Annotated in this window: 52 protein-coding genes (2 of these 52 running past the window's edge); 31 read left to right on the top strand and 21 right to left on the bottom strand. The window is 65.5% G+C overall.

All coding sequences use genetic code 11. The features are described from left to right. The 5 genes from ptsP to GV068_RS06435 all read left to right on the top strand — a co-directional run. Positions 1-1,469 carry the 3' portion of a phosphoenolpyruvate--protein phosphotransferase gene (gene ptsP, locus GV068_RS06455; RefSeq protein ID WP_159696552.1) on the top strand. 301 nt of this gene lie to the left of the window's left edge, so 1,469 of the gene's 1,770 nt are visible here — the last part of the coding sequence; the start codon falls outside the window, past its left edge; the stop codon is at positions 1,467-1,469. A gap of 54 nt (positions 1,470-1,523) precedes the next feature. Further along, positions 1,524-2,675 (top strand): homoserine O-acetyltransferase, encoded by a 1,152-nt coding sequence (locus tag GV068_RS06450; protein WP_159696551.1) that lies wholly within the window; start codon positions 1,524-1,526, stop codon positions 2,673-2,675. After that, positions 2,672-3,289 carry a methionine biosynthesis protein MetW gene (gene metW, locus GV068_RS06445; protein ID WP_159696550.1) on the top strand — a complete coding sequence of 206 codons (618 nt, stop codon included), beginning with the start codon at positions 2,672-2,674 and terminating at the stop codon, positions 3,287-3,289. Before GV068_RS06450 ends, metW begins: the two co-directional genes overlap by 4 nt. Before the next feature lie 95 nt (positions 3,290-3,384). Beyond that, on the top strand, positions 3,385-4,290 hold the full coding sequence (locus GV068_RS06440) for a M48 family metallopeptidase (RefSeq protein WP_159696549.1): 906 nt from the start codon (positions 3,385-3,387) through the stop codon (positions 4,288-4,290). Continuing rightward, positions 4,290-5,225: a pseudouridine synthase gene (locus tag GV068_RS06435; RefSeq protein ID WP_159696548.1), complete on the top strand. Its 936-nt coding sequence runs from the start codon at positions 4,290-4,292 to the stop codon at positions 5,223-5,225. The genes GV068_RS06440 and GV068_RS06435 overlap by 1 nt, the downstream gene beginning before the upstream one ends. A 3-nt stretch (positions 5,226-5,228) precedes the next feature. On the opposite strand, the gene GV068_RS06430 is transcribed toward GV068_RS06435, so the two are convergent. Beyond that, positions 5,229-8,900, bottom strand: coding sequence for an Ig-like domain-containing protein (locus tag GV068_RS06430; RefSeq protein ID WP_159696547.1), 3,672 nt, complete (start codon positions 8,898-8,900; stop codon positions 5,229-5,231). Between the two features lie 194 nt (positions 8,901-9,094). Further along, on the bottom strand, positions 9,095-9,865 hold the full coding sequence (locus GV068_RS06425) for an exodeoxyribonuclease III (protein ID WP_159696546.1): 771 nt from the start codon (positions 9,863-9,865) through the stop codon (positions 9,095-9,097). A 149-nt stretch (positions 9,866-10,014) separates the two neighbouring features. Here GV068_RS06425 and pyrE point away from each other — a divergent pair, with 149 nt between their 5' ends. Then, a complete protein-coding gene (gene pyrE / locus GV068_RS06420; protein WP_159696545.1) occupies positions 10,015-10,674 on the top strand; it encodes an orotate phosphoribosyltransferase in 660 nt (219 codons plus the stop codon). A gap of 2 nt (positions 10,675-10,676) precedes the next feature. Further along, positions 10,677-11,375 (top strand): DUF6624 domain-containing protein, encoded by a 699-nt coding sequence (locus GV068_RS06415; RefSeq protein ID WP_159696544.1) that lies wholly within the window; start codon positions 10,677-10,679, stop codon positions 11,373-11,375. Between the two features lie 170 nt (positions 11,376-11,545). Here GV068_RS06415 and GV068_RS06410 read toward each other — a convergent pair whose 3' ends face one another. Both GV068_RS06410 and GV068_RS06405 read right to left on the bottom strand, forming a co-directional pair. After that, on the bottom strand, positions 11,546-12,013 hold the full coding sequence (locus GV068_RS06410) for a DUF2846 domain-containing protein (protein ID WP_159696543.1): 468 nt from the start codon (positions 12,011-12,013) through the stop codon (positions 11,546-11,548). Between the two features lie 386 nt (positions 12,014-12,399). Continuing rightward, the gene (locus tag GV068_RS06405) at positions 12,400-13,050 is read right to left on the bottom strand and encodes a glutathione S-transferase family protein (RefSeq protein WP_159696542.1); all 651 of its coding nucleotides are present in this window, start codon (positions 13,048-13,050) and stop codon (positions 12,400-12,402) included. A 103-nt stretch (positions 13,051-13,153) separates the two neighbouring features. Between GV068_RS06405 and GV068_RS06400 the strand changes: the two genes are divergently transcribed. After that, complete coding sequence (locus GV068_RS06400) at positions 13,154-13,741, top strand: TetR/AcrR family transcriptional regulator (protein ID WP_159696541.1); 588 nt, start codon at positions 13,154-13,156, stop codon at positions 13,739-13,741. A gap of 72 nt (positions 13,742-13,813) precedes the next feature. Here GV068_RS06400 and gatB read toward each other — a convergent pair whose 3' ends face one another. The 3 genes from gatB to gatC are packed head-to-tail and all read right to left on the bottom strand — an operon-like array spanning position 13,814 to position 17,119. Next, positions 13,814-15,274 (bottom strand): Asp-tRNA(Asn)/Glu-tRNA(Gln) amidotransferase subunit GatB, encoded by a 1,461-nt coding sequence (gene gatB, locus GV068_RS06395; protein WP_159696540.1) that lies wholly within the window; start codon positions 15,272-15,274, stop codon positions 13,814-13,816. A gap of 33 nt (positions 15,275-15,307) precedes the next feature. Continuing rightward, positions 15,308-16,783 carry an Asp-tRNA(Asn)/Glu-tRNA(Gln) amidotransferase subunit GatA gene (gatA, locus tag GV068_RS06390; RefSeq protein WP_159696539.1) on the bottom strand — a complete coding sequence of 492 codons (1,476 nt, stop codon included), beginning with the start codon at positions 16,781-16,783 and terminating at the stop codon, positions 15,308-15,310. 36 nt (positions 16,784-16,819) lie between these two features. Then, positions 16,820-17,119, bottom strand: coding sequence for an Asp-tRNA(Asn)/Glu-tRNA(Gln) amidotransferase subunit GatC (gene gatC / locus GV068_RS06385; RefSeq protein WP_036247667.1), 300 nt, complete (start codon positions 17,117-17,119; stop codon positions 16,820-16,822). A gap of 312 nt (positions 17,120-17,431) precedes the next feature. Between gatC and GV068_RS06380 the strand changes: the two genes are divergently transcribed. The 6 genes from GV068_RS06380 (at position 17,432) to GV068_RS06355 (ending at position 24,435) form a co-directional block, all read left to right on the top strand. Continuing rightward, positions 17,432-18,475: a rod shape-determining protein gene (locus GV068_RS06380; protein WP_159696538.1), complete on the top strand. Its 1,044-nt coding sequence runs from the start codon at positions 17,432-17,434 to the stop codon at positions 18,473-18,475. Positions 18,476-18,579: 104 nt separating this feature from the next. Continuing rightward, entirely contained in the window at positions 18,580-19,779 is a 1,200-nt protein-coding gene (mreC, locus tag GV068_RS06375; RefSeq protein ID WP_229463803.1) for a rod shape-determining protein MreC, read from the top strand. After that, a complete protein-coding gene (gene mreD, locus GV068_RS06370; protein ID WP_159696537.1) occupies positions 19,769-20,287 on the top strand; it encodes a rod shape-determining protein MreD in 519 nt (172 codons plus the stop codon). The genes mreC and mreD overlap by 11 nt, the downstream gene beginning before the upstream one ends. Positions 20,288-20,305: 18 nt before the next feature. Beyond that, positions 20,306-22,303 (top strand): penicillin-binding protein 2, encoded by a 1,998-nt coding sequence (gene mrdA / locus GV068_RS06365; RefSeq protein WP_159696536.1) that lies wholly within the window; start codon positions 20,306-20,308, stop codon positions 22,301-22,303. A 3-nt stretch (positions 22,304-22,306) separates the two neighbouring features. After that, on the top strand, positions 22,307-23,422 hold the full coding sequence (gene rodA / locus GV068_RS06360) for a rod shape-determining protein RodA (RefSeq protein WP_159696535.1): 1,116 nt from the start codon (positions 22,307-22,309) through the stop codon (positions 23,420-23,422). A 17-nt stretch (positions 23,423-23,439) separates the two neighbouring features. Beyond that, a complete protein-coding gene (locus GV068_RS06355; protein ID WP_159696534.1) occupies positions 23,440-24,435 on the top strand; it encodes a septal ring lytic transglycosylase RlpA family protein in 996 nt (331 codons plus the stop codon). Positions 24,436-24,444: 9 nt separating this feature from the next. Here the strand turns inward: GV068_RS06355 and GV068_RS06350 are convergent, their stop codons facing one another. Further along, positions 24,445-24,771, bottom strand: a complete 327-nt coding sequence (locus GV068_RS06350; RefSeq protein WP_159696533.1) for a helix-turn-helix transcriptional regulator — start codon at positions 24,769-24,771, stop codon at positions 24,445-24,447. Continuing rightward, positions 24,758-25,273, bottom strand: a complete 516-nt coding sequence (locus GV068_RS06345; protein ID WP_159696532.1) for an SRPBCC family protein — start codon at positions 25,271-25,273, stop codon at positions 24,758-24,760. Before GV068_RS06345 ends, GV068_RS06350 begins: the two co-directional genes overlap by 14 nt. A 196-nt stretch (positions 25,274-25,469) precedes the next feature. On the opposite strand from GV068_RS06345, the gene GV068_RS06340 reads away from it, so the two are divergent. Further along, entirely contained in the window at positions 25,470-25,898 is a 429-nt protein-coding gene (locus GV068_RS06340; protein WP_159696531.1) for a RidA family protein, read from the top strand. A gap of 3 nt (positions 25,899-25,901) precedes the next feature. Here GV068_RS06340 and GV068_RS06335 read toward each other — a convergent pair whose 3' ends face one another. Genes GV068_RS06335 through argS form a run of 7 tightly spaced genes read right to left on the bottom strand, consistent with a single transcriptional unit; the run spans position 25,902 to position 32,003 of the window. Next, positions 25,902-26,612 carry an SPOR domain-containing protein gene (locus GV068_RS06335; RefSeq protein WP_159696530.1) on the bottom strand — a complete coding sequence of 237 codons (711 nt, stop codon included), beginning with the start codon at positions 26,610-26,612 and terminating at the stop codon, positions 25,902-25,904. 13 nt (positions 26,613-26,625) lie between these two features. Next, the gene (locus GV068_RS06330; protein ID WP_159696529.1) at positions 26,626-27,351 is read right to left on the bottom strand and encodes a type III pantothenate kinase; all 726 of its coding nucleotides are present in this window, start codon (positions 27,349-27,351) and stop codon (positions 26,626-26,628) included. A gap of 2 nt (positions 27,352-27,353) precedes the next feature. Further along, the gene (locus GV068_RS06325) at positions 27,354-28,118 is read right to left on the bottom strand and encodes a biotin--[acetyl-CoA-carboxylase] ligase (protein ID WP_159696528.1); all 765 of its coding nucleotides are present in this window, start codon (positions 28,116-28,118) and stop codon (positions 27,354-27,356) included. Continuing rightward, entirely contained in the window at positions 28,115-28,897 is a 783-nt protein-coding gene (locus GV068_RS06320; RefSeq protein ID WP_159696527.1) for an SDR family oxidoreductase, read from the bottom strand. Before GV068_RS06320 ends, GV068_RS06325 begins: the two co-directional genes overlap by 4 nt. Continuing rightward, positions 28,894-29,556, bottom strand: coding sequence for a thiol:disulfide interchange protein DsbA/DsbL (locus tag GV068_RS06315; RefSeq protein WP_159696526.1), 663 nt, complete (start codon positions 29,554-29,556; stop codon positions 28,894-28,896). The genes GV068_RS06320 and GV068_RS06315 overlap by 4 nt, the downstream gene beginning before the upstream one ends. A gap of 25 nt (positions 29,557-29,581) precedes the next feature. Further along, entirely contained in the window at positions 29,582-30,256 is a 675-nt protein-coding gene (locus tag GV068_RS06310) for an SPOR domain-containing protein (protein WP_159696525.1), read from the bottom strand. A 7-nt stretch (positions 30,257-30,263) separates the two neighbouring features. Further along, positions 30,264-32,003 carry an arginine--tRNA ligase gene (argS, locus tag GV068_RS06305; RefSeq protein WP_159696524.1) on the bottom strand — a complete coding sequence of 580 codons (1,740 nt, stop codon included), beginning with the start codon at positions 32,001-32,003 and terminating at the stop codon, positions 30,264-30,266. A gap of 176 nt (positions 32,004-32,179) precedes the next feature. On the opposite strand from argS, the gene rsmB reads away from it, so the two are divergent. The 8 genes from rsmB to GV068_RS06265 all read left to right on the top strand — a co-directional run bounded on the left by rsmB (position 32,180) and on the right by GV068_RS06265 (position 40,510). Beyond that, entirely contained in the window at positions 32,180-33,748 is a 1,569-nt protein-coding gene (rsmB, locus tag GV068_RS06300; protein WP_229463801.1) for a 16S rRNA (cytosine(967)-C(5))-methyltransferase RsmB, read from the top strand. A 55-nt stretch (positions 33,749-33,803) separates the two neighbouring features. Beyond that, on the top strand, positions 33,804-34,367 hold the full coding sequence (locus tag GV068_RS06295) for a DUF4390 domain-containing protein (protein ID WP_159696523.1): 564 nt from the start codon (positions 33,804-33,806) through the stop codon (positions 34,365-34,367). Between the two features lie 5 nt (positions 34,368-34,372). Next, positions 34,373-36,688 (top strand): ATP-binding protein, encoded by a 2,316-nt coding sequence (locus tag GV068_RS06290; protein ID WP_159696522.1) that lies wholly within the window; start codon positions 34,373-34,375, stop codon positions 36,686-36,688. 82 nt (positions 36,689-36,770) lie between these two features. Further along, on the top strand, positions 36,771-37,505 hold the full coding sequence (locus tag GV068_RS06285; RefSeq protein ID WP_159696521.1) for a response regulator: 735 nt from the start codon (positions 36,771-36,773) through the stop codon (positions 37,503-37,505). Next, entirely contained in the window at positions 37,506-37,889 is a 384-nt protein-coding gene (locus tag GV068_RS06280) for a GTP-binding protein (protein ID WP_159696520.1), read from the top strand. 129 nt (positions 37,890-38,018) lie between these two features. Then, positions 38,019-38,276, top strand: coding sequence for a DUF3567 domain-containing protein (locus GV068_RS06275; protein ID WP_159696519.1), 258 nt, complete (start codon positions 38,019-38,021; stop codon positions 38,274-38,276). 79 nt (positions 38,277-38,355) lie between these two features. Further along, positions 38,356-39,132, top strand: coding sequence for a class II glutamine amidotransferase (locus tag GV068_RS06270; RefSeq protein WP_159696518.1), 777 nt, complete (start codon positions 38,356-38,358; stop codon positions 39,130-39,132). A gap of 100 nt (positions 39,133-39,232) precedes the next feature. Further along, on the top strand, positions 39,233-40,510 hold the full coding sequence (locus GV068_RS06265; protein ID WP_159696517.1) for an EAL and HDOD domain-containing protein: 1,278 nt from the start codon (positions 39,233-39,235) through the stop codon (positions 40,508-40,510). 12 nt (positions 40,511-40,522) lie between these two features. Here GV068_RS06265 and GV068_RS06260 read toward each other — a convergent pair whose 3' ends face one another. Both GV068_RS06260 and metH read right to left on the bottom strand, forming a co-directional pair. Further along, positions 40,523-40,897, bottom strand: coding sequence for an SPW repeat protein (locus tag GV068_RS06260; protein ID WP_159696516.1), 375 nt, complete (start codon positions 40,895-40,897; stop codon positions 40,523-40,525). 105 nt (positions 40,898-41,002) lie between these two features. Further along, positions 41,003-44,773, bottom strand: coding sequence for a methionine synthase (metH, locus tag GV068_RS06255; RefSeq protein WP_159696515.1), 3,771 nt, complete (start codon positions 44,771-44,773; stop codon positions 41,003-41,005). A 247-nt stretch (positions 44,774-45,020) separates the two neighbouring features. Between metH and GV068_RS06250 the strand changes: the two genes are divergently transcribed. Further along, positions 45,021-45,254: a BrnA antitoxin family protein gene (locus GV068_RS06250; protein ID WP_159696514.1), complete on the top strand. Its 234-nt coding sequence runs from the start codon at positions 45,021-45,023 to the stop codon at positions 45,252-45,254. Positions 45,255-45,330: 76 nt separating this feature from the next. On the opposite strand, the gene fmt is transcribed toward GV068_RS06250, so the two are convergent. After that, complete coding sequence (gene fmt, locus GV068_RS06245) at positions 45,331-46,278, bottom strand: methionyl-tRNA formyltransferase (protein WP_159696513.1); 948 nt, start codon at positions 46,276-46,278, stop codon at positions 45,331-45,333. Beyond that, positions 46,278-46,820, bottom strand: coding sequence for a peptide deformylase (gene def / locus GV068_RS06240; protein WP_159696512.1), 543 nt, complete (start codon positions 46,818-46,820; stop codon positions 46,278-46,280). The genes fmt and def overlap by 1 nt, the downstream gene beginning before the upstream one ends. A 265-nt stretch (positions 46,821-47,085) precedes the next feature. Between def and GV068_RS06235 the strand changes: the two genes are divergently transcribed. The 3 genes from GV068_RS06235 (at position 47,086) to GV068_RS06225 (ending at position 50,004) form a co-directional block, all read left to right on the top strand. Further along, on the top strand, positions 47,086-48,183 hold the full coding sequence (locus GV068_RS06235) for a LysM peptidoglycan-binding domain-containing protein (RefSeq protein WP_159696511.1): 1,098 nt from the start codon (positions 47,086-47,088) through the stop codon (positions 48,181-48,183). An 8-nt stretch (positions 48,184-48,191) separates the two neighbouring features. Next, complete coding sequence (gene dprA, locus GV068_RS06230; RefSeq protein ID WP_229463799.1) at positions 48,192-49,319, top strand: DNA-processing protein DprA; 1,128 nt, start codon at positions 48,192-48,194, stop codon at positions 49,317-49,319. Between the two features lie 226 nt (positions 49,320-49,545). After that, positions 49,546-50,004: a DUF494 family protein gene (locus GV068_RS06225; RefSeq protein ID WP_159696510.1), complete on the top strand. Its 459-nt coding sequence runs from the start codon at positions 49,546-49,548 to the stop codon at positions 50,002-50,004. A gap of 67 nt (positions 50,005-50,071) precedes the next feature. On the opposite strand, the gene GV068_RS06220 is transcribed toward GV068_RS06225, so the two are convergent. Beyond that, positions 50,072-50,608, bottom strand: coding sequence for a hypothetical protein (locus GV068_RS06220; RefSeq protein WP_159696509.1), 537 nt, complete (start codon positions 50,606-50,608; stop codon positions 50,072-50,074). Between the two features lie 287 nt (positions 50,609-50,895). On the opposite strand from GV068_RS06220, the gene GV068_RS06215 reads away from it, so the two are divergent. From GV068_RS06215 to GV068_RS06200, 4 genes are all read left to right on the top strand, one after another. Beyond that, positions 50,896-53,553 carry a DNA topoisomerase III gene (locus tag GV068_RS06215; RefSeq protein WP_159696508.1) on the top strand — a complete coding sequence of 886 codons (2,658 nt, stop codon included), beginning with the start codon at positions 50,896-50,898 and terminating at the stop codon, positions 53,551-53,553. Between the two features lie 229 nt (positions 53,554-53,782). Beyond that, positions 53,783-55,474, top strand: coding sequence for a methyl-accepting chemotaxis protein (locus GV068_RS06210; protein ID WP_159696507.1), 1,692 nt, complete (start codon positions 53,783-53,785; stop codon positions 55,472-55,474). Positions 55,475-55,532: 58 nt separating this feature from the next. Beyond that, positions 55,533-56,285: an alpha/beta hydrolase gene (locus tag GV068_RS06205; RefSeq protein ID WP_229463796.1), complete on the top strand. Its 753-nt coding sequence runs from the start codon at positions 55,533-55,535 to the stop codon at positions 56,283-56,285. A gap of 23 nt (positions 56,286-56,308) precedes the next feature. Continuing rightward, positions 56,309-56,354: the 5' portion of a Dabb family protein gene (locus tag GV068_RS06200; RefSeq protein WP_159696505.1), read on the top strand. Its footprint extends 272 nt past the window's final position; the window shows 46 of its 318 coding nt (coding positions 1-46); it begins with the start codon at positions 56,309-56,311; its stop codon lies beyond the right edge, outside the window.

Below are 56,354 nucleotides of genomic sequence, written 5' to 3'. Positions count from 1 at the left end.
ACTACAACGCCGAATGGGCGCTGGTGACCCAGATCGACGAGCTGTCGAGCCAGTTCGACGAGATCGAGGACGAGTACCTGCGCGAGCGCAAGCACGACATCCAGCAGGTGGCCGAGCGCGTGCTCAAGGTCCTGATGGGCACCGCGCTCGAAATCCCGCCGCCGCTGGCAGGCGAAGACAATGCAGTGCCGCAGATGGTCGTGGTGGCCCACGACATCTCGCCGGCCGACATGCTGGCTTTCCGCGACCGCGACGGCGCCACCCGTTCCTTCATCGGCTTCGTCACCGACGTCGGCGGCCAGAACTCGCACACCGCGATCGTCGCGCGTTCGCTCGACATTCCGGCGGTGGTCGGCATGAGCCAGGCCTCGCGCCTGATCGAGCAGGACGACTGGGTGATCATCGACGGCGACGCCGGCGTGGTGATCTGCAACCCGAGCCAGCTGGTGCTGGAGCAGTACCGCGCGCGCCAGGCCTCGCTCTCCAAGGCGCGCAAGCGCCTGCTGAAACTCAAGAAAACCCCGGCGGTCACCCGGGACGGCACCCCGGTCACGCTGCTGGCCAACATCGAGCTGCCGGACGACTGCCCGGCCGCGCTGGAATCCGGCGCCATGGGCGTCGGCCTGTTCCGCTCGGAGTTCCTGTTCATGGGCCGCGGCGCCCATGCGCTGCGCATTCCGGGCGAGGACGAGCAGTTCGAGCAGTACCGCAAGGCGGTGGTGGCGATGAAGGGCCGCCCGGTGACCATCCGCACCCTGGACGTCGGCGCCGACAAGCCGCTCGACCCGACCGAGCACACCGCGCTGAACCCGGCGCTGGGCCTGCGCGCGATCCGCTACTGCCTGGCCGAACCGCAGCTGTTCCTGACCCAGCTGCGCGCGATCCTGCGCGCTTCCGCCTTCGGCAAGGTGCGCATCTTGATTCCGATGCTGGCGCACGCCTTCGAGATCGACCAGACGCTCGGCATGATCGAGCAGGCCAAGGCGCAGCTGCGCGACGAGGGCATCAAGTACGATCCTAGCGTGCAAGTCGGCGCCATGATCGAGATCCCCGCGGCCGCGCTGGCGCTGCCGATGTTCGTCAAGCGCATGAATTTCCTCTCGATCGGGACCAATGACCTGATCCAGTACACGCTGGCGATCGACCGCGTCGATTACGAAGTCGCGCACCTGTACAATCCGCTGCACCCGGCGGTACTGATGCTGATCGCCCAGACCATCGCCACCGGCCAGAAGGCCGGGCTGGACGTCGCCGTGTGCGGCGAGATGGCCGGTGACATCAAACTCACCCGCCTGCTGCTCGGCATGGGCCTGCGCGAGTTCTCGATGCACCCGGCCCAGCTGCTGTCGGTGAAACAGGAAATCCTGAACAGCGACCTGTCCGCGATTACCACGCGCACGCGCCGCATCCTGCGCTCGATCGAGCCGGACGAGATCGCGAGCGCGGTCGAGCAGCTGCAAACCCTCTGAAGCATCACCGGCGCGGCTTCCCGCGCCACTAGAAGAAATACACGAACACCATCCATGGGATCGATCGGAACAGTCACACCACAGGCGATGCACTTCGCCGAGCCGCTGCGCCTGCAAAGCGGCGCCAGCATCGGCGACTACACGCTGATGTATGAAACCTATGGCACCCTCAACGCCGACAAGTCGAACGCGGTGCTGATCTGCCACGCCCTGAACGCCTCGCACCACGTGGCCGGCGTCTATGCCGACCAGCCCAAGAGCCAGGGCTGGTGGGACAACATGGTCGGTCCCGGCAAGCCGGTCGACACCGACCGCTTCTTCGTCATCGGCGTGAACAACCTCGGTTCCTGCTTCGGCTCGACGGGGCCGATGCACCTGAACCCGGCCACCGGCAAGCCCTACGGCGCCGCCTTCCCGCTGCTGACGGTGGAAGACTGGGTCGCGGCCCAGGCGCGCCTCGCCGACCGCCTCGGCATCGAGCAGTTTGCCGCCGTGATGGGCGGCTCGCTGGGCGGCATGCAGGCCCTCTCATGGAGCATCATGTTCCCCGAGCGCCTGCGCCACTGCATCGTGATCGCCTCCACGCCCAAGCTGTCGGCCCAGAACATCGCCTTCAACGACGTCGCGCGCCAGGCCATCCTGACCGACCCCGACTACCACGGCGGCGACTTCTACGAACACGGCGTGGTGCCGAAGAACGGCCTGAAGGTGGCGCGCATGGTCGGCCACATCACCTACCTGTCGAACGACGACATGGCGGAAAAATTCGGCCGCCGCCTGCGCAACGCGGCCGAGACCAACGACTACGCCTTCGACTTCGGCGTCGACTTCGAGATCGAGTCCTACCTGCGCTACCAGGGCGACAAGTTCTCGGAATACTTCGACGCCAACACCTACCTCCTGATCACCAAGGCGCTCGACTACTTCGACCCGGCCGGCCTGCATGGCGGCGACCTGGCCAAAGCGCTAGCGGGAAGCAAAGCGCAGTTCCTGATCGCCTCCTTCAGCACCGACTGGCGCTTCTCGCCCGAGCGCAGCCGCGAGATCGTCGAAGCGCTGCTGTCGAACCGGCGCAAGGTCACCTACGCCGAGATCGACGCGCCGCACGGCCACGACGCCTTCCTGCTGGAAGACCCGCGCTATCTCGGGGTGGTGCGCGCCTACTACGACCGCATTGCGCTGGAATTCGCAGGGGAGGCCGCATGAACATGAATGAACTCAACGCACTGCGCCCCGACCTGGCCTTCATCGCCGACTGGGTGCGCGAGCGCGCCCACGTGCTGGACGTCGGCTGCGGCGATGGCGCCATGCTGCGCTACCTGGAGCTGAGCAAGAGCTGCACCGGTTACGGCGTCGAGATCGCCGACGACAAGGTGCTGGAGAGCACCCAGCGCGGCATCAGCGTGATCCAGCACGACATGGAGCAGGGCCTGGACCTGTTCCGCGACAACGCCTTCGACATGGTGTTGTGCCTGTCCTCGCTGCAGATGATGCAGCACGTCGAGGCGCGCCTGCGCGACATCGTGCGCGTCGGCCAGGAAGCCATCGTCTCCTTCCCCAACTTCGCCTACTGGCCGCACCGGGTGGCGCTGATTCGCGGCCGGATGCCGGTTTCGCGCTCGCTGCCTTACCAGTGGTTCGACACGCCCAACGTGCGCTATGCAACCATCCACGACTTCAAGGACCTGGCCGAGAAATGCGGCCTGGAAGTGCTGGAATTCGTCGCCCTGGCCGAAGGCAAGCCGGTGCGCTTCCTGCCCAACCTGCGTGGCAGCCTGGCGGTGTTTCGTTTGCGCAAGAAAGCCGGCGTCGTGACCTGAGCGCTTATGTGCGGTGGCGGCTTGTCTAGCGGGCAGCCATCCGCGATGATCGCGCTATTGTGTCCTCCTCCAGCTACCTATCGTGGGTGATGAAAATGACAAAACTTAAGCATTTGGCGGCCTCCCTGTCCCTGTTCGCCGTCGTCGGCACGGTGGGCGTGGGCGACGCCTTCGCGCGCGACGACCGCAACACGACAGTCCAGGACGGCATTGCAGTCAGGCCGCTGTCGCGCCTGAGCAAGCTTGTGCCGGCGGAACAGCTCAACCAGGCGGCGGCGCAGCAATACACGCAGATGATGAGCCAGGCGCAACAGAAGGGCGTGCTGCTGCCGCCTTCGCATCCGGAAGTCCAGCGCCTGCGCGCCATCGCCAAACGCATCATCCCGCATACGGTGCGCTGGAACCAGGATGCCAGCCAGTGGCAGTGGCAGGTCAATGTGATCGATTCGAAGGACGTGAACGCTTTCTGCATGCCGGGCGGGCGCATCGGTTTCTTTACCGGCATCCTGACCTCGCTCAAGCTGACCGACGACGAGGCGGCGGCCGTGATGGGGCACGAAATCGCCCACGCGCTGCGCGAGCACAGCCGGGAGAAGATGGCCAAGCAGGGCCTGACCAATGCGGGTGCGCGTATCGGCGGCGCCCTGATCTCGGGCATCTTCGGCATCGATCCCGGCATCACCGGCACCATTGCCAGCTACGGCGCCCAGTTCGCGGGCCTGAAATTCTCGCGCGACGACGAACGCGAGGCCGACTTGGTCGGACTGGACATCGCCGCACGCGCCGGCTACGACCCGCGCGCCGGCATCGCCTTGTGGCGCAAGATGGCGGCCCTGGATAAGCGCGCGCCGATCGAGCTGCTCTCGACCCACCCGGGCGGCGAGAACCGCATCGCCATCATGGAAGAGCACATGAACGTGCTGCTGCCGGTCTACGCGCGTACCAAGGGCACCACCGCGGCCCAGCTTCCGCCTTACCGGACCAATGTCGCCTTGCGTTGATGGGTAGTCAGAGGAAGGGCCGCCAGGCTGAAGCCAACGCCTACGTGCCCTTGCCGGTCCGCGACGGCGTCGCGCCCAGCTACCTGTGGCTGACCGAAACCCGGGCCGGCGGCATGCTGCGCTTCCTGGCCGAGCGCTTCCCGGACGTGTCGGAAGCGGCATGGGCCTCGCGCCTGGCGCGTGGCGAGATCGTCGACGCCAAAGGCCTGCCATTGAACGCCGACAGCCACGTGCGCCAGGGCATGCGCATCTGGTACTACCGTGAGCTGGAGCAGCCCGAGACGCCGATTCCCTTCCAGGAGGAAGTGCTGTACCAGGACGAGCACCTGCTGGTGGCCGACAAGCCGCACTTCCTGCCGACCATCCCGACCGGCCGCTTCCTGCACGAGACCCTCCTGGTGCGCCTGAAGAAGCGCTTCGATTTGCTGCACCTGACCCCGATCCACCGGCTCGACCGCGAGACCGCGGGCGTGATGATCTTCTCGCACAATCCCGACTCGCGCGGCGCCTACCAGTCGATGTTCCAGAAGCGGGTGGTGAAAAAGGTGTACGAGGCGCTGGCGCGCCCGATCGAGGGCAGGGAATTCCCCTTCACCTACAGGAGCCGCATGCAGGATGCGGAGCAGTTCTTCGTGAGTACCGAGGTGCCGGGCGAGCCGAACTCAGAGACGCTGATCGAGCTGATCGAGCGGCGCGGCGAGGTCGCGCACTACCGCCTGCATCCGCACACCGGCCGCAAGCACCAGCTGCGCCTGCACCTGTCCTCGCTCGGCGCGCCGATCCTGAACGATGCCTTCTATCCGGTGGCGCTACCGTGCAAGGGCGACGACTTCAGTGCGCCGCTGCAGCTGCTGGCGCGCGCCATCAGTTTCGAGGACCCGCTTAGCGGCCTGCCGCGCCGCTTCGAGAGCGGCTTCCGGCTGGCCTGGCCGTAAATATCAGGCCGGTGGCGCCGGCAGGTCGACCACCCATTGCGGCGAACCGATGATGGCCACGTTGCCGGCCAGGTCCAGCACCGACTCGTTGTTCATTTGCAGGTTGTAGAGGCCGCTCATCGAGATCTTGAAGTTCAGGACCGAGTCGTGGCCACCGGCGCCGTCGGTGACGTACCAGTTGCTGGCGCTGCTGCCGCTGAAGCTCAGTATGTCAGTGGCGGCCTGGATCAGCTTGAACATGCCGGTCGGCTTGAACACGATCTGTTCGCTGAAGCCGAGCTGCGCTTCGCGTGCCGAGGTCTTGTTCAGGAACGAGGACACCGTCGGGCCGCTCGTGTCGATCACCAGGGTGAACGGGTTCGAGGCGTCGCTGGTATTGCCGGCCTTGTCGGTCTGCTTGGCCGTGATCGCATAGCTGCCGTCCGCGGTGAACTTGTCGGCGTCGAGCACCGTGAGTTCCCAGTGCCCGGCACTGTCGGCCGTGGTGCTGCCGATCACGCGGGTGCCAGCGTACAGCACGATGCCGGCGCCATTCTCCGCGCCGTTGCCGCTGAAGGTGGGCGTGGTGTCATTGGTGATGCCGTCGCTGGACGAAGCGCCGCTGTCGCTGGATGCGGCGAGCACGGGGCGCTCCGGCTTGTCGGCGTGGGTGTCGATGCGCAGGTTGAAGGACTCCGAGTACGGGCTCTTGTTGCCGGCGACGTCGAACTGCTTCAGGCCGATGCTGTAAAAGCCGTCGTCCAGCTCCTCGTCAGGGTGGATCGTCATGGTCCAGTTGCCCGAGGCATCGGTGATCGCACTGGCAACTTGGCGCTCGTTGGCGAACAGCGCGACCATGCTGTTGGCCATCGCGCCGCTGCCGGTGAAGGTCGGCGTGCTGTCATTGGTGATGCCGTCGCTGGACGAGATCCCGGTGTCGCTCGAGGAGTCCAGTTGCGGCTTCGGCGGCGCGCTCTCCGGGCCGGTGCGGTCGAGCGTGAAGGTGATGGACGGCGAATCCGCGCTGGCATGGCCGGCGGCGTCGATCTGGCGCACCTTGTAGGTGTGTTCGCCTTCGTTCAGCGGCGAACCGAAATACGCGTTCCAGTTGCCTTCTCCGTCACTCGTACCGACACCGACCACGACCTCGCCCTGCATGATCTTGATGCTGGCGCCCGCTTCAGCACCGGTGCCCGACAGCACTGCGTAGCGCTCGTTGGTGATGCGGTCGCTGGACGAGATGCCGGTGTCGGTGGCCAGCTTGACGTTCGTCAGCGCGCTCGGCACGGTCTTGTCGATGGTCAGCGCGATCGCGCCGCCCACCACGCTGCGGTTGCCGGCCAGGTCGACCTGCTTGACGGTGAGGTTGTGTACGCCTTCGCTCAAGGCATGGGCTGCGTCCACGGTGGCGTACCAAGCGCCGCTTTCGTTCGCGGTGCCGGTGCCGAGCAGGGTATCGCCTTCGTAGATCTCGACGGTCGCATTCGCTTCGGCGGTGCCGGTCAGGGTCGGCGTGTCGTCGCTGGTGATGCGGTCGCCCGGCGTGCCGGAATCGCTTTCGAGCGCGAGCGCCGGCGCAGCCGGCGCGGCCGGCTTGACGGTGTCGATGACCAGCGTGAACGGCGCCGAGGCGGGGCTGACGTTGCCGGCGCGGTCGGTCTGCTTCACCGTGATGGTGTAGGTGCCGTCGGTCAGCGCGGTGGGGTAGCCGATGGTCGTGCTCCAGACGCCGTCGGAATTGGCGGTGGTGGTGCCGATCAGCGTGGCGCCGTCGTAGATGGCGATGCGCGCATTGTTTTCGGCGGTGCCGGTCAGGGTCGGCGAATTGTCGCTGGTGATGCCGTCGCCCTTCGTACCGGAATCGCTGTCGGTATCCAGGGTGGCCGCCGCCGGCGCGGTCGGGGCGATGGTGTCGACCTTCACGTCGAACATGGTGCCGTAACCGCTGTTGTCGTAGATGCCGCCGTGGACGATGTGGGCGCTGGCCAGCAGGTCGAGCATGTTGTTGGACAGGTCCTGCACTGTGCCGCCCAGTTCCGCGATATCGTCAATCTCGAGATCGGCCGTGTCGTCGCCCGCGCCCACGGTGTACTTGAACAGCAGGTCGTTGCCGAACGCGCCATAGAAGCTGGCCTTCTTGCCGTTGCTCAGGCCAATCGCCGGAATGGCCTCGGTGATGACCTTCACGCTTTCGTCGAAGCGGACGCGGAAGGTGATGGTTTCGCCGGCCTTGTACGTCCCGTCGCCTTCCACGATGACCCGTGTCGCGTGTGGGCTCGTGGTGTCTGGCACGCTGGTGCCGCCGGCGGTGGTGAACTGGATCTCGTAGCCGAACACCGGATTGCCGGCCAGGTCCATCAGGTTCTCGGGCAGCACCAGCGTGTATTTGACGCCGGCCAGCATGTGGTGCTCGGCGGCGCTGATCGTCAGTTTCTTGCCGCCCTCGGAGAAGTTGGTCTCGTCGAGGTAGATCTCGATGTCCGGGGCGCTGCCTTCGCCACGCAGGTAAAGGATGTCGGCGTTACTCTCTTCGTAATGCCAGTACACCGCCTGGTCGAAGGTGACCACGATGTCGGCGTCGAGGGCGAAGGCGGTGGCGCCGTCGGGCGAGGACTCGACCACCGGCGGATCGGTATCGAGGATGACGGTCTTGGTCACGGTAGCGCTGGTGTGGCCGTCGGCCTTGACGACGCGCGCGGTGATCGTGTTCGTGCCTTCGTTGAAGACGAGGGAAGGGTCGCCTTCGCCAACGATGTTGTAAGACCAGGACCAGCCGTCGCCTTCGCCGACCACAAGGATCTTGGATTTGTCGACGGCCGTGCCGTTGATGATTAGTTCGATGTGCTCGTCCGCCGCGAGCTCGCCCAGCAGCACGCCCGCGACGAATTGGCGGTCGCTGCTATGGGCCCCGCTGACGTAGGTGATGCCGTCGGTACTCGACACGCCTTCGTCGTTCACCTGGACGATGTCGAACAGGTAGGCGTCGACGACGGTGTCGACCTTGTAGTTGCCGGATGCGAGAACGCCGCTGCCGCGGCTGCCGTCGGAGCTGCTTACCTTGCTCATGTCCAGGCGCAGCGCATTGCTCACGGATTCAATGCTGTCGGCAGCGCCCAGGGTGATGGTCCAGGTGCGGCCGTCGGTGCTGTGGGTGACGCCCTTGATGCTGGCATGGTCGGCGCTGATCGCATCGAACGGCAGCGTGGCCAGGGCTTTCGAGAAGGTGACCGTGACCTTGATGTCGGCGCCGGCCTTGAGCGTACGGTCTTCGACGACGATGGTGGCGCTCAGGCTGGGCGGTGGCGGCTCGGTTACGGCCGGCACCGTGAAACTGGCCTTGTCCGGCACGGTGATCGCAGGAGCTGCCTTGCCGCCGCTCGTAAGGGTGCCCGCGCCCATGTACACGTTCAGTTTGGCGCCCGCCGGCAGGCCGGTGGCGTCGAACATGACGTGGGTGCCGCTGATGCTGACCTGGTCGAGCGTGATCTCCTTGCTATAGGAGCCGCCCACCACGCGCAGCTTGGGCTGGCCGGTGACGCGGTCGATCACGGTTTGCACCGCGCAGTCGGTGATGAAGATCGAGCCGCTGCCCTTGGCCATCGCCGTTGCGTAGTTCAGGTCGATACGGGTGGCTCCGGCGACGCTCGAGGCGGACGTGGTCGGGAGGGCGGACGAGGAAAGGGAGGTCGAAGACATGGCGGCGCTTTTTATTGATATTCCGTCAACGGAACATTCTATTCAGAAAGTTACCAGACGGATAGTATCAACAAACGGCCATGCCATTTCGCCAAACCGGCGAAATGGTGCATTTTCGCATCAAGTTGGCGCCGAATCCCCCCGGGAGGGGGGAAAGGATTCAGAAGTAAACCTTATAAATACCAGGTCAACTATTAGAGATCGTAATCAATGATGAGGGGAGCATGGTCGCTGAAGCGCTCGTCCTTGTAGATCGACACCGACTTGGCGCGCGCTGCGAGGCCCGGGGTGGCGACGTGGTAGTCGATGCGCCAGCCCACGTTCTTGGCATAGGCCTGGCCGCGGTTGCTCCACCAGGTGTAGTCGGCGGCGTCCGGCGCCACCACGCGATGCACGTCCACCAGGCCGACCTCGTCGAAGATGCGGGTCATCCAGGCGCGTTCTTCCGGCAGGAAGCCCGAGTTCTTCTGGTTGCTCTTCCAGTTCTTGAGGTCGAGCTCCTTGTGCGCGATGTTCCAGTCGCCGCAGATCACGACTTCGCGGCCTTCGGCCTTCAGTTCCTGCAGGTGCGGCAGGAACACCTCCATGAAGCGGAACTTGGCCAGCTGGCGCTCGGGCGACGAGGAGCCGGACGGGCAGTAAACCGAGATCACAGTCAGGTTGCCGAAGTCGCAGCGCGTGTAGCGCCCTTCCGCGTCGAATTCCATGCAGCCGAAGCCGATGCGCTTGTTGTCGGGCGCCGTGCGGCTGTAGACGCCGGTGCCCGAGTAGCCCTTTTTCTCCGCGTAGTGGAAGTGGCCGTGGTAGCCGTGCGGGGACAGGAATTCCTCGGTCATGTCGGCTTGCTGGGCCTTCAGTTCCTGCACGCAGATGTAGTCGGCGGACTGGGTGGCGAGCCAGTTGAAGAAGCCTTTTTTGTGGGCGGAGCGGATGCCGTTCAGGTTGGCGGAGATAATGCGTGGCATGGTCGTGGTCTGGGATGGCGGGTGGAGCAGAGAGCGACAGTTTAGCGTGTTTTGCTGCCGCCAGGAACCAACAGTGGTCGGCGGAAGGGCTCGCCGCCCAAAACGGCGGCGGTTACAATACGCGTTTTTCGGACATTCAGGAGAAGCCTGTGAGCGATCTGCGCCAGGACTTTATTGCATTTTCGGTCAAGGCCGAGGTACTCAGGTTTGGTCAGTTCACGACCAAGGCAGGGCGCCAGTCGCCGTATTTCTTCAACGCCGGCCTGTTCCACGACGGCGCCACGCTGGGCCAGCTGGCGCAGTTCTACGCGCAGACCCTGCTCGATTCGGGCGTCGCATTCGACATGCTGTTCGGCCCGGCCTATAAAGGCATCACGCTCGCATCCGCCACTGCGGTGGCGCTGGCCGCCAAGGGCCGCAACACCTCGTTTGCCTACAACCGCAAGGAAGCCAAGGACCACGGCGAAGGCGGCACCATCGTCGGCGCCAAGCTGGCGGGCAAGGTCGTGATCATCGACGACGTGATCTCGGCCGGCACCTCGGTGCGCGAATCGGTGGACATGATCCGCGCCGCGGGCGCGGAACCGGCAGCGGTACTCATCGCGCTCGACCGCATGGAGCGTTCGGGCAAGGATGGCGCGCTGTCCGAGCATTCGGCGGTGCAGCAGGTGTCGCAGGAATTCGGCATCCCGGTGATCTCGATCGCCAACCTGGACGACCTGTTCACCTACCTGTCGAACGAAGCCGGCGCCGACCTGGGCGCCCACAAGGACGCCGTCGCGGCTTACCGCGCGCGTTACGGAGTATGAGCATGCAGAACCTGAACCTGAAGCGCATTGCCGGCGCCCTGGCCGTCGCGCTGGCCTGCGCCACCGCGGCATCGGCCGCCGACGACATCGCCGCCTGCCCGGGCGTGGCCGCCTGGTACGCCGCGCACCCGAACGAAACCGACGAGGCCCTGGCCAAGCGCGACGCCGCGCGCACTTTCACCGACCCACAACTGCGGGCCGAGCTGGCCAACCGCGCCGCACGCGACCAGGCGGCGCGCCTGGCGATGGTGAAGGCCGCCCGCAAGGACTGGGGCCCGAAACGCGAGGTCGCGGCCATCGACGAAGAGAACGTCAAGTGGCTGTTCGAACTGGTGCGCACCAAGGGCTTCCCGACCGCCGCCCAGGTGGGTGAGCAGGGCGTGCGCGACGCCTGGCTGCTGGCCCTGCACGCGGACCGCGCACCCAAGTTCCAGCAGCAGCTGGTGCCGGTGCTGGACCAGCGCCGTGTGGACGGCGAGCTGGCGGGCAGCGACATGTCGCGCTTCGTCGACCGCGTCCTGGTCGCCGCCGGCAAGCCCCAGCGCTTCGGCACCCAGGGCGGCGACAACTGGGAAGGCCGCCACTATGGCCTGGCCAGCGCCGAGATCCTGCGCGAAGTCGAAGACAACCGCCGCCAGTTCGACCTGATGCCCCTGGCCGATTACGTCTGCATGACCAAGGAAGAACGCAAGAACCGCTAAATCTAATGAGGGTCAGAGTCGAATTACCGAGCAATTTCCCAAAGTTGCCTGCAATTCGACTCTGACCCCATTTGCCCCCGCTACATTACCTGGCCAATTAATGAGGGTCAGAGTCGAATTATTGGGAAATTCCTCGGAATTGCCTAACAATTCGACTCTGACCCTCATTGTTATTTCTTAGCCGAACTGCACTTGCCCGGCAGGGCGAGTTCGAGCTTGGTCACGTCGGCCTTGCCCTGTTCTTCCGAGATCTGTTCGAGGCCTGCGCCGCCGACGAAAACGCCCATCTTGATGTATTGACGGAGGAAATAGTGCTTACCGGCGTCGGTCGTCAGCTCCAGCGTGTTGGGCGAAAACTCGGACTCGGTGTCAAACTTGTGCTTCTTGCCGCCTTCGACCTCAGTGTAAAAGAACACGTTGTTGGCACTCTCGCCGAGGCAATTCCCATCCACCCATATATCCTTCTTGAGCGCCTGGCCGCCGAAGCTGTTGCGGTAGATGTAGACGCCGGCATTGTTGGCGCTGGGCGGGCGGAATTCCTTGGCCTTGTCCGACTCGGTCTTGGGCGCCATGGCCACGCTCGCGCAGCCGGTCAGGAGGAGTGATGCGCTTAGCATCAAGAGAGAAGCAGTTTTCATGTATGAAATCCCAAATGGTTATTGGATGCGCCGAATCGGGCATATTTTTTGGCCGGTAAATACCCGGCCAGCCATTATGGGCAGTCAAGAACTTTGCTGCAATGCAATTGTTGCATAATTGATATGTTGGGTGCATAAACTGCGGTAGCGCAGCCAATCCCATCTTGTCTGCATAAAAAAACGGAGCGTCGGCTCCAGTTCGGGGCTTGAGGGCTGAGCGTGGGGGTAATTGGGGTCAGAGTCGAATTATTGAGAAATTTCTCAGAATTGCTTAACAATTTGACTCTGACCCCATTTAATTCGCACCTCTTTCTGGTTTGAAAAATCAGGGTCAGAGTCGAATTGCCGGAAATTTTTAAAAGTTTCCCGGTAATTCGACTCTGACCCTAATTGCTTATAGCGGCCGGCTGGTGGGTGTAGAGAGCAAGCTGATCGGCCAGCGCTTTGCGGAAGGCAGGGCGCTCGGTGCAGCGGGTCTTGTAGGCGTGCAGGCGGACGTAGCGCTTGACCAGGTTCATGCTGTCCAGCAGACGCAGCACGCTCACCATCAGGATGTCGGCGACGCTGAAGCTGCCGGCGAGCCAGTCGCGGCCGTCGAGCCAGACGTCCAGGCTATCCAGGCGTTTCAACGCCAGCTCTTCAACCGCGGGACGGCGGGCGCCGGCCCAGGCTTCGTCGGCGTGGAACATGGCCAGCATGGCGAGGTCGGCGAGGTAGGGCTCTACCGAGTTGAGGGCGGCGAACATCCACATCGTGACCTGTTCGCGCTCGGCAGGCGGAAGTAGGGCAGGGTGGCGCTCGCCCAGATGAAGCAGGATCGCGCCGGTCTCGAACAGGACCCGGTCGCCGTCGTGCAGCACGGGTATCTGGCCGAAGGGCTGTTCCTTGCGGTAGCCGGGCAGCGCCGCTTCTTCGAAATCGATCAGGCGCAGGGTATAGGGCAGGCCGGCTTCTTCCAGCGCCCAGCGCACCCGCAGGTCGCGCACGTAGCCGGCGGCGAAGGGCGGCACGCTGCGGAAAGTGGTCAGGGTGATCATCTCGTCTCCTTATCTTGTGTGGACAGGGAGAGCTTACGCAGCCCCATATTATGTTCAAGAACATAATATGGGTTCGCGGATAATGAGCGCTGGAGGAAACGAGATGCCCTATACAAGCGAACACAAGGCCCAGACGCGTGAACGCATCGTCAGCGCGGCCCGCAGGCTGTTCAACCGCCATGGCTTCGAGCAGGTATCGATCGACCGCGTCATGCTGGAAGCAGGCCTGACGCGCGGCGGCTTCTATCACCACTTCGACAGCAAGGACGCGCTGTATGCGGCTGCCGTCGCCAGTTTCACCAGCTGCAATCCCTTCCGACCGGATTTCAGGGACGTCCCGCCGCCGGCGCCGCGCCAGCTCGCGCGCATGCTGCTCGACGTCTACCTCAGCGACGAAGTCTTCGACAACGTCGACCATCACTGCCCGCTGTACGCCTTGCCCGGCGACGTGGCGCGCGCCGGGCTGTCGCCGCAGAAGGCCTACACGCAGCTGATCCGCAACCTGACCGAGGTGTATGCCGCGGCCCTCGCCGGCGAAGCCGACGGCGAGCAGCGCGCCCAGGCCATCGTCGCGCTGTGCGTCGGCGGCATGGTGCTGGCACGCACCACCGATGATGCGGCGCTGAGCCGCTCGCTGCGCAGCGCCGCGCGCCGGCAGGCGCTGGCCTTGCTGGACGCGCCAGACGCCTGATTCTTCCTACGACGCCGGGCGAAAAAAAACCGGGGCAAACCCCGGTTTCTCATCCCTGCAGCAGCGCTGACGTCAAGCGGCCAGCTTCTTCTTCAGCAGCTCGGTCACCTGGGCCGGATTCGCCTTGCCCTTCGAGGCCTTCATGGCCTGGCCGATCAGGGCGTTGATGGCGGCTTCCTTGCCGGCGCGGTACTGTTCGACCGACTTGGCATTCGCGGCCAGCACCTCGTCGACGATCGCTTCCAGCGCGCCCGTGTCGGAGATCTGCTTCAGGCCCTTCTGCTCGATCACGGTGTCGGCCAGGGTAGGGTCAATCGACTTCGCTTCCCACATGGCGGCGAACACTTCCTTGCCGGCCTTGTTCGAGATGGTGCCGTCCGCGATGCGCTTCAGGAGCAGGGCCAGCTGGGCCGCGCTCACCGGCGACTGGTCGAGTTCCACGCCTTCGCGGTTCAGGGTCGAGGAGACGTCGCCCATCATCCAGTTCGCCGCCGCTTTCGCGTTGTCCTTGCCGGCCGCCGCGACCACGGCTTCGTAATAGGTGGCCATCGCTTTCGACGAGGTCAGCACCAGGCTGTCGTACTCCGGCAGGCCGTACTCGCCGGTGAAGCGCGCGCGCAGGGCGCCCGGCAGTTCCGGCATGTCGGCCTTTACGCGCTCGATCCAGTCCTGGCCGATCACCAAAGGCGGCAGGTCCGGGTCCGGGAAGTAGCGGTAGTCCTGCGCGTCTTCCTTGGTGCGCATGGAGCGGGTCTCTTTCTTATCCGGGTCCCAGAGGCGGGTCGCCTGGATCACCTTGCCGCCGTCTTCGATCAGCTCGATCTGGCGCCGCACTTCGTAGTGGATCGCCTCTTCCATGAAGCGGAAGGAGTTCAGGTTCTTGATCTCGCAGCGGGTGCCGAATTCCTTCTGGCCCATCGGGCGCACCGAGACGTTGACGTCGCAGCGGAAGCTACCTTCCTGCATGTTGCCGTCGCAGACGCCCAGCCACACCACCAGCGAGTGCAGGGCCTTGGCATAGGCCACCGCCTCGTTCGCGCTGCGCATTTCCGGCTCGGACACGATCTCGAGCAGCGGCGTGCCGGCGCGGTTCAGGTCGATGCCGCTCATGCCGGCGTAATCTTCGTGCAGCGATTTGCCGGCGTCTTCTTCGAGGTGGGCGCGGGTCAGGTTGACGGTTTTCGTCTCCAGCTTGCCGTCCTTCTCGTAGGCGAAGCTGATGGTGCCGCCCTGGACCACCGGGTCCTCGAACTGGCTGATCTGGTAGCCCTTCGGCAGGTCGGGGTAGAAGTAGTTCTTGCGCGCGAAGACCGAGTGCGGCGCGATCTTGGCGCCCACGGCCAGGCCGAAGCGAATCGCGCGCTCGACGGCGCCGCGGTTCAGGACCGGCAAGACGCCCGGCAGCGCCAGGTCGACCGGGCTGGCCTGGGTGTTCGGCTCGGCGCCGAAGCGGATCGAGCTGCCGCTGAAGATTTTCGAATTGGTCGTGAGCTGCACGTGGTTCTCAAGACCGATGACGACTTCCCATTGCATAGTGTGTTCTCTCTTTGTTCTATCGGTCCGGGATTAGACGCCTTCCGGCGCGCGGGTATGCCAGTCCGTGACTTGCTGGTACTGGTGCGCGATGTTCAGCAGCTTGGCTTCGGCGAAGTAGTTGCCGATGATTTGCAGGCCGACCGGACGCTTGCCGTTCTTCTCGCCCTGGCCGAAACCGACCGGGATCGACATGCCGGGCAGGCCCGCCAGGCTGGTCGACAGCGTGAAGATGTCGGCCAGGTAATTCGCCACCGGGTCGTTGGCTTTCGAACCCAGGTCCCAGGCGACGGTCGGCGCCACCGGGCCCATGATCACGTCGCACTTGTCGGCAAACGCCGCCTGGAAGTCGTCCGCGATCAGGCGGCGGATCTTCTGCGCCTGCACGTAATAGGCGTCGTAGTAGCCGTGGCACAGCACGTAGGTGCCGACCATGATGCGGCGCTGGACCTCGCGCCCGAAGCCTTCGGCGCGGGTTTTGCGGTACATGTCCTGCAGATCCTTGTACTCGCTTGCCCTGTGGCCGTAGCGCACGCCATCGAAGCGCGACAGGTTCGACGAAGCTTCGGCCGGGGCGATGATGTAGTAGGTCGGGATCGACAGCGCGGTCTTCGGCAGCGAGATCTCAACCAGCGAAGCGCCCAGCTTCACGAACTGGTCCAGCGCGGCGCGTACGGCGCTTTCCACGTCGCTGGCCAGGCCTTCGCCGAAGTATTCCTTCGGCACACCGATGCGCAGGCCGTTCAAAGGCTTATTCAGGTCGCGGCTGAAGTCTTCCACCACGTTGCCCTGTTCGGCCGTCAGGCTGGTTGAGTCGCGCTCGTCGAAGCCGATCATTTCGTTCAGCAGCAGGGCGCAGTCCTCGGCGGTCTGGGCGATCGGGCCGCCCTGGTCCAGCGAGGACGCGAAGGCGATCATGCCGAAGCGCGACACGCGGCCGTAGGTCGGCTTGATGCCGGTGACGCCGCAGAAGGCGGCCGGCTGGCGGATCGAGCCGCCGGTGTCGGTGGCGGTGGCAGCCGGCGCCAGGCGTGCGGCGATCGCGGCGGCCGAGCCGCCCGAGGAGCCGCCCGGCACCGCCAGCGGATCCCACGGGTTCTTCACCGGGCCGAAGGCCGAGTTCTCGTTGGCCGAGCCCATGGCGAATTCGTCGAGGTTGACCTTGCCGAGGGTGACCATGCCGGCCTTGGCGAAACGGTCCACGACGGTGGCGTCGAAGGGGCTCTCGTAGTTGGCCAGCATTTTCGAGCCGGCGGTGGTGCGCCAGCCGCGGGTCACAAAAATGTCCTTGTGCGCGATCGGCACACCGGTCAGCGGGCCGGCGCTGCCGGCCGCGATGCGGGCGTCAGCGGCGGACGCCTGGGCCAGAGTGCGTTCGCGGTCCAGGTGCAGGAAAGCGTTATGGCTGCTCGCTTCGATGCGGTCGAGGTAGTGCGTGGCCAGTTCGACGCTCGAGACCTGCTTCGATTGCAGGAGCGCGGACAGCTCTTTGATGGTCTTGTTATGCATGTGCGTTCTTCTGTTTTAAGCGGGGCGGAGCGCCGGTTATTCAATGACTTTCGGGACCAGGTACAGGCCGTCCTGCGCCTTCGGCGCCGGCGCCTGGTAGTCCTCGCGGCGGTTCTCTTCGGTCACCACGTCGTCGCGCAGGCGCAGGGGCAGGGCCATGATGGCGGCCAGCGGTTGTGACAGCGGCGCGACACCGGTCGTGTCCACCGCCTGCATCTGCTCGGCCAGGGCGAAGATACCGTTCAGTTCGGCCAGCGCGGTTTCCGCATGGGCCTCATCCATCTCGAGCTGGGCCAGGTTGGCGATGCGTTTTACGTCTGAAAGTGTCAGGGACATGGCAATGGGCGCGGCGCAGGCCGCGTGCAAAAATGTGGTTGGGCTAATAATGAATGTTGGCAAGAGGTCAGCGAACGGCGCGCTATGGCCGATAAAAGCTTGGTAACACCGTCGATCTCGCCTCGGAATTGGACGGTAAAACCGCCCGTTTTCAGCATTTAATCGACAAATTATAAGGTAGAATGGCGGGCTAATGCGCTGTAGGGCTGAAAGGCCGCCCACCGCAGGAAAGACCGCGATGCTGTATGCATAGGCGGCGAGGACAATCCCGATCAATCTTCACGCGCGTTCAGACGCGCCATCAGGACACACATGTTTGGTTTCTTACGCAGCTACTTCTCGAATGACCTGGCAATCGACCTCGGTACCGCCAACACCCTGATCTACGTGCGCGGCCTGGGCATCGTGCTGGACGAGCCATCGGTCGTCGCGATCCGCCAGGAGGGCGGCCCGAACGGCAAGAAGACGATCCAGGCGGTCGGCAAGGAAGCCAAGCAAATGCTGGGCAAGGTGCCGGGCAACATAGAGGCCATCCGCCCGATGAAGGACGGCGTGATCGCCGACTTCACCGTCACCGAGCAGATGCTCAAGCAGTTCATCCGCATGGTCCACGACTCCAAGTTCTTCCGCCCGTCGCCGCGCATCATCATCTGCGTGCCCTGCGGTTCGACTCAGGTCGAGCGCCGTGCGATCCGCGAATCGGCCCTCGGCGCCGGCGCCTCGCAGGTCTACCTGATCGAAGAGCCGATGGCGGCCGCGATCGGCGCCGGCCTGCCGGTCTCGGACGCGACCGGCTCGATGGTGGTCGACATCGGCGGCGGCACCACCGAAGTCGGCATCATCTCGCTGGGCGGCATGGTCTACAAGGGTTCGGTGCGCGTCGGCGGCGACAAGTTCGACGAAGCGATCGTCAACTACATCCGCCGCAACTACGGCATGCTGATCGGCGAACAGACCGCGGAAGCGATCAAGAAAGCCATCGGTTCGGCCTTCCCGGGTTCGGAAGTCAAGGAAATGGAAGTCAAGGGCCGCAACCTGTCGGAAGGCATCCCGCGCTCGTTCACCATCTCGAGCAACGAGATCCTGGAAGCCCTGACCGACCCGCTGAACCAGATTGTCTCGGCCGTCAAGAACGCGCTCGAGCAGGCCCCGCCGGAACTGGGCGCTGACATCGCCGAGAAGGGCATGATGCTGACCGGCGGCGGCGCGCTGCTGCGCGACCTGGACCGCCTGCTGATGGAAGAAACCGGCCTGCCGGTGCTGGCGGCGGAAGACCCGCTGACCTGCGTGGTGCGCGGCTCGGGCATGGCGCTCGAGCGCATGGACAAGCTGGGTTCGATCTTCTCCTACGAATAAACACACAGACCATGATGGGACGGCGGGCAGGGCGTGCGGGCGATCCGCGCGCATCTGCCCGCGTTGACATTCCGAGCACCGACTAGACAGGACGCCAACAGGGCATGCAATACAGTCCGCCGCCGCTTTTCAAACAGGGTGCCCCGGCACGGGTCAAAGCCATTGTCTTCGCCCTGATTTCCGTCGTGCTGCTGGTCGTCGACGCCCGCTACCACACCCTCGGCGCGGTGCGCCAGGTCGCTGCCACCGTCCTCTATCCCCTGCAGATGGCCGCACTGATGCCGCGCGAAGCGCTCGGCAACATGGGCGGCTACTTCTCCTCGATTTCCACGCTCCAGAAGGAAGTCCGCGACCTCAAGACCCAGCAGCTGGCGCAGGCGCGCGTGCTGCAGCAGGCCCAGCTCCAGATGGCCGAGAACGCGCAGCTGCGGCGCCTGATGGACGCGCGCCAGCACCTGCCGGTCAAGGCGCAGATGACCGAGATCCTGTACGACGCGCGCGATCCGTCGACCCGCCGCATCGTGGTCGACCGCGGCTCGCGCGACGACGTCGTGCTCGGCCTGCCGGTGATCGACCATGCCGGCGTGGTGGGGCAGGTGACGCGCGTATTCCCCTTCACCTCCGAAGTCACGTTGCTGACCGACCGCGACCAGGCGATTCCCGTGCAGGTGCTGCGCAGCGGCCTGCGCAGTATCGCCTACGGCCGCGGCCAGTCGGGCCTGCTCGACCTGCGCTTCGTGGTGGCCAACGCCGACATCCAGGTCGGTGACGTCCTGGTGACCTCGGGCCTGGACGGGATGTACCCGGCCGGCCTGGCGGTGGCCAAGGTGGTGCAGGTCGAGAACGTCGCGGCCGGCGCGTTCGGCCGCGTGGTGTGCCAGCCGCTCGCAGGCATCGACCGCAACCGCCAGCTCCTGATCATCATGTCGCAGGCGAACCTGCCGCCGAAACCGGCGCTGGAGGCCCAGCTCCCGGCCTCGACGGCGCGCCGCAAGCTGCCGGACATGACGCCGGTGCCGCAGCCGCCGCTGGCGCCAATGCCGCTGCCGCCGCAGGGTGTCCCGGCAGGGCAGGGCGCGTCCGCCGCGCCGGCCAACGGCGTCGGCGGTATTCCGGTGCAAAGCGCGGTGCAGAGCCCGGCCGCACAGCCCCCGGCGACCGCACCGGCCACCACGGCCCAGCCGCCGCGTCCGGCCCCGGCGCAGGTCGCTGCGCCGGTCCAGCAACGCCCGGCGGCGCCCGCCACCCAGACCAGCGCTGCCGCGCCTGCGACCGTCCAACAGGGAGGCAGCAATGCCCGGTAACCGTCCACATTACATCCTGCTGCCCGTCAGCCCGCTGTTCATCACCTTCAGCCTGATCTGCGCCTTCATGCTCAACCTGCTGCCGCTCGGCCGCTGGGTCGGCGCGCCCGACTTCGTCGCGCTGGTGCTGGTGTTCTGGGGCATCCACCAGCCGCGCAAGGTCGGCATCGGCGTCGCCTTCGTCATGGGCCTCCTGATGGACGTGCACGACGCCAGCCTGCTGGGCGAGAACGCACTGGCCTACACGCTGCTGTCCTACCTGGCGATCATGATCCACCGCCGCGTGCTGTGGTTCAGCATGCTGACCCAGGCCATGCACGTGTTCCCGCTGCTGCTGCTGGCGCAGGCGGTGCAGGCCTTCGTGCACTTCACCGCGTCGGGCCGCTTCCCGGGCCTGCTGCACTTCGTCGAAAGCGTCGTCGCCGTCGCCCTGTGGCCGGTGATCACCTGGCTGCTGCTGGCGCCGCAGCGCCGCGCTGTCGACCGCGACCACACCCGTCCGATCTGATTTTTCGAAGCACCTGCCGTGACCGAATTCAAGGACAACGACCGCGAGATCCACCAGTTCCGCCTGCGCCTGACGGCGATGGTGGCCCTCGTCTTCATCTGCTTCGGCCTGCTGGTAACCCGCTTCGTCTGGCTGCAGGTGCTACAGCACGACAAGTTCATGCTGCAGGCCGAGGACAACCGCATCGCACTGGTGCCGATCGTGCCCAACCGCGGGCTGATCGTGGACCGCAACGGCGTGGTCCTGGCGCGCAACTACTCGGCCTATACGCTCGAGATCAACCCGTCCAAGCTGCAGGCCAACCTGGAGTCGGTGATCGACGAGCTGGCCAAGCTCGTGACCATCGAGCAGCGCGACCGGCGCCGCTTCAAGCGCCTGCTGGAAGAGTCGCGCAGCTTCGCCAGCGTGCCGATCCGCACCCGCCTGACCGACGACGAGGTGGCGCGCTTCACCGCGCAGCGCTTCCGCTTCCCCGGCGTGGACGTGCAGGCGCGCCTGTTCCGCCAGTACCCGCTGGGCGAGACCGCCTCGCACGTGATCGGCTACATCGGCCGCATCAACCAGAAGGAAGCCGCCCAGCTCGAAGAAGACGACATGGCTGCCAACTACAACGGCACCGAGCATATCGGCAAGGAAGGCCTGGAGAAGAAGTACGAGAGCTACCTGCATGGCACCACCGGCTACGAGCAGGTCGAGCGCACCGCCTACGGGCGCGCGATCCGCACCCTGTCGCGCACCGCGCCGACGCCGGGCAGCAACCTCATCCTGTCGGTCGACATCGAGCTGCAGAAGGTGATCGAGGAAGCCTTCGGCGAGAACCGCGGCGCGCTGGTGGCGATCGAGCCGAGTACCGGCGACGTGCTGGCCTACGTGTCGCGTCCGGGTTTTGACCCCAACCTGTTCGTGGACGGCATCGACAGCCAGAGCTGGAACGAGCTGAATACCTCGCTCGACAAGCCGCTGATGAACCGCCCGCTGTCGGGTACCTACCCGCCGGGATCGACCTTCAAGCCCTTCATGTCCCTGGCCGCGCTGGAGCTGGGCTTCCGCCGTCCGGAGAATGCGATCCGCGATCCCGGCTTCTTCATGCTGGGCGGCCACCGCTTCAACGACGACAAGCCCGGCGGCCACGGCTACGTCGACATGTACCGCTCGATCGCCGAGTCCTGCGACACCTATTACTACCAGCTCGGCAACGAGATGGGCATCGATAACATCTCCAACTTCATGGGCCAGTTCGGCTTCGGCCACCCGACCGGGATCGACCTCGAACACGAGCGCACCGGCGTGCTGCCGTCCAAGGAGTGGAAGGCCAGGCGCTTCGCCAAGAACCGCGCGGCGCAGAAGTGGGTGGGCGGCGACACCATCTCGGTCTCGATCGGCCAGGGCTTCAACAACTACTCGATGATCCAGCTGGCCCACGCGGTCTCGACCCTGGCCAACAACGGCGTCGTGATGAAGCCGCACCTGGTCAAGATCATCGAGGATGGCGCCACCAAGCAGCGCACCCTGACCGTGCCGAAGGAAACCAAGCGCATCCCGCTGAAGCAGGAAAACATCGACTTCATCAAGCGCGCGATGGTGGGCGTGACCCAGGAAAACTACGGCACCGGCCGGCGCGCCTTTGCCGGCGCCGAGTACATCTCGGGCGGCAAGACCGGTACCGCGCAGGTGATCGGCCTGAAGGGCCAGAAGTACAACGCCCACGCGATCGACGAACGCCACCGCGACAACGCGCTCTACGTCGCGTTCGCCCCGGCCGACAACCCGAAGATCGCGCTCGCGCTGATCGTCGAGAACGTCGGCTTCGGCGCTTCGTTCGCGGCGCCGATCGCGCGCAAGGCAATCGACTACTACCTGCTGGGCAAGCGTCCGAAGCCGAAGGATCCAGTCCCGGCCGCACCCGGCGCCCCGGCCGCCGCACCGAAGGCGACGCCGCCGGCCGCCGCGCCTGCGCCGGCGCCGGTGGTGCAGGCCGCCGCTCCGGCCGCCGCCCCAGTCACTCGAAAGGAATAAGCCATGGCGCACATTCCAGAACGCCGCTCGCTGCGGCGCCGCCTGCGTCCCTATTTTGCCGTCTTCGACTGGCCGCTCGGCATCGTGCTGTTCGTCCTGATGATGACCAGTATTATCACGATGAGCTCGGCCGGCGCCGAATTCCCGGACCGCGTCGAACACCAGATCCGTAACTTCCTGCTGGCCTTCGGCATCATGTGGATCGCCGCCAACGTGCCGCCCCAGACCCTGATGCGGCTCGCGGTGCCGATCTACACGATCGGGGTCACGCTCCTGATTGCGGTGGCCCTGTTCGGCATCATCAAGAAGGGCGCGCGGCGCTGGCTGCACGTGGGCGTCGACATCCAGCCGTCCGAGATCCTGAAGATCGCGACACCGCTGATGCTGGCCTGGTACTTCCAGCAGCGCGCCAACGCCGCCAGCTGGAAGAACTTCCTGATCGCCGGAGTGCTCCTCGGCGTGCCTTTCGTGCTGATCGCCAAGCAGCCCGACCTCGGCACCGCGCTGATGGTGGGCGCCTCCGGCTTCTACGTGATCTTCCTGGCCGGCCTGCCGTGGAAGGCGCTGGCGGGCCTGGCCGTGGCCGCTGCCGGCGCGCTGCCGGTGGGCTGGTCGATGATGCACGACTACCAGCGCGAGCGCGTAATGACGCTGATCGACCCGACCACCGACCCGCTCGGCAAGGGCTTCCACATCATCCAGTCCGAGATCGCGATCGGTTCCGGCGGCCTGATGGGCAAGGGTTATGCCAAGGGCACCCAGGGCGCGCTGGAATTCGTGCCCGAGCAGACCACCGACTTCCTGTTCTCAGTGTATTCGGAGGAATTCGGCCTGATCGGCAATTGCTTCCTGCTGTTCGTCTACCTGATGCTGATTGCACGTGGACTCATGATCGCGGCCAATGCGCCAACCACGTTTACGCGCCTGCTGGCCGGCGCGATCACGATGATTTTCTTCACTTATGCTTTCGTCAACATGGGCATGGTGAGTGGCATTCTGCCTGTCGTCGGAGTTCCCTTACCTTTCATGAGCTATGGCGGAACTGCGTTTATTACGCTCGGCCTCGGCGCTGGTATATTGATGAGTATTCAAAGACATCGTAAACTGGTGCAGACGTAACAGAACAAGGACAGCGCATGGCCGTTCCAAGAAAACAACTTGCTGCGGTCATCGCTCTCGCTGCACTACTTACTGGCTGCAGTACCACCGAGACTGGCGAGCACAAAAGCCTGATCCCGCTGCCGTGGAAGCATCCCACGGTCAAGCACGACACGCCCAAGCTGCCGGCCGCCAACTCGGGGCGCGGCGGCTACTACAAGGACGATGGCCCTGGCGCCGACATCCCGCCCGGCCTGATGGACGTGCCGGATGCGGTCGTCAAGGCCGAGCCCTACGCGAAGTGGGCTAACCGTCCATATTCCGTATTTGGCACGACCTATACCCCGATCGTGCATCAGGACCCCTTCGTCCAGCGCGGCGTGGCCAGCTGGTATGGTGTGAAGTTCCACGGCCAGAAAACCTCGTCGGGCGAACTCTACGACATGTACAAGATGACGGCGGCGCATCCGACGCTGCCGATTCCATCGTTTGCGCGTATCACCAGCGTCGAGAGCGGCAAGTCCGTCGTGGTGCGCATCAACGACCGCGGTCCCTTCCACGCCAGCCGCATCGTCGATGTCTCCTACACCGCGGCGCTCAAGCTCGGCCTGCTGGGCAAGGGCAGCCACCAGGTCGAGATCGAACGCCTGTTCCCGAACGACCCGCTCCAGATGGCCTCGGAGCGCCGCATCGTCACTTCGCAGGCCCAATCGGCGCCGCCCGAGATCGCGGCCCTGATGCTGGAAGACCGGGTGCGCACCGACAGCGCCGCGGTGGCGCAGGTGGTGCCCAAGCTGGTCCCGCGCGGGAGCTTCTACGTCCAGCTCGGCGCCTACAGCCGCGCCGGCACGGCGGAAGCCATGAGCCAGAGCCTGGTCGAGGCCGGCGTCGAAGTCGGCAAGCTGGAAGTGGTCAAGGCCGGCTCGGTGAATCGCCTGTTCGGCGGCCCCTTCGAGAACCGCGAGGATGCGCTGGCTGCGGCACGCTCGGTGCCGTCCTCGTTCGGACTGAAGCCGATCGTCGTCAAGCGCTGATCGAGCCTGCTAGGGTTCGACCAGATTCCGCAGCCGCGCCAGCGAGGCGTCCCAATGGCGTGATACGGCGTCGAGATAATCGCGCGCCTCCTGCAAGCGCTTCGCGTCGAGCGCATACAGCACTTCGCGGCCCTGGCGGCTGTGCGTGACCAGCCCCGCCGACTCCAGTACCTGCAAATGCTTGACGATGGCCTGGCGGCTGATCGCTTCGCCGCCCGCCAGGGCCGTGGCCGACATGGCCCCGGCGGCCAGCAGGCGGCCGATCAGCTGCAAGCGCACGCCGTCGCCCAGTGCCGCGAATACCTGCGCCAGTTCGCCCTTACTATTGTTCGACATGGCGCTTGATGTTGTTGGCCTGCGCCGCCCAGCCGCCTTCGTTCATGCGGAAAGCACGCAGGCGCCGGTGTTCCGGTACGCGGCTGAAGCCCGATTCGGCGATCGTCAGCCGGGTGCCCTCGGCGATGGACTCGAGCTTGAATTCGACCAGGGTGGTGGGCTCGCTGGCCGGGTCGCACTCGGCGTCGATGCCGTAGGGGATCCAGCGGAAGCTGAAGCTGTGTGGTGCTTCCATGCGCTCGACGGTGCAGAACACGGTGTTGGGCTGCAGCGTGCGGATGCCGGACGGTGTCACGCCGAGCGCGCGCTGGCGTTCCATGATCGCGGCTTCGTCGAAGTGCATGTTGAACGAACCGGTGACGGTCTGGCCGGGCGTGAAGGGCTGGTCCAGCGCGACGCCGAACCAGGTGCTGAATTCCTTGTAGTCGGTGATTGCCTGCCACACGCGTTCGATGTCGGCACGCAGGTCGATACGCTTTTCGATACGGTCGAACGAATCCATGGTTTCTCCATTAAGTGCAACTGAATGGTTGCATTATAGGTGGATTTCTTCTTTGTGCAACCTATTTGTTGCACATTCACGGAGAGACAAATGATTACTTGATCGCACGGTTTGCCGCGCGCTATAAGTCGGAGACGTCCACTTGCAGGAGAATCCCTTGAATCCGCGTTCACTAGCTCCAGCCTGTCTTTGCCTATTGCTGGCGTCGTCCCTGGTCCGCGCCGAGGCGCTCCCGGCAGTCGACAAGCAGACCTGGCACTTCAACGAGAAGATCGAAAAACAGTTCGGGTATGCGAGTGCCGTCCGGGTGGGCGACACCTTGTACGTCTCCGGCATTCCGGCCTCGGGTGACATGGCGTCCGCGCTGGAGCGCGTCTACAAAGGCTTGTCGGCCGTGCTGGCGGCGCATGGTCTCGACTACCGTCACGTGGTCAAGGAGACCCTGTTCGCGACGAATATCGATGCGGTGGTCGCCAACCTCGAGGTGCGCAAGCGTTTCTATCAGGGTGAGACGCCGGCGGCCAGCTGGGTCCAGGTGGATCGCCTCGTGATGCCGCAGGCGGTGCTGGAAGTAGAAGTGATCGCCGTCTTCCCGAAAGCGGCGACACCGGCCGCCGTCCGGTAAAGCTTACTGGCAGGCGCGCAGCTCGACGCCGGCGAAATCGTCGGCGATGCCGGCCACGCGGCTGCGTTCCTCGGCAGTCAGGTCGCGGAACTGCCAGGTGGCGCGCGTGCCTTGCGGGCCGCGCGGCAGCACGCGCACGCCGCGGACACCCTGTTTCCCGAGCGCCGTGACGAGGCTTTGCGCCGCCGCCTCAGTCTTGAACACGCCCAGCGAGACCGCCCACCTGAGCGGCGAGTCGCCCTGCATCACGAAGAAGTTCTGCACGCCTTTTTCCTTGAGCTCGGCCACGCGGCGGTCGGCGCCTTCCTTGCCGCCGTTCGGAGGCAGGTAGACCAGGTGGCTGGTGACTTCCTGGAAGGGCACGCTGGTACGCGTGGCGCGTGCGCCCAGGTCGAGGCGGGCGATGCGCGTCTCGAAGCGGCGCGCATCGGAAGCGGCGAAGGCGCCGGCCTGGGTGCAGTCGACGGTCTCCAGCGCCGGCGGGACAGGGGCGGGGGCTGGTTCCTGCACGAGCAATGCGGCCGGCGCCGCGGGCGTTTGCGCGGCCGCGCGCGCCTCGGCCGGGCTCAGGAGCACCATGCGCTCGGCCGCCAGCTGGTTCTTCAGGCGTTCCGGTTCGCGTTCGCCGCCCGCGGGCTTGCCGAGGTAGCCCTGCGCATAGGCGAACAGCGCCGCGTTCAGCGCCACTAGTACCCAGAATACGAATTTCAACAAGTGGGTTCTCCGTTCATTCGGCGGCCGCCGCGTGCAGGCCGACCAGCACGATGTTATCGACCAGCCGGCAGGAGAACTTGAGGACCGGCGCGATATACGGCGCCGCGCCGCCGGAGAGGATGCAGGCGGTGGCGCCATGGGCCGCGCAGGCGCGCTCGATGGCGCCGGCCTGGGCCGACAGAACGCCCGAGACGATCGCATCGTCGGTATTGTCGCCGAAGACCGGTGGCGGGGCGGCTCCCGGCGTCACCTGCGGCAGCTGGGCGGTATTACGGGCCAGCGAACCGGCCATCAGGGCCAGGCCCGGCAGGATCATGCCGCCGATGAAGCGGCCGTCGCTGGTGATGGCATCGACCGTGGTCGCGGTGCCGCAGGTTGCCACGATCAGGTCCTGGCCGGGCGCCAGCGCGCGCGCACCGATGGCGGCGGCGAAGCGGTCGCAGCCCAGCTGTGCGGGATTGCGGTAGCCATTGCGCAGGCCGGCGCGTTCCTCGCTGGAGGCGAACCACTCGACCGGCGAGCCTGTGGGCAGGGCCGCGCCGATGCGCTCGCGCAGGGCCGCACCGGCCACGTTGGAGACGATCGCGCGTGCCACGCCGGCGCTGCGCCAGACGTCTGCGGCGCCATCCAGGCCGGCGTGCGACACGGCGTCCGCTTGGCTCCAGTCGCCCAGGGCCGCGCCGGGTGCGGCCAAGGCCCACTTGATGCGCGTGTTACCGGCGTCGATCAGCAGCAGCATGCTTACTCCTTCACCCGCAGCGAGACGTCGCCCGCCAGCACCGTGGTGCGGCCTTCTACCGTGTCGAGCAGCAGCCGGCCGGTATCGTCGACGCCGGCGGCCAGGCCTTCCTGCAGTACCTGGCCATTGTCGAGGATGACCACAAGCTGGCCCTGCCAGGCATGGCGCAGGTTCCAGCGCGCGCTGAAGGCGGCGAAGCCCTGGCGCGCGAACAGGCGCAGCGCGTCGGCCAGCGCGTCGAGCAGGGCGGCCATCAGGACGTCGCGCTCCATGCGCGCCAGCCATGGCGCGCCGGCGGCGCTGCGGCCGAGCCGCGCTTCCACCTCGTCCGGCATGATCAGGTTCAGGCCGATGCCGATCACGGCCCAGGTGCCGCCGTTTGGTGCGGACTGGGTCTCAATCAGGATCCCGGCCAGCTTGGCGCCGTCCTTCAGCACGTCGTTCGGCCACTTCAGCTGGACCTGCACGCCGAGCGCGGCCAGCGCATCGCCCAGCGCCACGCCGATGGCGAGCGGCAGGCCGGCCAGCGCCGAGGGGCCACCATCGAACTTCCACGCCAGCGAGAAGGTGAGCGAATTCTCGCTCGACGAGAGCCAGCTGCGTCCCGCGCGGCCGCGGCCGGCGCTCTGGTGCTCGGCGACCAGCAGCAGCGGCTCGCTCAGTTGCGCAGCACGGGCCAGCAGGTCGGCGTTGGTCGAGCCGGTTTCAGGCACGACTTCGACGCGCACGCCGGCATGCGACAAGGAGGCGATACGGTCGGCGTTCATGCTTCCCCCTGGCGCTGTTTGGTGGGTGCGCGCGAGAACGCGGCATCGAACAGGGCATTGGGCAGCAGGCGCAGCAGCTTGGCGACGACGCCCATCTGCCAGGGCAGCACGCGGTAGCTGGCGCCGCGTGCGATGACATCACGCGCTTGCGCGGCGAAGCGTTCGGCCGGCATCAGGAAAGGCATGGGAAAACGGTTGTTGCGGGTCATGGGTGTATCGATGTAGCCGGGGACGATGGTCACCACCTTGATGCCGGAATCGCGCAGTTCCAGGCGCAGCGATTCGCAATAGCTGTGCACGGCCGCCTTGGAGGCGCAGTAGGCGCCGGCGCCGCGCATGCCGCGCACGCCCGCCACGCTGCCGATGCCGACCAGGCGGCGCGGACCCTGCTGCTGCTTCATGGACGCGATGAAGGGGGCGAAGGTGGCGACCGTGGCGTTCAGGTTGGTGGCGAATACGGCGTCGAACACTGCCAGGTCGGCCGGGCGCTCGGTCAGCGTGCCGTAGGAGATGCCGGCGCAGGCGATGACGATGTCGGCGCCGGCGTTGGCGGCGATGAAGTCGTTCGCGGCGCTTGCCACGGCCACGTAATCGGTGACGTCGGCCGCATAGATGCGGTGGCGTTCGGGGAAGGGCAGGCTGGCAGCGAGTTCTTCCAACAGGGACTGGCGCCGCGCCAGCAGGCCGAGGGTGGCGCCGCTCGCCGCGTATTCGCGCGCAAGCGCCGCGCCGATGCCGCTCGAAGCGCCGGTGATGAATACCCGGCTAGGCGCCGTCACTTCTTGTCCGCTTTGGCCCGCGCCACCAGCTGGTCCATCACCTGCAGGGTGCCGGCCAGCGCGGCTTCGCCCGGCGTGCCGGATTCCGACACCATGCCGGGCGAGGTCAGGAAGCGGCCATCGATCGCGATCATCGGCCAGTGGGTGATGCGGTAGGACTCCATCATGGATTGGGCGCGGCGCACCTTGGCCTGCACGCCGAAGGAGCGGTAGGCGTCGATGAACTTGGCGCGGTCGATGCCGGCGCGGCTGGCCCAGTCGAACACCTGCTCGTCCTGCGCCAGCGGCAGGCGGTCGACGTGCATCGCGGCGAAGGCCTTGCCGTGGTACTGCTCGAGCAGGCCGAGCGATTCGAGCGTGAAGAACAGGCGCTGCTGCGGCGCCACCTGGGCTCCGCGCGGCACGTGCACGCGGCGGAACACGATGTTGTCGCCCTGCTTCTTCACCCACTCGGCCAGCTGTGGCTCGAAGGCGTAGCAGTGCGGGCAGTAATAGGCGAAGAACTCGATCACCTCGACCTTGCGCCCGCTGTCGGTCGGCTGCGCTTCCGGCAAGGCCTGGTATTCGGCGCCTTCCTTCGGTGAAGTCGGGGACGCGGCGGCGATGCCGGATGCGGCGAGCAGGACGGCGGATAGAAGCAGGCGGCGAAGCGGGTTCATGCGGGTTCCTCAGGTTGGAAACGAATCAGCGCTGGTTGCGGACGATGGCCACGTCGATGCCGCTGTCGAGCAGCTTGGCGCGCGCCTTGTTCATGGCTTCCGGTGCGTTGTATGGGCCGACGCGTACGCGGTGCAGCACGCCGCTGTCGGTGCTGCGGTCGCTGATCGCGGCTTCGAAGCCGAGCAGCGCCAGCTTGGCGCGGGTGTTCTCGGCGTCCGACATCTCGCGGAAGGCCCCGGCCTGCAGGTAGTAGATGTAGCCGTCGCTGCCGGCGGGCGCCGGCGCCGCAGCCGCGGCGGGAGCGGCCGCTGCCGCCGGCGCTGCAGCCGGCGCGGCAGGAGCGGCGACAGGCGCCGCCTGCTCTTTCTGCATGCCGGCGATGGCCTGGCCGAGTGGATCGGCTTCGGCCGCGGCCGGCGCAGGCGCCGGCTTGCTGGCGCGCTCGGCGATCTCGCGGCTCGCTTCGCGCGCGGCGTCGCGGTTGCCGTACAGCGGCTTGTTCGGATCGTTCGCCTGGCTCGGCTCGAGGTCGGCCGGGCGGCCCATCTTGGTCGAGCGGTCGGTGAAGGGCGACTGGCCCTTGGTGATCACGAGCGCGACCGCCACCGCGATCCCCAGGCCGATGATCAGGCCGATGATGATGCCGGTCAGGGTGCTGCCGCGCTGGCGCAGCGGGGAGATGTGTCGGATAGCGGTCATCTTGCGATTACTCTTGGGTGTCAAGTGGGGCACGTTCCATCTTGCTTGGGGCGGACACGCCGATCAGGGCCAGGCCGTTGCGCAGCACCTGGCGGGTGGCCAGGGCCAGCGCCAGGCGCGCCAGCTTCAGCGGCTCGTTATCCTCTAACAGCCACTTGTGTGCGAAGTAGTAGCTGTGCAGTTCGCCGGCCAGTTCGCGCAGGTAGAAGGCCACGTGGTGCGGGCTCAGTTCGAGCTTGGCGCGCTCCAGCATTTCCGGATAGGCGGACAGCTTGGCCAGCAGGCTCGCTTCGTGCGGCTCGGTGAGCAGCGACAGGTCGGCGTTGACGAGTTGCGCTTCATCGCCGCCCCAGTTGGCAAGCGCCGAGCAGATGCGGGCGTGGGCGTACTGCACGTAATACACCGGGTTCTCGTCCGAGGTCTTGAGTGCGACGTCGACGTCGAACACGAACTCGGTGTCGGCCTTGCGCGAGATGAGGAAGAAGCGCACCGCGTCGCGGCCGCGCGTGACGTCGCCATTGCCCGACCATTCGATCAGGTCGCGCACGGTGACGTAGGAGCCGGCGCGCTTGGAGATCTTGACCTCTTCGCCGTTCTTCATCACGGTGACCATCTTGTGCAGCACGTAGTCGGGATAGCCCTGCGGGATGCCGATGTTCACCGCCTGCAGGCCGGCGCGCACGCGCGCGATGGTGCCGTGATGATCACTGCCCTGCACATTGATGGCCTGGTCGAAGCCGCGGCGGAATTTCTGCATGTGGTAAGCCACGTCCGGCACGAAATAGGTGTAGCCGCCGTCCGACTTGCGCATCACGCGGTCCTTGTCGTCGCCGTAGTCGGTGGTCTTGAGCCACAGCGCGCCTTCCTGTTCGTAGGTGACGCCGGCGTCGACCAGGGCCTGCACGGCCTGCTCGACCTTGCCGTCCGCGTACAGCGAGGACTCGAGGTAGTAGTTGTCGAACTTGACGCCGAAGGCCTGCAGGTCCTGGTCCTGCTCGTTGCGCAGGTAGGTCACGGCGAAGCGGCGGATCGACTCGATGTCTTCGACGTCGCCCGAACCGGTGGCGGGCTGGCCGTCGCTGGCCGAGACGGTCTTCTTGGCCAGGAAGTCGGCGGCGATGTCGGCGATGTAGTCGCCGTTGTAGGCCGCCTCGGGCCACTCGGCATCACCCGGCTTGAAGCCCTTGGCGCGCGCCTGCACCGAGGTGGCCAGGGTCGCGATCTGCACGCCCGCGTCGTTGTAGTAGAACTCGCGGGTAACCTCATGGCCCTGCGCTTCGAACAGCGAGGACAGCGCATCGCCCAGCGCGGCCTGGCGGCCGTGGCCGACGTGCAGCGGGCCGGTCGGGTTGGCCGACACGAATTCGATGATCGCGTGGTGGCCCTGGCCGGAAGTGCCGCGTCCAAAAGCGGCGCCCTGTTCGAGCACGGACTTGACCACCGACTGCTTGGCGCCCGCGGCCACGCGCAGGTTGATGAAACCGGGGCCGGCGACGTCGGCCGAGTCGATCAGGCCGGCTGCAGCAGGTTCGGCCAGCAGGGCCGCGACCAGGCGGGTGGCCAGTTCGCGCGGGTTGGTCTTGAGCGGCTTGGCCAGCTGCATCGCGATGTTGCAGGCGACGTCGCCGTGGCTCGGGTCGCGCGGGCGCTCGAGGACGACGTTCGGAGTAAGGTCGGTGCCGGCGACGATCGGCGCGAGGGCGGCCTGGAACAGGGCAACGATCTGTTGTTTTTGTTGGGCGAGCATGGGATGTCGATCTGATAAAAATGGCGGGCCTGCGGGGCAGGCAAACAGTGCCCATTATACTAAATTGGAAATGCGTGGTTTGGCCCCCCGCGCAATATGTTCGCATCGGCAAGCTTAAGCGGCCCCAAAGCCTTAGCCGTTACAATGGGCGCCATTTTCACCGTATTGATCCTGCCATGACCGACAAGCGCCCGACGCTCACCCTGAAACCCAAAGCCAAGCCCGCCCGCACGCAGGAGAAAGGTGCGCGTCCGGCGCGCCCATCCGACGCGCGGCCCGCGGCCAAGCCGGGGCAGGGCAGCAGCCAGGACGCCGGCCAGAAGCCGGTCTACCGCCCGTCGCCGGAGCGCGAGGCGGCGCGCCGCGAGCAGGCCGCACCGGCGGACCGGCCGCGCCTGCGCGAGAGTCATGAAGTGAAGGTCGCGCCGCAGCGCGATTACCGTCCCGACCTGAAGGCCGACTCGCTGGCCCTCGCCCTGCTGGGTGCGGCCAGCGCCGTGGCGCGCGTGCGCGCCGGCAGCGCGCTGCCGCAGGCCTTGAGCGCCGTATTTACCGCGTATGAGGTCACGCCGCAGGCGCGTGGCGCGATCCAGGACATCGCCTATCGCAGCATGCGCCAGCTGGGCCGCAGCGAGACCCTGCTCGGCCTGATGACGAGCAAGGCGCCGGAGCCGCCGATGCTGGGCGGCCTGTTGTCGGCGGCGCTGGCCCTGCTCGATCCGCCCGAGGGCTCGGCGCCTCCTTACGAGGCTTTTACCGTGGTCGACCAGGCCGTCAACGCGGCCGCCAGCCATCCCGATTTCGCCCACGCCAAGTCGATGGTGAACGCCGTGCTGCGCCGCTTCCTGCGCGAGCGCGAGGCCCTGGTGGCCGAGGCTGTTCGCCAGCCGCTGGCGCGCTGGAACTATCCACAATGGTGGATCGACAGCACCCGCGCGGCCTACCCGGCGGAGTGGGAACAGATCCTCGCGGCCGGCAACGCGCACCCGCCGCTGACCCTGCGCGTGAACGGGCGCCGTACTAGCGTCGCCGCTTATCGGGAGACGCTGCGCGAAGCCGGCTTCGACGCGCAGCAAGTGGGGCCGAGCGCGGTGCGCCTGGCCCAGGCCGTCAACGTCAGCCAGATCCCCGGCTTCCACGATGGCGTGGTGTCGGTGCAGGACGCCGGCGCCCAGCTGGCCGCACCGCTGCTCGACCTGCAGCCTGGCATGCGCGTGCTGGATGCCTGCGCGGCGCCGGGCGGCAAAAGCGGCCACATCCTGGAGATGGCGGATGTCGAGCTCACCTCGGTGGACGCCGATGCCCAGCGCCTGGCGCGCGTCGGCGACAACCTGGGCCGCCTCGGCCTGCAGGCCAAGCTGATCGCGGCCGAGGCGCAGGAGACCGGCTGGTGGGATGGCCAGGCCTTTGACCGCATCCTGGCCGACGTGCCCTGCACGGCCTCCGGCATCGTGCGCCGCCACCCGGATATCCGCTGGCTGCGCCGCAAGTCGGACACGCTCCAACTTGCAACACTTTCCAGCAAAATCCTCGACAACCTTTGGCAGATGTTGCTGCCCAATGGTAAATTGTTGTTTGTGACATGTTCGCTCTGGCCCCAGGAATCGGAGGCGCAGGCTGCCGCTTTCGCGGCGCGCCATGATGCCATCCGCCTCGACGCGCCGGGCCAGCTGCTGCCAGCCAGCGGTGCCGGGCAGGATCATGACGGCTTGTTTTACGCCCTGTTCCAGAAAAAAGCGGCGTAATGGTCTTCCCGACACAATAAAAGGCTTCGGCTACAGATAAGGCTCCGGCTCACCCGTGACGTTACGATTTTTCTGCATCCTCGCTTGCCAGCTGCTGCTGGTCTTCGCGTGCACGCAGGCACGGGCGGCGGACGTCATCGACATCACCAAGGCCGAAATCCAGGCCACCGAAGAAGGCTACCGCCTCAACGCCGCCTTTGCATTCGACCTGAACCACGAGCTGCAGGACGCGGTGCAGAACGGCGTCAAGCTGCACTTCACCACCGAGATCGAGATGACGCGCCCGCGCTGGTGGTGGCGCGACGAGAAGGCGGTGCTGTCCAAGCGCACCATCGGCATCTCCTACGACGTGCTCACGCGCCAGTACATCGTCGCGATCGGCGGCAGCGTGCCCCAGCCTTTCAATTCCCTGGACGATGCGTTGTCCCTGATCCGGCGCCCGGCGCGCTGGCTGATCGCGCCCAAGGACGCGCTCAAGCGCGGCGAAACCTATAACGTCTCGCTGCGCATGTTCATGGACCGCGACTTCCTGTCCAAGCCCCTGCAGGTCAACGCCATCAACGACTCGAGCTGGCGCCTGGCCTCCAACAAGAAGACCTTCCTCTACCGTGCGGAGTAGGGCGCATGCTCGCTAGATCGGTCGGCAAATCGGTCAACCAGGCGCTGCGCTACGCCCTCGTGGCCGGCGGCGCCATCGTCTCGATCCTGCTGTTCGTGCTGGCATCGGCTTCCGAGAACTCGGGATTCTTCGACCGCTACTACACCTGGCTGCTCGGCCTGAATGCCGGCATGGCGGTGCTGCTGCTGGTGCTCGTCATCGTGGCGCTGGCGCGCCTGTATTCGCGCTACAAGGCCGGCAAGTTCGGCTCGCGCCTGGTGGCCAGGCTGGTGCTGCTGTTCGCCTGCATCGGCATCCTGCCGGGTCTCCTGATCTTCATGGTCTCGGTGCGCTTCGTCTCGCACTCGATCGAGAGCTGGTTCGACGTCAAGATCGAAGCCGCGATCACCTCCGGCATCAACCTCGGCCGCGCCGCGCTCGACGAGGCGGTGGCCGAACTGGGTGCGACCGGACAGACCGCCGCCGCCACCCTGGCGGGCCAGGACGCGGTGGCGGTGCAGGGCATCCTGACGCGCCTGGTCGACGAGGTCAGCGGCCTGCAGAGCGCCATGCTGCTGACGGCCGACGGCACCGTGCTGGCCTCGGCGGCCCAGGACCGCAACACGAATCTGGACAAGGACCGGCCCTCGCCGGCGATGCTGAAATCGGCCGCGCTGCCGGGCGGCTACGCCAGTCCGGAAGGCACCGGCGGCGATTCGGTGGACGACCCCAACGCGCTCGACGCCGTTACCGGCCTGCGCCTGAGGGTGCTGCTGGCGGTGCCCGAAGCCCACGGGGTCGGGCCGCGCTACCTGCAGCTGCTGCAGGCGGTGCCGGTCAACCTCGCGTCGAATGCGGTGGTGCTGCGCAGCGCGCGCGACGAATACCAGTCGCGTTACCAGGAGCGCAGCGGCCTGAAAAAGATGTACGTCGAGACGCTGACGTTGACTTTGCTGCTGGCCATTCTCGGGGCGATCGGCAGCGCCTTCCTCATCGCCGGCAACCTGGCGCAGCCGCTCTTGGTGCTGGCCGAGGGCACCCAGGCGGTGGCCGAGGGCGACCTGTCGCCGCGCCCCACGGTCGAGACCAATGACGAACTGGGCACCCTGACGCGCTCCTTCAATGCCATGACCGGCCAGCTGTTCGAGGCCAGGAGCGCGGTCGAGCGCAACCGGGCCGCGCTGCAGAACGCCAAGGCCCACCTGGAGTCGGTGCTGGCGAATATGTCGGCGGGCGTGCTGGTGCTCGATGCCGAAGGGCGGGTGGTGAACTCGAACGACGCCGCCTACCGCATCCTGCAGGTCGAGCCGGGTGCGCTGGCCGGCCCGCTGGCCAGCATCGCCGGCCTCGAGACCTTCTACAACTGCGTCACGCGCGCGATCTCGGCCCAGAGCGCGCAGAGCGCGGCCGGCAGCGCGGCAAGCGGGGACCGCCGCCGGCGCGCCCACTGGCAGCAGCAGATCGAGATCCCGCGCCGCGGCAGCGGCGACGAGCATGACCACGACATCACGCTGCTGGCGCGCGGCTCGCGCCTGCCGGTCGGGACCGGCAGCGGCTTCATCGTGGTGTTCGACGATATCTCGGACGTGATCTCGGCCCAGCGCTCGGTGGCCTGGGGCGAGGTGGCGCGCCGCCTGGCGCACGAGATCAAGAACCCCTTGACCCCGATCCAGCTGTCGGCCGAACGCCTGCAGATGAAGCTCGAAGCGAGCCTGCCCGCCCCGGAGGCCGAACTGCTGAAGAAGAGCACCACCACCATCGTCAACCAGGTCGATGCCATGAAGCGCATGGTCGACGACTTCCGCGACTACGCGCGCACGCCGCCGGCGGTGCTCGAGCCGCTCGACCTGAACGGCCTGATCGACGAGATCCTGCAGCTCTACCTGACGGGAGATGCGTCCGACGTCATCCACGCCGCGCTGGCCACGGGTCTGCCAAAGGTGATGGGCGACGCCACCCAGCTGCGCCAGGTGATCCACAACCTGGTGCAGAACGCGCAGGACGCGCTGGCCGACCGCGGCGCGGGCGCGCCCAGCCCGCGTGTGGACGTGACCACCGAGGCGATCCACTACGAAGGCGCGGACGGCGCCGCCGGCACCGCGGTGCGCCTGGCGATCACCGACAATGGCCCCGGTTTCTCGCCGCGGATCCTGGCGCGGGCCTTCGAACCCTACGTCACTTCCAAGGCGCGCGGCACCGGCCTGGGCCTTCCGATGGTCAAGAAGATCATCGACGAACACGGTGGCCGGATCGATATCGGGAACCGCGCGGACGGATGTGGCGCGTCCGTATTCATTTTGCTGTTAAAGTTAGCTCCCGAGGCGAACTTGGCCGAAATATAATAGGCGCACAAAATCTCCATAGGCGGAAAAGCACGATCAGCGGACACGCAAGGACGGGTAAAGAGATCAGGAAGGCAGACAGATGGCGAACATACTCGTAGTTGATGATGAAATGGGCATTCGGGAGTTACTCTCGGAAATCCTGGGCGACGAAGGCCATGCCATCACCTTGGCGGAAAATGCGCAGCAGGCGCGTGAGGCGCGCGCCGCCGGCGCGCCCGACCTGGTGCTGCTCGATATCTGGATGCCGGATACCGACGGCGTCACCCTGCTCAAGGAATGGCAGCGCGACGGCCTGCTCACCATGCCGGTCATCATGATGTCCGGCCACGCCACCATTGACACCGCCGTCGAAGCGACCCGCATCGGCGCACTGAACTTCCTCGAGAAGCCGATCGCCCTGCAAAAACTGCTGAAAGCAGTGCAACAGGGCCTGACCCGCGCGCAGGAAGTGGCGCGCGCGCCCCTGGTGCCGCCGCGTCCGGTGGCAGCCGCCGTGCCCGTGACCGACAGCGGCGTCATGCCGACGGCTGCGGCCCCGATGTTCGCGCCGCCGGTGCCGCAGATGGGCAATGGCTCGCGCATGGTGCATGCGATTTCGCAAGGCGAGGGCACCGGCTACACGCTGTCCTTTGACCTGCCGCTGCGCGAAGCGCGTGACGCCTTCGAGCGCATGTACTTCGAACACCACCTGGGCCGCGAAGGCGGCAGCATGACCCGCGTCGCCGAGAAGACCGGCCTCGAACGCACCCACCTGTACCGCAAGCTCAAGCAGCTGGGCGTCGAGCCGGGCAAGCTGGCCAAGAAAGGCGCCTGATTGCCTGATGCGCGCGAACGCGTCGCGACCACCCTGGTCACCGGCGCTTCCGCCGCGGCGCGCGAAGCGGCGATCGCTGCGCTGCTCGAGGCGCAGCCGGCAGCGCCGGACCGCTTCCACGCGGTCATCCTCGAAGGGCTGGCTTCCGGCGCTTCACCTATCCTAACAAACTCTTCTGTCAGACTTGTCCGACTCGCAGCCGGGTGTGTGTGCTGCACCGGCAACCTGGTTTTGCGTGTAACATTAAATCGTCTGTTGCGCCAAGGGCCGGAGCGTCTGTTCATCGGTTTGGCCAGCAGCGAACACCTTGATCAGTTGCGATCGTGGCTGCAAGAAGCGCCATACGATCAGCTGTTGGCCCTGAATCCGACCGTGTGCGCCTGATGCCTTTGCTCACTCGGGCGCACTTGAAATCGGTACAGCAAGCCCCACCTCTTAACCGAAGTGATCAGCCAAGCGCCTGCCGCCATGTGCTTGACTGACACGAATCTGATCGAGAGAAGGAGTCCCATCATGAACATGATCTACAACAGCGAACAGTACAGCGTCGTCGAATTTGGCGTTGATCGCGAGCTCGAAGCCCTGCGCTTCGGCGGCTACGAGATCGTCGACAAAGCCGGCCGGCGCGAAGCGTTCATCGGCGGCAAACTGGCTCAATCTTTCCGTCGCGATGTGAACAACCTCATCGCAAGCGAGCCGACCATGGAAGAAATCGACGACTTCCTGGGTTCCTATGACACCCTGATGAGCCAGCCGGTCGTGCTGCACTAATCCATCAGGTCCGACGCCGCTATCGATTCGAGGGATAGTGGCGCCGCCACCGGCACCTCTGGCGTGGTAAGCTGCGCGCATGTGCCAGCTCCTCGGAATGAACTGCAACGTCCCCACGGACATCGTTTTCTCCTTCACCGGCTTCGCCCATCGCGGCGGACGCACCGACACCCACCATGACGGCTGGGGCATCGCATTCTTCGAAGGCAAGGGCGTACGCCACTTCGTCGACCACCAGGCCGCCATCGATTCGCCGATCGCCGAGCTGATCAAGCGCTACCCGATCAAGTCCACCAACGTCATCGCCCATATCCGCAAGGCCACGCAAGGCCAGGTCGCGCTCGAGAACTGCCACCCGTTCGTGCGCGAGATGTGGGGCCGCTACTGGGTGTTCGCCCACAACGGCGACCTGAAGGACTTCGCGCCCGCACTGCACGGACCGTTCCGCCCGGTGGGCAACACCGACAGCGAACTGGCCTTCTGCTGGCTGATGCAAAGCCTGCGCGACGAATTCGGCGACGGTTCGAGCGGCAGCGCGCCTTCGCTCGCCGAACTGCGTGCGGCGCTCGAGCGCCTGGTACCGCAGGTAGCCGCGCACGGCACCTTCAACATGATGCTGTCCGACGGCACCGCGCTGTTCACCCACTGCTCGACCAAGCTGTGCTACATCGTGCGCAAATACCCGTTCGCGCAAGCGCACCTGTCGGACGAAGACCTGTCGGTCGACTTCTCGGAGGTGACCACGCCGCAGGACCGGGTTGCCATCATCGTCACCGAGCCGCTCACCAAGAACGAGACCTGGACCCCCTTCGCGCCCGGGGAACTGAAGCTGTTCGTGGATGGCTTGCCACAGTGATGGCAAGGTGTTAATGTTTCTGCAATAAATTAATGCCAGAATGCCACCAGACCAGATGGATGCGGTAAAGTACGTATGTTCGCGAGCCTAACCAATAGACATGACCGATACCGCCAGCCCTGACCAGGCGTCCCAGCCGCTGAAACTGCGCAATTTCTACCTCGGGCGCCAGCCGGTGCTCGACCGTAACCAGGCGCTGTTCGGCTACGAGCTGCTGTTCCGCGGCAGCGCGCAGGGACCGGCGGAAATCACCTCCGGCCTGTCGGCCAGCGCCAGCGTGATCCACCATGCCTCGCAACTGGGCCTGCCGCGCGCGATCGGCGACGCCACCGCCTTCCTGAACGTCGACACCGACGTCCTCATGAGCGACATGTTCGCCTTCCTGCCACGCGAGCGCACCGTGCTCGAGATCGTGCGCTCGGTCGAACCGAACGACGCCGTCATCCGGCGCATGACCGAGCTGTCCACCCATGGCTTTCGCTTCGCGGCCGAAGCCTCGGCCCACGGCGCCAGCCTGGCCAAGCTGCTGCCGGTGATCGACTACGTCAAGATGGACCTGCGCGAGCTGCCGGTGGTGACGCTGCTGTCGCTGGCGCCGCGCCTGCGCGGCACCGGCAAGCGCCTGGTGGCCGAGAAGGTCGAAACCCATAGCGAATACCGCACCTGCCTGGACATCGGCTTCGACTACTTCCAGGGCTATTATTTCGCCAAGCCGACCGTCATCGCCGGCCGCAAGCTGTCGCCCTCGCAGGCGGCGGTGATGGACCTGATGAACCTGGTGACCTCGGACGCCGACAATGCCGAGATCGAGCGCGCGGTGAAGAAGGACGTGACGCTCGGCCTGAACCTGCTGCGCCTGGTGAACACGCCGGCGGCCGGGGCAGGGCGCCGCATCGAATCGATCAGCCAGGCCCTGATGCTGCTGGGCCGGCGCCAGCTGCAGCGCTGGCTGCAGATCCTGCTGTACGCCGAACCGGGCGTGCGCGGCCACAACCTGAGCCCGCTCTTGATGCTGGCCACCACGCGCGCGCGCCTGATGGAGCTGCTGGCGCAGCGCCTGCGTCCCGGCCACCGCAACGTGGCGGACATCGCCTTCACGGTCGGCATGATGTCGCTGATGGACACCCTGTTCTGCATTCCGATGCAGGACATCGTCGAACAGATCCCCGTGATCGACGAAGTGCGCCACGCGCTGCTGGTGCGCCGCGGCTTCTTCGGCGAGCTGCTGCGCCTGGCCGAATCGATCGAGCGCATGGACGACGCGCAGGACGAAGTCATGCCGGCGCTACACGAACTCTCGCTCGACGGCGACGACCTGGCCGAGCTCGAAGTCTCGGCTTTCGAGTGGAGCGACAAGGTCGTTCGTTACGCCATTTAATCGGCGTCGCCCCTACGTTGCGCCGGAGCGCGTCCACTGCCGGTGCAGCTCCGGATCGCTGCGCAGCTCCCACACCGCCAGGACGATCGTCGCAATGCCCGCGATGACGAAGCTCCAGGTCATGGCCGGGTCGCGCACCACGCCGACCAGCCAGGACGAGGCCGCCACCCACGTTCCCATCACGATATTCAGCAGCACGGCCCAGACATAGGTCTTGACCAGGTCGAACGCGGCCGACAGCGCGATGATGATGCCCGCGAGGTAGGCATTGATGCTGGGCGCCGAGTCAAGCGGATAGCCGAGCACCCAGGGCGAGATGAACAGCCAGACGCCGATCACGACCATGAGCTGGTCCTGCCAGCGTCTGGACGCAAGATGCATTGCCATGATGGGTACCTCCTAGCGAAGAACGTCGCATAGCTTTAGACAATGCTGCAGGGAGGAAGTTCGCCAGAGGACCGCCGGCGCGAGGCCGGCGGCGGATGAAGCGGATTAGGACAGGTTCGGCGCCAGGTGGCGTTCGAGTTCGGCCTTGTCCATGCCGCGGCGGCGCGCCATGTCTTCCAGCTGGTCTTCGCCGATCTTGCCGACCACGAAGTACTTCGATTCCGGATGCGCGAAATAGAAGCCCGACACCGCGGCGCCCGGGAACATCGCGAAGGACTCGGTCAGTTCCATGCCGATCTCCTCGGCCTGCAGGGTAGCGAACAGCTCGGCCTTGACCGTGTGTTCCGGGCAGGCCGGGTAGCCCGGCGCCGGGCGGATGCCGCTGTATTCTTCCTTGATGAGGGCTTCGTTCGACAGGTCCTCGTTGGCCGCGTAGCCCCACAGGTCGGTACGCACGCGCTCGTGCATGTACTCGGCGAAGGCTTCGGCCAGGCGGTCGGCCAGGGCCTTGAGCATGATCGACGAGTAGTCGTCGTGCGCGGCCTCGAAGCGCTGCTCGTGCTTCTCGATACCCAGGCCCGCGGTCACCGCGAACATGCCGATGTAGTCGGGAATACCGGATTCCTTCGGCGCGATGAAATCGGACAGGCACTGGTTCGGGCGCTGCTCGCCATCGACCACGGGCTTCACGCCCTGCTGGCGCAGGCCGTACCAGGTGAAGGCGACGTCCTTGCGCGATTCGTCGGTATAGATCTCGATGTCGTCCTCGTTCACCGCGTTCGCCGGCAGCAGCGCGATGGCACCGTTGGCGGTGAGCCAGCGGCCGTCGATGATCTTCTTGAGCATTGCCTGGGCTTCCTCGAACACCTTGGAGGCCGCTTCGCCCACCACCTCGTCGGTGAGGATGGCAGGGTAGGGGCCGGCCAGGTCCCAGGTCTGGAAGAACGGGCCCCAGTCGATGTAGCGCGCCAGCTCACCCAGCTCGACGTTCTTGAACACGCGGCGGCCGATGAACTTCGGCTTGACCGGCGCGTACGCCAGTTTCGCCTTGTTGGCGCGCGCCTGCTCGATCGTGAGCATCGGCAGCGCCTTCTTGTTGGCGTGCTGCACGCGGATGCGCTCGTAATCCTGGGCCAGCTCGATGACGTAGGCGTCGCGCGTCTCGTCGGTCAGCAGCGACTGGCCCACCGACACCGAACGCGAGGCGTCCGGCACGTAGACCACCGGGCCTTCGTAATGCGGCGCGATCTTGACGGCGGTGTGGGCGCGGCTGGTGGTGGCGCCGCCGATGAGCAGCGGGATCTTCTTCTCGCGGAAGTAGGGGTCGCGCTGCATTTCGCGCGCCACGTGGGCCATCTCTTCCAGCGAAGGCGTGATCAGGCCCGAGAGGCCCACGATGTCGGCCTTCTCTTCCTTGGCGCGGGCCAGGATGTCCGAGCACGGGACCATCACGCCCATGTTCACGATCTCGAAGTTATTACACTGCAGGACCACCGAGACGATGTTCTTGCCGATGTCGTGCACGTCGCCCTTGACGGTCGCGATGACCATCTTGCCCTTCGGCTTGGCGACGATGCCGGTGCGGCGTTCTTCTTCCGCCTTCTCTTCTTCGATGAAGGGCACCAGGTGGGCCACGGCCTGCTTCATGACGCGCGCCGATTTCACCACCTGCGGCAGGAACATCTTGCCCTGTCCGAACAGGTCGCCGACGATGTTCATGCCGTCCATCAGCGGGCCTTCGATCACGTGGATCGGACGGCCATTTGCAGCCAGCACTTGCTGGCGCATTTCTTCGGTATCTTCAACGATCCACTGCGTGATGCCGTGCACCAGCGCGTGCGCCAGGCGCTTCTCGACCGGGCTATTCCGCCACTCGAGGTTCTGTTCCTGCTTGCCGCCGCCGGCCTTGAGGGTGCCGGCGAATTCGATCATGCGCTCGGTGGCATCCAGGCGGCGGTTCAGCACCACGTCCTCGACGCGCTCGCGCAGCTCCGCAGGCAGGTCGTCATACACGCCGACCATGCCGGCGTTGACGATCCCCATGGTCATGCCGGCCTTGATCGCGTGGTACAGGAAGACGGTGTGGATCGCCTCGCGCGCCGGGTCGTTGCCGCGGAAGCTGAACGAGACGTTCGATACGCCGCCCGAGACCTTCGCATGCGGCAGGTTCTTGCGGATCCAGGCCGTGGCTTCGATGAAGTCCACGGCGTAGTTGTTGTGCTCTTCGATGCCGGTGGCGATCGCGAAGATGTTCGGGTCGAAGATGATGTCTTCCGGCGGGAAGCCCACCTGCTCGGTCAATACCTTGTAGGCGCGGCCGCAGATCTCGGCCTTGCGCGCGAAGGTGTCGGCCTGGCCCTGTTCATCGAAAGCCATCACGATGACGGCGGCGCCGTAGCGGCGGCACAGCTTCGCCTGGCGGATGAATTCCTCTTCGCCTTCCTTCATCGAGATCGAGTTGACGATGGCCTTGCCCTGCACGCACTTCAGGCCCGCCTCGATCACCGACCACTTGGAGGAGTCGATCATGATCGGCACGCGCGAGATGTCCGGCTCGGACGCGATCAGGTTCAGGAAGCGCGTCATCGCGGCGACCGAATCGAGCATCGCCTCGTCCATGTTGATGTCGATGACCTGGGCGCCGTTCTCGACCTGCTGGCGCGCCACCGACAGCGCCTCGTCGAACTGCTCGTTCAGGATCATGCGCGCGAAGGCCTTGGAACCGGTGACGTTGGTGCGCTCGCCGACGTTGACGAACAGCGAGCTGTCGTCGACGGTGAAGGGCTCCAGGCCCGACAGGCGCATCGCGACCGGCACGCTTGGTACCTGACGCGGGGGCGACGCTTCGAGAATCTTCGAAATGGCGGCGATGTGCTCGGGCGTGGTGCCGCAGCAGCCGCCGGCGATGTTGACGAAACCGGCGTCGGCGAATTCGCGCAGCAGGGCCGAGGTGTCGCTCGGCAGCTCGTCGAAGCCGGTGTCGCTCATCGGGTTGGGCAGGCCGGCGTTCGGGTAGATGCAGACGAAGGTATCGGCGATTTGGGAGAGCTCTTCGGCATAGGGGCGCATCAGCGCGGCGCCCAGCGCGCAGTTCAGGCCGATGGTGAGCGGCTTGGCATGGCGCACCGAGTTCCAGAAGGCGGGCACGGTCTGGCCCGACAGGATGCGGCCCGAAGCATCGGTAACGGTGCCCGAGATCATCAGCGGCAGGCGCGGCGTTTCCGGATGCTCGTCGAAGTAGAGGTCGATCGCGAACAGCGCGGCCTTGCAGTTCAGTGTGTCGAAGATGGTCTCGACCAGCAGCACGTCGGCCCCGCCGTTGACCAGGCCGCGGACCTGCTCATGGTAGGAAGCGACCAGCTGGTCGAACGTGACGTTGCGCGCGGCCGGGTCGTTCACGCTAGGGGAAATCGAGGCCGTCTTCGGGGTCGGGCCGAGGGCGCCGGCGACAAAACGCGGCTTGTCCGGCGTGCTGTACTTGTCGCAGGCGGCGCGCGCCAGCCTGGCGGCTTGCACGTTCATCTCGTAGGCGAGATGCGCCATGTGGTAGTCGTCCTGCGCCACGCCGGTCGCGCCGAAGGTATTCGTTTCGATCAGGTCGGCGCCCGCGGCGAGGTAGCGCTCGTGGATTTCCTGGATGATGTGCGGCTGGGTGAGCGTCAGCAGCTCGTTGTTACCCTTGACGAAGAGCTCGCGCTGGGCCGCGCCTTCCGGTGCGCTGAAGTCCTTGAAGCGCTCGCCGCGGTAAGCGGCTTCATCGAGCTTGTACTGCTGGATGATGGTGCCCATCGCGCCATCCAGGATCATGATGCGGCGCTTGAGGATGTCGCGCAGCAGGGAATCGATCGGGGAGAGGGTGCGAAGTGGGGCGTTCATGGTGGCGTCTTTCTAGCGGCTTGACAGGCCGTTTACTGTTGGGCGGTCTACGATTATACGTCAGGACGGCGTATTGCTCCGGCAGGGGCGAAAAGGCGGTTTTGTGTTTGTATCTTTATGTATGGATATACGGAACTGTTACATGACGTTACAAAACCCGGCACATCCGCAATCTTTACGTTACATACACGGACGACAATTAACTTCGTCGCCACCGTGTTGGCGAAGCTTTTAACGGGATGATTGCATGAACAAAGAATATGAGCCGGATTGGGATCAATCGGTGAACCGCATCGAAGAGCCGGCAGTTGCCGTGAAGCCGCAAATGAACAACGGCGTGAAGCAGATCGTGACGATCCGCCTGGACGTGGACATGCTGGAATGGTTCAAGTCGGCTGGTCCGGGTTACCAGACCCGTATCAACCAGGTGCTCCGTGAGTACATGGATGCGCAGCGGACGGCTGCGTCGCTGGAGAAGTGATTGGTCGGGGCATTGCCCCGATTTTCTATTGAGCGTTTGTCATTCCGGGCATGGCCCGACATGACAAACGTCGACCTTACGAAAAGCTTTTGCCGGCCAGCGGGAAGCTCTTCAGGAACTCCGCAGCCGCCAGGCGCTTGCCGCCGGGCTTCTGGAGTTCGGTCATGCGCAGCGCGCCCGTGCCGCATGCGACCACGATGCCTTGCGCATCCGCCGCCAAGACCTGGCCCGGCGTTCCACTGCCAGGCGCCAGTTCGGCATTCCATACCTTGACGGTCACGCCGTCGACCAGACCCTGCGCTCCCGGGAAGGGATTGAAGGCGCGCACCCGGCGCCACAGCAGCTCGGCAGGCAGGCCGAAGTCCAGCTTCGCTTCCTCCTTGCTGATCTTGGCCGCGTAGGTCACGCCTTCTTCCGGCTGCGGCACGGCTTCCAGCTGGCCCGCTTCCATCTTGCGCAGCGCCTCGACGATCATGCGTCCGCCCAGCGCGGCCAGCTTGTCGTGCAGGCTGCCGGTGGTGTCGCTGTCCTCGATCGCGACGCGTTCCATCAGCATCATCGGCCCGGTGTCCAGGCCTTCTTCCATGCCCATGATGGTTACGCCGGTCTCGACGTCACCGCTCTCGATGGCGCGATGGATCGGCGCGGCGCCGCGCCAGCGCGGCAGGAGCGAACCGTGGATGTTGATGCAGGGCTTGATATCGAGCGTGCTGCGCGGCAGGATCAGGCCGTAGGCCGCCACCACCATCACGTCGTAGTCGAGCGCCAGCAGGCGCTCGTGGGCGGCGCGCGCCTCTTCCGCGCGCTGCGGATCCTTGGCATCCATGCGCAGCGACAGCGGCTGCGCGACTTCCATACCGTGCGCCAGCGCATACTGTTTCACGGCGGAGGCTTGCAGCTGCATGCCGCGCCCGGCCGGGCGGTCGGGCTGGGTCAGGGCCAGGGGAATCTCGAAGCCGGCCTCGTGCAGGGCACGCAGGGCAACAGCGGCAAACTCCGGCGTACCGGCAAAAACGATTTTCATCAACGGCGGGCGCCGGCGCGCTGCGCGGCGTCGCGCTCCATGCCGCGCTCTTCCTTCTGCAGCTTGGCCTTGATGCGGTTGCGCTTGAGCGGCGACAGGTATTCGACGAAGACCTTGCCCATCAGGTGGTCCATCTCGTGCTGGATGCACACGGCCAGCAGGCCGTCGGCCTCGATCTCGAATCCCTTGCCCTCGACGTCATAGGCCTTGCACTTGACGCGGGCAGGGCGCTCGACGCCGTCGTAGATGCCCGGCACCGACAGGCAGCCTTCGTCGTAGACCTGCTTCTCGTCGCTGGCCCAGGTGATTTCCGGATTGACGAAGACGAGCAGATTGTCGCTGGTTTCGCTGACGTCGATGACGATCACGCGCTCGTGCACGTCCACCTGGGTGGCGGCCAGGCCGACGCCAGGCGCATCGTACATGGTGTCGGCCATGTCCTTCACCAGCTGGCGCAGGCGCTCGGTACCGAATTCGGTGACCGGCTTGGCAACCTTGTGCAGGCGTGGGTCGGGGTAGCGGAGGATCTTTAGTAAGGCCATGGTCGGAAAATTAAGAGGGAATATCAGTTCAATAAGGTTTAGGCGCGCGTACAGAAATGCAACACATCGCCGCTCTCGCAGAACGCGGTTTGTCTTGCTAGTTCAGGGATTTGTGTGCAGAATTTGATTCAGTACGGCAACCTTTTGTCGATCGGCGCGGGGCACTGAGCATAATTCGCGTTCTGCCTATCCAGCAGGTCGGTGCGCGCTGCCAGCCATCCGGTGTCAAAGCCACAAATGTCGGACGCAATGACGGACGTAAGCAATGAAAAATTTTAGCACAGTCGTGACCCGCGCTGCTGCCGTGGCGCTGGTGGCGTGTGCCGTGGCCGCACCTAGCCAGGCCGCCCCAAGCTGTACGTTCCGCCCGAATGCCCCCGACCAGCACGTCGTGGTCAAGGGCGATACGCTGTGGGACATCTCCGGCACCTTCCTGCAGAACCCCTGGTGCTGGCCGCAGGTGTGGGGCATGAACCGCGACGAGATCCGCAATCCGCACTGGATCTATCCCGGCCAGATCATCTACTTCGACCGCGCGCGCGGACGTCTCTCGCTTACCCATCCCGGCAGCGGCGACGATGCGGGCGCGCCGCCGCTGACGAAGCTGTCGCCGCAGCTGCGCACCGAATCGCTGGAACACGACGCCGTGCAGTCGATCCCGGCCGGCATGATCGAACCCTACCTGACCCAGCCGCTCGTGGTCGAGGCCAATGCACTGGCCGGCGCGCCGCGCATCGTGGCCTCGCAGGAAGGCCGCGTCTACCTCGGTACCGGCGACCGCGTGTATGTGAAGGGCGATCTGCAAGGCGGCAAGACCTTCCAGGTGTTCCGCCCCAGCGGCCCGCTGCGCGATCCACAGACCCGCAAGGTGCTCGCGCACGAAGCCGTCTACCTGGGCAGCGTCACCCTGGATCGCGAAGCCGGGCCGGGCGTGGACGCGCACAGTTTCCGCGTCACCGAGACGCGCCAGGAAATGGGCGTGAACGATCTCCTGATTCCGATGCCGCCAAGCCCGGTGCGCAACTACGTGCCGCACGCGCCGGAACAACGCGTCGATGCGCGCGTGATGTCGATCTATGCCGGCGTGACCTATGCCGGGCAGAGCCAGGTCGTCACTGTCAATCGGGGTTCTGTTGACGGACTCGATGTCGGCTCCGTGCTGCAGCTCTATCATTTCGGGAAGACGGTGCCGGACCCCGCCAAAAGAGGCGTGCTCGGCTTCGGCAGACAGCAGATCAAGCTGCCCGATGAACAATACGGCAGCCTGTTCATTTTCCGCGTGTTCAGGAACGTCTCGTATGGCCTGATCATGCAAGTGACGGCGCCGGTGGAAGTCGGCGACGTGGCGCGCTCACCGGAGTAATTTCTACCGTGCAGGACACGGCCCCCCACATTGCCAGCCTTCCAGACCAGCACAGCATCGCCGACTGGATCCGACTGGAACAGGCAAGCGGGGTGGGGTGCCGGACTGCCAATTTGTTGCTGGCCGCCTTCGGTTCGCCGTCAAGCATCTTTCGCGCCGGCCACGCGGCGCTTGCGGCGCATGTGCCGGCCGCGCAGGCTGCCGCGCTGTGTGCCCCCGTAACGCCCGAACTCGAGCGCCAGATTGAAATGACACTGGCCTGGCTGTGCGAGCCGCATCATCACCTCGTCACGCAGCACGACGCCGACTATCCGCAAGACCTGCGGCACATTCCCGATCCGCCGCTGCTGCTCTATATAAAAGGGCGGCGCGAACTCTTGCGCGCGCCGATGATCGCCGTAGTCGGCAGCCGCAACGCGAGCACGCAGGGCAAGGCCAATGCCGAGGGCTTCGCTGAAGCCCTGTCGCATGCGGGCCTGTGCGTGGTGTCGGGCATGGCGCTGGGCATCGACACCGCGGCGCACGAAGGCGCGCTGCGTAGAGCCGGCTCGACCATCGCGGTCATCGGCACCGGTCCGGACCGTATCTATCCGGCACGCAACCGCGCGCTCGCGCACCGCATCGCGGAGCAGGGCTGCATCGTCAGCGAATATGCACTCGGCATGCCACCGGTCGCGAATAACTTCCCGCGCCGCAACCGCATCATCAGCGGCATGGCGGCGGGCGTGCTGGTGGTGGAAGCGGCGGCGCAGTCCGGTTCCTTGATTACTGCGCAGATGGCGGCGGAGCAGGGCCGCGAGGTATTCGCCTTGCCGGGATCGATTCACTCGGCACTGGCCAAGGGTTGCCACCAATTGATACGCGAAGGCGCGCACCTGGTCGAGACCGTCGATGAAGTGCTGGCAGCGATGCAGGTGTCGCCGCTGGCGCGGCAGCTTGCAAGGCCGGCATGCAGCGCGGGCAACGATGCCTTGTTGACGGCGCTCGGCCACGGTCCGGTGGAGCCGGACGCATTGCTCGACAGCCTCGGTGCGGATGCCGGCTGGCTGGCCGGCGAACTGCTTGCACTCGAGCTCGCCGGACAACTGGAACGTCTGCATGACGGACGGGTGCAGCGCGTGGTGCGTTCAACGTGATCGCGCGAAGTATGCTTGTGCTAGCGCATGCGCATTGCATGAGGCAATGCGAAAAACAGTATTCTTCTTGAGATATATTTGTGAAATGATCGGCCTTGATTTTGTTAAATGACGACAAAACTGAACGAACGAATAAGGCCGCGAAACAACGTTTTTAACGCAGGGCACGAGACGGTACGTGCCACACTTGTGCCTCGGCGAGCTTAGCTGCTACAGTAGCGTCACTATGTTCGACATCCTGGTCTACCTTTACGAGACGTACTATCGTCCTGACGCCTGCCCCGAGCCGGCGGCCCTGGCACGCAAGCTGTCCGCCGTCGGTTTCGATGACATCGAGATCTCCGAGGCGCTGGACTGGCTCTCCGGGCTGACCGAAGCGGCCGTTTCCGACGCAATCGATGCATGCACCGGCATCCGCTACTACGTGGACGAGGAGTACATCGAACTGGGCAGTGCGGCCATCGGCTTCATCCAGTTTCTCGAGAGCGCCAAGGTGCTCAGTCCCACGCAGCGCGAGATCGTCATCGAACGCGCACTGGCCTGCGACGAATCGCCGGTCGCTCTGGGCAAGCTCAAGATCATCGTGCTGATGGTGCTGTGGAGCCAGGGCAAGGAGCCCGACGCGCTCATGTTCGACGACCTGTTCGGCGACGACGACGACCAAGAGCCGCGGCAGCTGCACTAAGCCGCACGGCAAGAAATACAAACGGGGCGCAAGCCCCGTTTTTCATTGGCCCACGCGCCGCCTTCGTTCACGGCTCCGCTGCGGCTGCCCGCCCGGCACAGGACGCGTCGCCGCCCAGTTCGGTCATAGAACTGACCACGCCCTGCTCGACCGTGATCCGCTGCTTGCGCGCATAGGCCTGTCCGTTGAGACGCGGGTCATAGCCGCAAGAGCCCAGCAAGACCGTGAAGCTGCCGGAAAGCCAGTCCGCAAAGGCCGGGCTGGCAAGCGCCGGGTAGATCTGGCGATGGTCAAAGGCGCCGCTGCACTTGAGCAGTCCCGTGAGCCAGAGTTTTCCATCCTTGAGTTCGAACATGCCGACCGGTCCGCCGATTGCCGTGCAGTTCGGGAACTCCGCGCGCTTCATGGCGCGCAGCTGCTCGGACGGTGGCAGGGGTAGCCAGCAGCACTCGCTCGGAAAAATGTGGCCCTGGAGCTTGCCCACGACGATCTGGTCTTTCAGCGGTTCCGTGGCCGCTGCCGGCCGGCTGTACGCAATGGAGGCGAGAGCCAGCAGGCACAGGCAAAGGCCGATGATGTGCGAACGGAGGCGATGTGCAGGCATGGATGGCTTGACGCTGGTTAAAAGAATCGTACTCTAGCACCGCAGCCAAGCCTGCAAATGCACGCATACTCACGCGCGCCGACGATTTCATCCTCTGGATTGTGAGTATTTTTTGGCAATCATCCAAAATGCGCACACTTGCGGTGCGCCGGTCATCGCGCTTATCATTGGCCGCTAAATCGAGACTGTTACTATTCAGACACTACGGCTTTGACTACCGACCGGCCCGAGAGCATGTATGATGCGCGGGCAAAAGCCACTTATATATAGAGCACCCGAGAAACACTATGACCAAATCCCTCATCATCGCCGAGAAGCCGTCGGTCGCGAACGACATCGCGAAGACGCTGGGCGGCTTCACCAAGCACGATGAGTACTTCGAGTCCGACGAATACGTCCTGTCGTCCGCGGTCGGCCACCTGCTCGAGATCGCGGTGCCTGAGGAGTACGACGTCAAGCGCGGCAAATGGAGCTTCACTCACCTGCCGATGATCCCGCCTTACTTCGCGCTGAACCCGATCGCCAAGACCGAGTCGCGCCTCAAGGTGCTGAACAAGCTGATCAAGCGCAAGGACGTCACCACCCTGATCAACGCATGTGACGCGGGCCGCGAAGGAGAACTCATCTTCCGCCTGATCGCCCAGAACGCGAAGGCGAAACAGCCGGTCAAGCGCCTGTGGCTGCAGTCGATGACGCCGGGCGCGATCCGCGAAGGCTTCGCCAACCTGCGCACCGACGACGAGATGCTGCCGCTGGCCGACGCCGCGCGCTGCCGCTCGGAAGCGGACTGGCTGATCGGCATCAACGGCACCCGTGCCATGACCGCCTTCAACTCGAAAGAGGGCGGCTTCTACCTGACCACCGTGGGCCGGGTCCAGACCCCGACCCTGTCGATCGTGGTCGAGCGCGAAGAGAAAATCAAGAAGTTCGTCCCGCGCGACTACTGGGAAGTGCGCGCCGAGTTCGTGTGCGCCGCCGGCGTCTACGAAGGCCGCTGGCTCGACCAGAATTTCAAGAAGGACGAGAACGATCCGGAGAAGCGCGCCGAGCGCCTGTGGAGCAAGGCTGCCGCCGACTCGATCGTCGCCGCCTGCCGCGGCAAGCAGGGCATCGTCACCGAGGAATCGAAGCCGACCACCTCGATGGCGCCGGCCCTGTTCGACCTGACCTCGCTGCAGCGCGAGGCCAACGGCCGCTTCGGCTTCTCGGCCAAGAACACCCTCGGCCTGGCCCAGGCGCTGTACGAGAAGCACAAGGTGCTGACCTATCCGCGTACCGATTCGCGCCACCTGCCGGAAGACTACATCGCCACCGTCAAGGGCACGATGGAGGCGCTGAACGACACCAACAACTACCAGCAGTTCTCGAAGCAGGTGCTGAAGAACGGCTGGGTCAAGCCGAACAAGCGCATTTTTGATAACACCAAGATCTCGGACCACTTCGCGATCATCCCGACCGGTGTCATCCCGAAGAACCTGACCGAGCCGGAACAGAAGCTGTACGACCTGGTCACCCGCCGCTTCCTGGCGGTGTTCTTCCCGCCGGCCGAGTTCCTGGTCACGACCCGCTTCACCGAAGTCTCGGGCCACCAGTTCAAGACCGAGGGCAAGGTGATGACCAACCCCGGCTGGCTGCAGATTTATGGCAAGGAAGCGCAGACCGACGACAAGGACGGCGCCAACCTGGTGCCGGTGCAAAAAGGGGAAAAGGTCCTGGCCGACAAGGTCACGCCGAACGGCCTGGTCACCAAGCCACCCGCACGCTATACCGAAGCGACGCTGCTGTCGGCGATGGAAGGCGCGGGCAAGCTGGTCGACTCCGACGAGCTGCGCGACGCCATGGCCGGCAAGGGCCTGGGCACGCCGGCGACGCGCGCGGCCATCATCGAAGGCCTGCTCACCGAAAAATACCTGGTGCGCGAAGGGCGTGAACTGATCCCGACCGCCAAGGCGTCGCAGCTGATGACGCTGCTGCGCGGCCTGGGCGTGAACGAACTGACCGCGCCCGAGCTGACCGGCGAGTGGGAGTTCAAGCTCTCGCAAATGGAGAAGGGCAAGATTTCGCGCGACGAGTTCATGCGCGAGATCGCGCAGATGACGCAGATTATCGTCAAGCGCGCCAAGGAATACGATAACGAAACCATCCCGGGCGACTACGCGACCCTGCAAACGCCGTGCCCGAACTGCGCCGGCGTGGTCAAGGAAAACTACCGCCGCTTCGCCTGCACCAAGTGCGACTTCTCGATGTCGAAGACGCCGGGCAGCCGCCAGTTCGAGATCAGCGAAGTCGAAGAGCTGCTGAAGAACCGCACCATCGGTCCGCTGCAGGGCTTCCGCTCGAAGATGGGCCGTCCGTTCGCGGCGATCCTGCGCATCGTGCGCGACGAAGACATCCAGAACTTCAAGCTCGAATTCGACTTCGGCCAGGACCAGGACGACGGCGAGGACGGCGAGGGCGTCGACTTCACCGGCCAGACCGCGCTCGGTCCCTGCCCGAAGTGCAACGGCAACGTCTACGAGATGGGCCTGGCTTACGTGTGTGAAAAGACCGTGGCCAAGCCGAAGGGCTGCGACTTCCGCAGCGGCCGCATCATCCTGCAGCAGGAGATCCTGCCGGACCAGATGGCCAAGCTGCTCAACGACGGCAAGACCGACCTGCTGCCGGGCTTCGTGTCGCAGCGTACCCGCCGCGCCTTCAAGGCCTTCCTGGTGCGCGGCAAGGACGGCAAGATCAGCTTCGAGTTCGAGGAGCGCAAGGCCAAGCCGGGCGCGAAGGGCAAGGCTGGGGCGGCCGATGGCGCTGGCGACGGCGCCGACGGTGCGGCGGCGCCTGTGAAGGCGGCGGCCAAGAAGACGCCGGCCAAAGCCGCTGCCAAAGCACCGGCCAAGTCGGCGGTGCGCAAGCCGGCGGCCAAGAAGATCGCATCGGCGGCGGCGAAGAAATAAGACACGCCCTGCATCGGTCAAAAAAGCGAACCCTCGGGTTCGCTTTTTTTTGGTCCGCGATTTGCCTTGCATAAGTCTGTTGCATCCCTTCCCCACGGCACAAAAATTTGCTTTTCATTAAGCATGGGTCCGGTAATAATCGAACAAGTGTTTTACCCCTGAAGTTTCATCATTCGGTCCGCCTGACGCTCAGGCATAACTCTTACAACGAATCGACCCGTCTGACCCCATGAAGCTCTCCGACCTGAAAATCACCACCCGTCTGTACCTCGGTTACGGCATCCTGATGGGCATCACCGGCATCGTCACCGCGATCGCCTATGCCAACGTCTCCACCCTCGACTCCGCCAACGACGCCAACGTCCACACCTACCAGGTGCTGGGCGAAGTCGATGGCGCGATGGAGTCGCTGGTCAACATCGAAACCGGTGAGCGGGGCTATGCCCTGACCGGCCAGGACGTGTCGCTGCAGCCCTACACGGCGGGTAAGCAGGAATTCCAGCAGCACCTCGACAAGGCGCTGGCGCTCACCGCCGACAACGCCGCCCAGCAGGCGCGCCTGCAGCAGCTGGCCCAGCACCAGCGCGACTGGCTGGCGCAGGCCATCGATCCGGTGATCGCACAGCGCCGTGCCGCGGTGGATGGCGACCTGGCGCAGGTCGTCGCAACGATCCAGGCGGGCAAGGGCAGGGCCGGCATGGACGCCATGCGCGCCGTGGTCGCCCAGCTGCGGGCGGATGAGGAGCGCTTGCTGGCGCAGCGCACGGGGGACATCGTCGCCGCCCGTTCGGCCATGCGCCGCACCCTGATCGGCGGCGGCCTGATCGCCGCCGTGCTGGCGGTATTCATGGCCTACCAGCTGGGCCGCAACATCGGCATCCCGCTGCGCCGCGCGGTGAAGCTGGCCAGGCAGGTGGCCGAAGGCGACCTGACCGCCGAAGTCAAGGTCCGCACCAACGACGAAGCGGGCGAGCTGATGGCCGCGCTGAAGGACATGAACGCCTCGCTAGTGTCGATCGTGTCGAAGGTACGCGCCGGCACCGGCACCATCGAGACCGCCGCGCGCGAGATCTCGGCCGGCAACCAGGATCTGTCGAGCCGCACCGAGCAGCAGGCCAGCTCGCTGGAGGAAACTGCGTCCTCGATGGAAGAACTGACCTCGACCGTGAAGCACAACGCCGACAACGCGCGCCAGGCCACCCAGTTGGCCGCGAGCGCCGCCGATACCGCTGCGCGCGGCGGCGAGGTGGTGTCCGAGGTGGTGACCACGATGGGCTCGATCAACGAAGCCTCGAAGAAGATCGCCGACATCATCACCGTCATCGACGGCATCGCCTTCCAGACCAACATCCTGGCCCTGAACGCGGCCGTGGAAGCGGCGCGCGCGGGCGAGCAGGGCCGCGGCTTCGCCGTGGTGGCGGGCGAAGTGCGCAACCTGGCGCAACGCTCGGCCGCGGCCGCAAAGGAGATCAAGGGCCTGATCGGCGATTCGGTGTCGCGGGTGGAAGCCGGCTCGCGCCTGGTGGACCAGGCCGGCCGCACGATGGAAGAAGTGGTGGCCAGTGTGAAGCGCGTGTCCGACATCATCGGCGAGATCGCCGCCGCCAGCGACGAACAGCGCGAGGGCATCGAGCAGGTCAACCAGGCGATCGTGCAGATGGACCAGGTGACGCAGCAGAACGCGGCGCTGGTCGAGCAGGCCGCGGCGGCGGCCGAAGCGATGCGCGAACAGGCGGGCGGCCTGGCGCAGCTGGTGGATACCTTCCAGCTGGCGCAGTCGCAGGCGCCGCAGCCGGTGCCGGCTTCGTCCCGTCCCGCAGCCCTGCCGGCGCCAACGGGGGCACGCCAGGCTGCACGCGCCGGCAAGGCCCGTACCAAGGCTGCCGCGACCGAGGTGCCGGACACCGCCGAGGTGGAATAAGTTGTCGGGCGCGCGGACGCATGGTATCCGTGTGTAAGATCGGGGCATGCAGAGATTCTTGAGCGTCATCCTCGTGCTGGGCCTCGGCGCTTACGCTGCGGCCTGCCTCGCACTCTTCTTTTTCCAGCGCTCGCTGATCTACTTCCCGCCCGCGACCGCCGCTTACCCGGCGCCGAAGACCTCGACGCTCGAGGTCCCCGGCGCGGCGCTCAAGGTATCGGAACGGCCGCTGGCGGGCGAGCGCGCACTGCTCTACCTGGGCGGGAATGCCGAAGACGTGACGGCCAGTCTGCCGTTCCTGGCGCGCGCCTTCCCCGACCGCGCCATCTACCTGCTGCATTACCGCGGCTACACGGGCAGCAGCGGCAAGCCGTCGGAACAGGCGCTGGTGGCTGATGCGCTGGCGCTGTTCGACCGTGTGGCGCCCGAGCATCCGGACGTCGTGGTGGTCGGTCGCAGCCTCGGCACCGGCGTGGCGGTGCAGCTGGCCAGCCAGCGGCCCGTGAGCCGGCTGGTGCTGGTTACGCCCTTCGACAGCCTGGCGGGCCTGGCCGCCCGACAGTTTCCCTATTTTCCCGTGCGCTGGCTGCTGCGCGACCGCTACGAGTCGTCGCGCTACGCGCCGCGCATCACGGCGCCGACCCTGCTGCTCGCGGCCGGACAGGACGAGATCATCCCCGCAAGCAGCGCCGAGCTGCTGCTGTCGCGCTTCCCGAAAGGCGTGGCGCACCTGCGCGTCATCGATGGGGTGGGGCACAATACAATCCAGGACAGCCCTGCCTACATCGCTTCGCTCCAGGAACCGAGGTAGGACCAACCAACACGAGGAACCGTATGCCAGCCACCCCATCCCTGCGTCATGTCGTGCTGTTTGCATTCA

Source organism: Massilia sp. 9I, assembly GCF_902506415.1.
In the GTDB taxonomy this organism is placed as follows: Bacteria; Pseudomonadota; Gammaproteobacteria; order Burkholderiales; family Burkholderiaceae_D; genus Telluria.
Note: the sequence above shows the minus strand (reverse complement) of the source record. Positions and strands in the feature narration are given on the sequence as shown.

Excerpts from the sequence above, each read along its gene's own strand:
- GV068_RS06450 (WP_159696551.1), top strand. The coding sequence starts at position 1,524 with ATGGGATCGATCGGAACAGTCACACCACAGGCGATGCACTTCGCCGAG.
- metW (WP_159696550.1), top strand. The coding sequence starts at position 2,672 with ATGAACATGAATGAACTCAACGCACTGCGCCCCGACCTGGCCTTCATC.
- GV068_RS06440 (WP_159696549.1), top strand. The coding sequence starts at position 3,385 with ATGACAAAACTTAAGCATTTGGCGGCCTCCCTGTCCCTGTTCGCCGTC.
- GV068_RS06435 (WP_159696548.1), top strand. The coding sequence starts at position 4,290 with ATGGGTAGTCAGAGGAAGGGCCGCCAGGCTGAAGCCAACGCCTACGTG.
- GV068_RS06430 (WP_159696547.1), bottom strand. The coding sequence starts at position 8,900 with ATGTCTTCGACCTCCCTTTCCTCGTCCGCCCTCCCGACCACGTCCGCC.
- GV068_RS06425 (WP_159696546.1), bottom strand. The coding sequence starts at position 9,865 with ATGCCACGCATTATCTCCGCCAACCTGAACGGCATCCGCTCCGCCCAC.
- GV068_RS06415 (WP_159696544.1), top strand. The coding sequence starts at position 10,677 with ATGCAGAACCTGAACCTGAAGCGCATTGCCGGCGCCCTGGCCGTCGCG.
- GV068_RS06410 (WP_159696543.1), bottom strand. The coding sequence starts at position 12,013 with ATGAAAACTGCTTCTCTCTTGATGCTAAGCGCATCACTCCTCCTGACC.
- GV068_RS06405 (WP_159696542.1), bottom strand. The coding sequence starts at position 13,050 with ATGATCACCCTGACCACTTTCCGCAGCGTGCCGCCCTTCGCCGCCGGC.
- GV068_RS06400 (WP_159696541.1), top strand. The coding sequence starts at position 13,154 with ATGCCCTATACAAGCGAACACAAGGCCCAGACGCGTGAACGCATCGTC.
- gatB (WP_159696540.1), bottom strand. The coding sequence starts at position 15,274 with ATGCAATGGGAAGTCGTCATCGGTCTTGAGAACCACGTGCAGCTCACG.
- gatA (WP_159696539.1), bottom strand. The coding sequence starts at position 16,783 with ATGCATAACAAGACCATCAAAGAGCTGTCCGCGCTCCTGCAATCGAAG.
- gatC (WP_036247667.1), bottom strand. The coding sequence starts at position 17,119 with ATGTCCCTGACACTTTCAGACGTAAAACGCATCGCCAACCTGGCCCAG.
- GV068_RS06380 (WP_159696538.1), top strand. The coding sequence starts at position 17,432 with ATGTTTGGTTTCTTACGCAGCTACTTCTCGAATGACCTGGCAATCGAC.
- mreC (WP_229463803.1), top strand. The coding sequence starts at position 18,580 with ATGCAATACAGTCCGCCGCCGCTTTTCAAACAGGGTGCCCCGGCACGG.
- mreD (WP_159696537.1), top strand. The coding sequence starts at position 19,769 with ATGCCCGGTAACCGTCCACATTACATCCTGCTGCCCGTCAGCCCGCTG.
- rodA (WP_159696535.1), top strand. The coding sequence starts at position 22,307 with ATGGCGCACATTCCAGAACGCCGCTCGCTGCGGCGCCGCCTGCGTCCC.
- GV068_RS06355 (WP_159696534.1), top strand. The coding sequence starts at position 23,440 with ATGGCCGTTCCAAGAAAACAACTTGCTGCGGTCATCGCTCTCGCTGCA.
- GV068_RS06350 (WP_159696533.1), bottom strand. The coding sequence starts at position 24,771 with ATGTCGAACAATAGTAAGGGCGAACTGGCGCAGGTATTCGCGGCACTG.
- GV068_RS06345 (WP_159696532.1), bottom strand. The coding sequence starts at position 25,273 with ATGGATTCGTTCGACCGTATCGAAAAGCGTATCGACCTGCGTGCCGAC.
- GV068_RS06330 (WP_159696529.1), bottom strand. The coding sequence starts at position 27,351 with ATGCTGCTGCTGATCGACGCCGGTAACACGCGCATCAAGTGGGCCTTG.
- GV068_RS06325 (WP_159696528.1), bottom strand. The coding sequence starts at position 28,118 with ATGAACGCCGACCGTATCGCCTCCTTGTCGCATGCCGGCGTGCGCGTC.
- GV068_RS06315 (WP_159696526.1), bottom strand. The coding sequence starts at position 29,556 with ATGAACCCGCTTCGCCGCCTGCTTCTATCCGCCGTCCTGCTCGCCGCA.
- GV068_RS06310 (WP_159696525.1), bottom strand. The coding sequence starts at position 30,256 with ATGACCGCTATCCGACACATCTCCCCGCTGCGCCAGCGCGGCAGCACC.
- argS (WP_159696524.1), bottom strand. The coding sequence starts at position 32,003 with ATGCTCGCCCAACAAAAACAACAGATCGTTGCCCTGTTCCAGGCCGCC.
- rsmB (WP_229463801.1), top strand. The coding sequence starts at position 32,180 with ATGACCGACAAGCGCCCGACGCTCACCCTGAAACCCAAAGCCAAGCCC.
- GV068_RS06290 (WP_159696522.1), top strand. The coding sequence starts at position 34,373 with ATGCTCGCTAGATCGGTCGGCAAATCGGTCAACCAGGCGCTGCGCTAC.
- GV068_RS06285 (WP_159696521.1), top strand. The coding sequence starts at position 36,771 with ATGGCGAACATACTCGTAGTTGATGATGAAATGGGCATTCGGGAGTTA.
- GV068_RS06275 (WP_159696519.1), top strand. The coding sequence starts at position 38,019 with ATGAACATGATCTACAACAGCGAACAGTACAGCGTCGTCGAATTTGGC.
- GV068_RS06270 (WP_159696518.1), top strand. The coding sequence starts at position 38,356 with ATGTGCCAGCTCCTCGGAATGAACTGCAACGTCCCCACGGACATCGTT.
- GV068_RS06265 (WP_159696517.1), top strand. The coding sequence starts at position 39,233 with ATGACCGATACCGCCAGCCCTGACCAGGCGTCCCAGCCGCTGAAACTG.
- GV068_RS06260 (WP_159696516.1), bottom strand. The coding sequence starts at position 40,897 with ATGGCAATGCATCTTGCGTCCAGACGCTGGCAGGACCAGCTCATGGTC.
- metH (WP_159696515.1), bottom strand. The coding sequence starts at position 44,773 with ATGAACGCCCCACTTCGCACCCTCTCCCCGATCGATTCCCTGCTGCGC.
- GV068_RS06250 (WP_159696514.1), top strand. The coding sequence starts at position 45,021 with ATGAACAAAGAATATGAGCCGGATTGGGATCAATCGGTGAACCGCATC.
- fmt (WP_159696513.1), bottom strand. The coding sequence starts at position 46,278 with ATGAAAATCGTTTTTGCCGGTACGCCGGAGTTTGCCGCTGTTGCCCTG.
- def (WP_159696512.1), bottom strand. The coding sequence starts at position 46,820 with ATGGCCTTACTAAAGATCCTCCGCTACCCCGACCCACGCCTGCACAAG.
- GV068_RS06235 (WP_159696511.1), top strand. The coding sequence starts at position 47,086 with ATGAAAAATTTTAGCACAGTCGTGACCCGCGCTGCTGCCGTGGCGCTG.
- GV068_RS06225 (WP_159696510.1), top strand. The coding sequence starts at position 49,546 with ATGTTCGACATCCTGGTCTACCTTTACGAGACGTACTATCGTCCTGAC.
- GV068_RS06220 (WP_159696509.1), bottom strand. The coding sequence starts at position 50,608 with ATGCCTGCACATCGCCTCCGTTCGCACATCATCGGCCTTTGCCTGTGC.
- GV068_RS06215 (WP_159696508.1), top strand. The coding sequence starts at position 50,896 with ATGACCAAATCCCTCATCATCGCCGAGAAGCCGTCGGTCGCGAACGAC.
- GV068_RS06210 (WP_159696507.1), top strand. The coding sequence starts at position 53,783 with ATGAAGCTCTCCGACCTGAAAATCACCACCCGTCTGTACCTCGGTTAC.